At 43.0% G+C, this 54,376-nt stretch carries 51 protein-coding genes, 1 tRNA gene and 2 pseudogenes; 26 read left to right on the top strand and 28 right to left on the bottom strand.

The window, feature by feature from the left end; all coding sequences use genetic code 11:
• A pseudogene (locus ABV001_RS14605) lies at positions 1–106 on the top strand (helix-turn-helix domain-containing protein); the annotation flags it as partial.
• Between the two features lie 33 nt (positions 107–139).
• Here ABV001_RS14605 and ABV001_RS14600 read toward each other — a convergent pair.
• The 4 genes from ABV001_RS14600 to ABV001_RS14585 all read right to left on the bottom strand — a co-directional run bounded on the left by ABV001_RS14600 (position 140) and on the right by ABV001_RS14585 (position 2,437).
• Entirely contained in the window at positions 140–328 is a 189-nt protein-coding gene (locus ABV001_RS14600) for a hypothetical protein (protein WP_352423497.1), read from the bottom strand.
• Positions 329–500: 172 nt separating this feature from the next.
• A complete protein-coding gene (locus ABV001_RS14595) occupies positions 501–1,133 on the bottom strand; it encodes a site-specific integrase (protein WP_352423496.1) in 633 nt (210 codons plus the stop codon).
• A gap of 85 nt (positions 1,134–1,218) precedes the next feature.
• Positions 1,219–2,175 carry a DUF6624 domain-containing protein gene (locus tag ABV001_RS14590; protein ID WP_352423495.1) on the bottom strand — a complete coding sequence of 319 codons (957 nt, stop codon included), beginning with the start codon at positions 2,173–2,175 and terminating at the stop codon, positions 1,219–1,221.
• Between the two features lie 188 nt (positions 2,176–2,363).
• A tRNA-Asp gene (locus ABV001_RS14585) sits at positions 2,364–2,437 on the bottom strand.
• A 704-nt stretch (positions 2,438–3,141) separates the two neighbouring features.
• Between ABV001_RS14585 and ABV001_RS14580 the strand changes: the two genes are divergently transcribed.
• Positions 3,142–5,016, top strand: a complete 1,875-nt coding sequence (locus tag ABV001_RS14580) for a mechanosensitive ion channel family protein (protein ID WP_352423494.1) — start codon at positions 3,142–3,144, stop codon at positions 5,014–5,016.
• Positions 5,017–5,059: 43 nt separating this feature from the next.
• Here ABV001_RS14580 and dpp5 read toward each other — a convergent pair whose 3' ends face one another.
• Positions 5,060–7,183 (bottom strand): dipeptidyl-peptidase Dpp5, encoded by a 2,124-nt coding sequence (dpp5, locus tag ABV001_RS14575; RefSeq protein ID WP_352423493.1) that lies wholly within the window; start codon positions 7,181–7,183, stop codon positions 5,060–5,062.
• A gap of 89 nt (positions 7,184–7,272) precedes the next feature.
• Positions 7,273–7,938 (bottom strand): ABC transporter ATP-binding protein, encoded by a 666-nt coding sequence (locus tag ABV001_RS14570; RefSeq protein WP_323426124.1) that lies wholly within the window; start codon positions 7,936–7,938, stop codon positions 7,273–7,275.
• Between the two features lie 95 nt (positions 7,939–8,033).
• Between ABV001_RS14570 and pdxH the strand changes: the two genes are divergently transcribed.
• A complete protein-coding gene (gene pdxH, locus ABV001_RS14565) occupies positions 8,034–8,672 on the top strand; it encodes a pyridoxamine 5'-phosphate oxidase (RefSeq protein ID WP_352423492.1) in 639 nt (212 codons plus the stop codon).
• Here pdxH and tsaB read toward each other — a convergent pair.
• From tsaB to ABV001_RS14550, 3 genes are all read right to left on the bottom strand, one after another.
• The gene (tsaB, locus tag ABV001_RS14560; RefSeq protein ID WP_352423491.1) at positions 8,669–9,355 is read right to left on the bottom strand and encodes a tRNA (adenosine(37)-N6)-threonylcarbamoyltransferase complex dimerization subunit type 1 TsaB; all 687 of its coding nucleotides are present in this window, start codon (positions 9,353–9,355) and stop codon (positions 8,669–8,671) included. The two genes, pdxH and tsaB, sit on opposite strands and share 4 nt — an antisense overlap.
• Positions 9,356–9,470: 115 nt before the next feature.
• Complete coding sequence (rbp, locus tag ABV001_RS14555; protein ID WP_323426127.1) at positions 9,471–9,791, bottom strand: RNA-binding regulator; 321 nt, start codon at positions 9,789–9,791, stop codon at positions 9,471–9,473.
• A gap of 206 nt (positions 9,792–9,997) precedes the next feature.
• Positions 9,998–12,091, bottom strand: a complete 2,094-nt coding sequence (locus ABV001_RS14550; protein ID WP_502929902.1) for a M3 family metallopeptidase — start codon at positions 12,089–12,091, stop codon at positions 9,998–10,000.
• Positions 12,092–12,490: 399 nt separating this feature from the next.
• On the opposite strand from ABV001_RS14550, the gene ABV001_RS14545 reads away from it, so the two are divergent.
• The 6 genes and pseudogenes from ABV001_RS14545 to ABV001_RS17300 all read left to right on the top strand — a co-directional run bounded on the left by ABV001_RS14545 (position 12,491) and on the right by ABV001_RS17300 (position 20,049).
• The gene (locus ABV001_RS14545) at positions 12,491–13,903 is read left to right on the top strand and encodes a PhoH family protein (protein WP_352423490.1); all 1,413 of its coding nucleotides are present in this window, start codon (positions 12,491–12,493) and stop codon (positions 13,901–13,903) included.
• Between the two features lie 121 nt (positions 13,904–14,024).
• Positions 14,025–15,416 carry a histidine--tRNA ligase gene (gene hisS / locus ABV001_RS14540; RefSeq protein ID WP_352423489.1) on the top strand — a complete coding sequence of 464 codons (1,392 nt, stop codon included), beginning with the start codon at positions 14,025–14,027 and terminating at the stop codon, positions 15,414–15,416.
• 162 nt (positions 15,417–15,578) lie between these two features.
• A complete protein-coding gene (locus tag ABV001_RS14535; protein WP_352423488.1) occupies positions 15,579–17,513 on the top strand; it encodes an ABC-F family ATP-binding cassette domain-containing protein in 1,935 nt (644 codons plus the stop codon).
• A 110-nt stretch (positions 17,514–17,623) separates the two neighbouring features.
• Positions 17,624–18,166 carry a 1-acyl-sn-glycerol-3-phosphate acyltransferase gene (locus ABV001_RS14530; protein WP_352423487.1) on the top strand — a complete coding sequence of 181 codons (543 nt, stop codon included), beginning with the start codon at positions 17,624–17,626 and terminating at the stop codon, positions 18,164–18,166.
• Positions 18,167–18,348: 182 nt separating this feature from the next.
• Positions 18,349–18,981, top strand: a pseudogene (locus tag ABV001_RS17305) (HAD-IA family hydrolase); the annotation flags it as partial.
• 126 nt (positions 18,982–19,107) lie between these two features.
• Positions 19,108–20,049 carry a DUF3667 domain-containing protein gene (locus ABV001_RS17300; protein WP_502929903.1) on the top strand — a complete coding sequence of 314 codons (942 nt, stop codon included), beginning with the start codon at positions 19,108–19,110 and terminating at the stop codon, positions 20,047–20,049.
• Between the two features lie 156 nt (positions 20,050–20,205).
• Here ABV001_RS17300 and dinB read toward each other — a convergent pair whose 3' ends face one another.
• The 9 genes from dinB to arfB form a co-directional block, all read right to left on the bottom strand.
• Entirely contained in the window at positions 20,206–21,294 is a 1,089-nt protein-coding gene (dinB, locus tag ABV001_RS14520) for a DNA polymerase IV (protein ID WP_352423485.1), read from the bottom strand.
• A 124-nt stretch (positions 21,295–21,418) separates the two neighbouring features.
• Complete coding sequence (locus ABV001_RS14515; protein WP_352423484.1) at positions 21,419–23,296, bottom strand: TonB-dependent receptor; 1,878 nt, start codon at positions 23,294–23,296, stop codon at positions 21,419–21,421.
• 176 nt (positions 23,297–23,472) lie between these two features.
• Positions 23,473–23,811 (bottom strand): four-helix bundle copper-binding protein, encoded by a 339-nt coding sequence (locus ABV001_RS17295; protein ID WP_502929901.1) that lies wholly within the window; start codon positions 23,809–23,811, stop codon positions 23,473–23,475.
• Positions 23,812–23,842: 31 nt separating this feature from the next.
• A complete protein-coding gene (locus ABV001_RS14505) occupies positions 23,843–24,040 on the bottom strand; it encodes a CsbD family protein (protein WP_352423483.1) in 198 nt (65 codons plus the stop codon).
• A 153-nt stretch (positions 24,041–24,193) separates the two neighbouring features.
• Positions 24,194–24,916, bottom strand: coding sequence for a type 1 glutamine amidotransferase (locus tag ABV001_RS14500; protein WP_352423482.1), 723 nt, complete (start codon positions 24,914–24,916; stop codon positions 24,194–24,196).
• Between the two features lies 1 nt (position 24,917).
• A complete protein-coding gene (locus ABV001_RS14495) occupies positions 24,918–25,397 on the bottom strand; it encodes a DUF6265 family protein (RefSeq protein ID WP_352423481.1) in 480 nt (159 codons plus the stop codon).
• A 57-nt stretch (positions 25,398–25,454) separates the two neighbouring features.
• On the bottom strand, positions 25,455–26,072 hold the full coding sequence (locus tag ABV001_RS14490; protein WP_352423480.1) for an NAD(P)H-dependent oxidoreductase: 618 nt from the start codon (positions 26,070–26,072) through the stop codon (positions 25,455–25,457).
• 149 nt (positions 26,073–26,221) lie between these two features.
• Complete coding sequence (locus ABV001_RS14485) at positions 26,222–27,517, bottom strand: O-acetylhomoserine aminocarboxypropyltransferase/cysteine synthase family protein (RefSeq protein WP_352423479.1); 1,296 nt, start codon at positions 27,515–27,517, stop codon at positions 26,222–26,224.
• 174 nt (positions 27,518–27,691) lie between these two features.
• Complete coding sequence (gene arfB, locus ABV001_RS14480) at positions 27,692–28,105, bottom strand: alternative ribosome rescue aminoacyl-tRNA hydrolase ArfB (protein WP_352423478.1); 414 nt, start codon at positions 28,103–28,105, stop codon at positions 27,692–27,694.
• A gap of 204 nt (positions 28,106–28,309) precedes the next feature.
• On the opposite strand from arfB, the gene ABV001_RS14475 reads away from it, so the two are divergent.
• Both ABV001_RS14475 and ABV001_RS14470 read left to right on the top strand, forming a co-directional pair.
• A complete protein-coding gene (locus tag ABV001_RS14475; protein ID WP_352423477.1) occupies positions 28,310–28,954 on the top strand; it encodes a helix-turn-helix transcriptional regulator in 645 nt (214 codons plus the stop codon).
• Positions 28,955–28,983: 29 nt separating this feature from the next.
• Positions 28,984–30,189, top strand: a complete 1,206-nt coding sequence (locus tag ABV001_RS14470) for an NAD(P)/FAD-dependent oxidoreductase (RefSeq protein WP_352423476.1) — start codon at positions 28,984–28,986, stop codon at positions 30,187–30,189.
• A 22-nt stretch (positions 30,190–30,211) separates the two neighbouring features.
• Here the strand turns inward: ABV001_RS14470 and ABV001_RS14465 are convergent, their stop codons facing one another.
• Positions 30,212–30,628, bottom strand: coding sequence for a Fur family transcriptional regulator (locus ABV001_RS14465; protein ID WP_352423475.1), 417 nt, complete (start codon positions 30,626–30,628; stop codon positions 30,212–30,214).
• Positions 30,629–30,699: 71 nt separating this feature from the next.
• On the bottom strand, positions 30,700–32,607 hold the full coding sequence (locus ABV001_RS14460) for a heavy metal translocating P-type ATPase (protein ID WP_352423474.1): 1,908 nt from the start codon (positions 32,605–32,607) through the stop codon (positions 30,700–30,702).
• 163 nt (positions 32,608–32,770) lie between these two features.
• On the opposite strand from ABV001_RS14460, the gene ABV001_RS14455 reads away from it, so the two are divergent.
• The 3 genes from ABV001_RS14455 (at position 32,771) to ABV001_RS14445 (ending at position 38,615) form a co-directional block, all read left to right on the top strand.
• A complete protein-coding gene (locus ABV001_RS14455; protein ID WP_352423473.1) occupies positions 32,771–34,408 on the top strand; it encodes an ATP-binding cassette domain-containing protein in 1,638 nt (545 codons plus the stop codon).
• 123 nt (positions 34,409–34,531) lie between these two features.
• Positions 34,532–36,130, top strand: coding sequence for an ATP-binding cassette domain-containing protein (locus tag ABV001_RS14450; protein ID WP_352423472.1), 1,599 nt, complete (start codon positions 34,532–34,534; stop codon positions 36,128–36,130).
• Between the two features lie 25 nt (positions 36,131–36,155).
• Positions 36,156–38,615, top strand: coding sequence for a TonB-dependent receptor (locus ABV001_RS14445; protein ID WP_352423471.1), 2,460 nt, complete (start codon positions 36,156–36,158; stop codon positions 38,613–38,615).
• 227 nt (positions 38,616–38,842) lie between these two features.
• Here ABV001_RS14445 and ABV001_RS14440 read toward each other — a convergent pair whose 3' ends face one another.
• Genes ABV001_RS14440 through ABV001_RS14430 form a run of 3 tightly spaced genes read right to left on the bottom strand, consistent with a single transcriptional unit; the run spans position 38,843 to position 39,667 of the window.
• Positions 38,843–38,968, bottom strand: coding sequence for a hypothetical protein (locus ABV001_RS14440; protein ID WP_352423470.1), 126 nt, complete (start codon positions 38,966–38,968; stop codon positions 38,843–38,845).
• Between the two features lie 59 nt (positions 38,969–39,027).
• Entirely contained in the window at positions 39,028–39,381 is a 354-nt protein-coding gene (locus tag ABV001_RS14435; protein WP_352423469.1) for a HepT-like ribonuclease domain-containing protein, read from the bottom strand.
• Complete coding sequence (locus ABV001_RS14430; RefSeq protein ID WP_352423468.1) at positions 39,374–39,667, bottom strand: nucleotidyltransferase family protein; 294 nt, start codon at positions 39,665–39,667, stop codon at positions 39,374–39,376. Before ABV001_RS14430 ends, ABV001_RS14435 begins: the two co-directional genes overlap by 8 nt.
• Before the next feature lie 182 nt (positions 39,668–39,849).
• On the opposite strand from ABV001_RS14430, the gene ABV001_RS14425 reads away from it, so the two are divergent.
• On the top strand, positions 39,850–40,104 hold the full coding sequence (locus tag ABV001_RS14425; protein WP_352423467.1) for a hypothetical protein: 255 nt from the start codon (positions 39,850–39,852) through the stop codon (positions 40,102–40,104).
• Between the two features lie 61 nt (positions 40,105–40,165).
• Here the strand turns inward: ABV001_RS14425 and ABV001_RS14420 are convergent, their stop codons facing one another.
• Positions 40,166–40,465, bottom strand: coding sequence for a hypothetical protein (locus ABV001_RS14420; RefSeq protein ID WP_352423466.1), 300 nt, complete (start codon positions 40,463–40,465; stop codon positions 40,166–40,168).
• Positions 40,466–41,284: 819 nt separating this feature from the next.
• On the opposite strand from ABV001_RS14420, the gene ABV001_RS14415 reads away from it, so the two are divergent.
• A complete protein-coding gene (locus ABV001_RS14415) occupies positions 41,285–42,448 on the top strand; it encodes an IS4 family transposase (protein ID WP_352423465.1) in 1,164 nt (387 codons plus the stop codon).
• 84 nt (positions 42,449–42,532) lie between these two features.
• On the opposite strand, the gene ABV001_RS14410 is transcribed toward ABV001_RS14415, so the two are convergent.
• Together ABV001_RS14410 and ABV001_RS14405 are read right to left on the bottom strand one after the other, a co-directional pair.
• Entirely contained in the window at positions 42,533–44,077 is a 1,545-nt protein-coding gene (locus ABV001_RS14410; RefSeq protein ID WP_502929900.1) for a RagB/SusD family nutrient uptake outer membrane protein, read from the bottom strand.
• 102 nt (positions 44,078–44,179) lie between these two features.
• Positions 44,180–47,224, bottom strand: a complete 3,045-nt coding sequence (locus ABV001_RS14405) for a SusC/RagA family TonB-linked outer membrane protein (RefSeq protein WP_352423463.1) — start codon at positions 47,222–47,224, stop codon at positions 44,180–44,182.
• 317 nt (positions 47,225–47,541) lie between these two features.
• Here ABV001_RS14405 and ABV001_RS14400 point away from each other — a divergent pair, with 317 nt between their 5' ends.
• Both ABV001_RS14400 and ABV001_RS14395 read left to right on the top strand, forming a co-directional pair.
• Positions 47,542–47,970 carry a helix-turn-helix domain-containing protein gene (locus tag ABV001_RS14400; RefSeq protein ID WP_352423462.1) on the top strand — a complete coding sequence of 143 codons (429 nt, stop codon included), beginning with the start codon at positions 47,542–47,544 and terminating at the stop codon, positions 47,968–47,970.
• Positions 47,971–48,076: 106 nt separating this feature from the next.
• A complete protein-coding gene (locus ABV001_RS14395) occupies positions 48,077–48,847 on the top strand; it encodes an SDR family NAD(P)-dependent oxidoreductase (protein ID WP_352423461.1) in 771 nt (256 codons plus the stop codon).
• A gap of 246 nt (positions 48,848–49,093) precedes the next feature.
• On the opposite strand, the gene ABV001_RS14390 is transcribed toward ABV001_RS14395, so the two are convergent.
• Together ABV001_RS14390 and ABV001_RS14385 are read right to left on the bottom strand one after the other, a co-directional pair.
• Positions 49,094–49,291 (bottom strand): hypothetical protein, encoded by a 198-nt coding sequence (locus tag ABV001_RS14390; protein WP_352423460.1) that lies wholly within the window; start codon positions 49,289–49,291, stop codon positions 49,094–49,096.
• Positions 49,284–49,625, bottom strand: coding sequence for a helix-turn-helix domain-containing protein (locus tag ABV001_RS14385; protein WP_352423459.1), 342 nt, complete (start codon positions 49,623–49,625; stop codon positions 49,284–49,286). The genes ABV001_RS14390 and ABV001_RS14385 overlap by 8 nt, the downstream gene beginning before the upstream one ends.
• Positions 49,626–49,827: 202 nt before the next feature.
• Here ABV001_RS14385 and ABV001_RS14380 point away from each other — a divergent pair, with 202 nt between their 5' ends.
• From ABV001_RS14380 to ABV001_RS14345, 8 genes are all read left to right on the top strand, one after another.
• Positions 49,828–50,070 carry a hypothetical protein gene (locus ABV001_RS14380; RefSeq protein ID WP_352423458.1) on the top strand — a complete coding sequence of 81 codons (243 nt, stop codon included), beginning with the start codon at positions 49,828–49,830 and terminating at the stop codon, positions 50,068–50,070.
• Positions 50,039–50,428 (top strand): LuxR C-terminal-related transcriptional regulator, encoded by a 390-nt coding sequence (locus tag ABV001_RS14375; RefSeq protein WP_352423457.1) that lies wholly within the window; start codon positions 50,039–50,041, stop codon positions 50,426–50,428. The genes ABV001_RS14380 and ABV001_RS14375 overlap by 32 nt, the downstream gene beginning before the upstream one ends.
• The gene (locus ABV001_RS14370; RefSeq protein WP_352423456.1) at positions 50,425–50,721 is read left to right on the top strand and encodes a hypothetical protein; all 297 of its coding nucleotides are present in this window, start codon (positions 50,425–50,427) and stop codon (positions 50,719–50,721) included. The genes ABV001_RS14375 and ABV001_RS14370 overlap by 4 nt, the downstream gene beginning before the upstream one ends.
• Positions 50,722–50,972: 251 nt before the next feature.
• Complete coding sequence (locus ABV001_RS14365) at positions 50,973–51,509, top strand: hypothetical protein (RefSeq protein ID WP_352423455.1); 537 nt, start codon at positions 50,973–50,975, stop codon at positions 51,507–51,509.
• Between the two features lie 12 nt (positions 51,510–51,521).
• Complete coding sequence (locus ABV001_RS14360; protein WP_352423454.1) at positions 51,522–51,995, top strand: hypothetical protein; 474 nt, start codon at positions 51,522–51,524, stop codon at positions 51,993–51,995.
• Positions 51,992–52,174 (top strand): hypothetical protein, encoded by a 183-nt coding sequence (locus ABV001_RS14355; RefSeq protein WP_352423453.1) that lies wholly within the window; start codon positions 51,992–51,994, stop codon positions 52,172–52,174. The genes ABV001_RS14360 and ABV001_RS14355 overlap by 4 nt, the downstream gene beginning before the upstream one ends.
• Before the next feature lie 5 nt (positions 52,175–52,179).
• On the top strand, positions 52,180–53,856 hold the full coding sequence (locus ABV001_RS14350; RefSeq protein WP_352423452.1) for a DNA cytosine methyltransferase: 1,677 nt from the start codon (positions 52,180–52,182) through the stop codon (positions 53,854–53,856).
• 6 nt (positions 53,857–53,862) lie between these two features.
• Positions 53,863–54,376 (top strand): DNA adenine methylase (locus tag ABV001_RS14345; protein WP_352423451.1); only part of this gene is annotated, 514 nt, incomplete at its 3' end.

Below are 54,376 nucleotides of genomic sequence, written 5' to 3'. Positions count from 1 at the left end.
TGGTTACGGGATCAAGACGATCTCACGGGATCTGGGCATATCCAAAAACACGGTAAAGCGTTATTTGCGCCAGGCCGAATCCAAAGGGTTGCCACCGGAGGCGATAACTTCCCACAGCAACGAGTCATTGGAGCATATCCTATTGGAGGATAATACGTAAGGCCGGGATAAGCTGACCCAAGGCTTTCAGAAGTTTGGTGGCCTCTTTCATCTTGATAAGATTGTTCATCGCCTTATCAATCGGCGACACTTTCTCTTCGGGAATACTGTTCTCAACAGCTTCCTCTTTTTCTGATTTTAGCCAGAATTTCTTGAATGTCTTTCGCATTTTACTAATAATTTTAGAAATTTCGAAAGACAAATATATATAAGAATAATATTGAAAATGAGCAACATCAACTGTTGGGACAATATGGGGCAACGCATAACAGAATAGGACAAACTCTCTTGTTATGATAAGGGATACATAGTGTGGGATGAGTGAAAATAATAGTGAGAAATCAGGCTTTTCCCAATAGATTATCCATATTTTTTTGGATAATACGGACGGCTTTGGGCATCCCTATTTCAAGGTAAAATTCCCGGATGGAATCCAAATGTTTTAACAGGGTTTTTGTGTCGATATTGCTGCGGTTCAGCGACGGGTTGGCATGAAGTTTGGTATCGGACGGAACGATATTCTTACCAAAAAGCTTTTTCCATGCATTGAGACGATCTTCAGGTGTGTAGGCTGCTACCAGTCCCGAAGCCAACAGATAACCGAAAATACGATCACCAAGTTGCTTCCGTCCCTTTATGGAGTAGCATTTGAGGATCTTCTCCTTGATTTGTTCAATGTATTCTTCCGTTGTCGGAACATATTCTTCTTTCACAGAAATACCGTATAGTAGTTTTTCGACTTCTTTATCGGTAATATCGTTTTTCAGGAAAAGGGCGGCTATATCGCTCCGGCGTAAGGATATGAATTTAGATATGCGCTGTAACTCTGTACTATATTTGGAACTGAAATAGGGAATAAAACCAAGTATTTTAAATATCCGGCTCGTATCGGCAGAGATTTTGATACATTCGTCGAGAAAACTGTCCACATCCGAAATCCTACCCTTTCTGCTGCTATATCTTAAAACTGGCATAATAGAATTTCAAGATGGAAACGTCTGATGTTCCCAATAGGTTCTCATTATATAGTTTACGATACTTGTCCTGCATGATAGGAAATTAACGTTTTTCACAATATTCCCGATACAATTCTTCCGTTTTGGATAGATTTGCATTGTATTCTCCTAAATTCCAATGTATTCCTTCATCTGCCAATTCTTCTGTCAGTGAAGATAATCCTAATTCATTTCTCAATATGTCGACTTTATCTGGATATTCCAACGGAACAATAAAAGATTTTGCAGGGTCTTTAGATATTATTTTTTGCGTTCCGTATATTTGCTTTTTTCCTTGATTCATTAATATCCGATCTGTGAGAAAAGCGAAGTGCCAACCTTCCGCTTTTCCTGAGTTAACAGCTTCTTTTAACATTGGAAGATATTTCTCTTGCACTTTAAGGTCATCAACATGTTGTATGCCTAAAAATAAGGTTTCATTTGCCTCACTGCTTATTTCATCGACACCTAACCAGCCATATTTATCTAAAATGGAGCAAACTTCTTCTGAACAATCTTTATCAACTACTGTTTTCATATACTCGTGTATAGCCGTTTTTAAGGAATCGTTTTCGATGTTCAGGTAAAGTAGTCTTATTCCTTGGTCTCTATTTTGTATTTCTTTAAGTTTTAGACGTATATCTTCATTATAACTGCTTTTTATCTCTCTAATTTTATCGACCGCAGTTCTCCACTGTACCTCATTATGAAGTATTTCAAAGTTCTGATCCTCTCCAAGTTCATCTAAAAACAGACCTTCATCTATAAGATTGTTTATATTAGAGAATGCATTATCAATATCTCCAGCATGGGTGGCACTAACAGCTTCGCAATATTCTGCGATATTCTCTTTCAGGTATTCTATATACAATTGCGAATACGCTTCTTCGAACTCCTCAAGCTTATTTTGTTCAAAATAGTATATCGACTGTTTTGTCAAAGCGTTAAATCCTTGATTTTGACAGAAAACCGACAATGGAAATAGTGCCCCTAAAAAGCAGAGTAGGATTACTTTTTTCATACAGTTGCAAATTTACTAAACATTGAGTTTATGATAGTGATTTTATTTCGAAATTTCGTCAGTTTGAGAATATTTTATCTGACTTTCCAAAGACGGGAAAGGAATAGGACAAAAACCAATTTGCAATACAAACGCAACATAGCAAAAATCAAATAGCCTCGCAATCAATTGATTGCGAGGCTATGAGGCGGTATGGACGGGACTCGAACCCGCGACCCCCTGCGTGACAGGCAGGTATTCTAACCAGCTGAACTACCACACCATGTTATTTGCTTTCAAGACTTACCACCACCGTGGTTTATTATTTCGATAGCGAGTGCAAAGGTAAGGATATTTTCATAATTACAAAACTTTTGAAGGCTTTTTTTGGGAAATATTTCAACATATTCTGATTATAAGCCTCTTATAAACAAAGGTAAAGAAGCAATGATATTGCCAATTGCAATAACGCAACAAGTATATCCATCAAATTTGGTTCAAACTACACATTACCCCTATAAAGATAGATGTCCTAACGGCTGTATAGAACAGTCATGAATTCGACTTAAATCAGGAAATATCTGAATAGAGAAAAACTATATCCAGTGAGGGTTTTAAGTGATTGCCTTAAACCATGCCTTAAACCAAAAAGGCAAAAATGACGGCAACAATCAACATCATCTGCTACAAATCAAAAACATTAGCTAATGGAAAAATCCATTGATAAACGCTGTTTTGTCGTAGGTGGTTTGATTGTTCGTTTGGTGCAAAATAAAAACCTTGCCTTATGCTACGCAGCCATAGCTACAGCAAGAGTCAGGACAAGACCTGTAGCGGGAGTTGTAGCGGGAGTTGATCTACGGGAAAGTTTCGATCATTTTCTTCAGCTAATATAGTTGACGAGATAGTAATTTTGTATATATTTGGCCACTGGAAAATTTATTTTTTGAACGCAAAGAAACTAATTCTGTTTTTATAAGGCTGATCATGAAACTGATTATATCCATTTTACTTCTATTTTCAACCGTAGCCACAGTTAAAACACAAAGCGACACTACACAAGTCATTCAACCGGATTCCATGAGGGTGATCCCAAGGGATAGTATAGCCGCAATAAGTCCGCAAGCCGACACATTACAAGTGATCGACAACAGTTCCACGATAGACCTGATAGTCAGCTCAACCCAGGAAGACCAAACCAGTTCCATGAAGGAAGAACTGCTGAATGAACAACTCGAATCCCTACGATCCAGCGATATCCGTCAACGACGATTGATTGAGAAACAATTGAATGACTTGAGGGAAGCTGATTCCATTCGTCGGGTAGCGCAACACAAACAGATAGACTCCTTGAAGCGCAATGCCGTCGGTGCTCCGGTTACCCTGAAAGCGGATACTTTATACATGGTATATACCAACCTCGGCTCTTTTTCGCCGAACGAACGGGCGGCATCCAATTCCGCGAAAATCCTCCGTGCGGCAAAAATGTTCTCAATGAAAAGAGATTCATTGAGTGTCGTTGATAGCGGCTCTACCTCAGACATATTATATGAGGAAACTATACTCTCGAGTATAACCGATTTGGATGCGTTGTGGATGGGTACTACCCGTAATGCTTTGGCAGAGGTTTACAAGGATAAAATTGTGGAGGCTATAGGCGCGTACAAAAAGAGTATCAGCCTGTTGAATATCCTGAAAATGTCCGGATTAAGCTTGCTCGTCATTCTGGCATTATATGGAGCTATGAAAGGGGTAAGCCTGTTGTTCCGGCGTGTGATCGACAAAAAATTAGTATCGAAAAAAGAGAAATGGTTTCCCGGTATCCGGATACGTAATTTAGAGGTAATGGATTCGGACAGAGAAGTAAAAGTGGTACTGTTTGTCTCCAAAATAATCCGTTACCTAATCTACATCGTCCTGCTTTACCTATCCATCCCACTGATGTTCAGCATATTTCCACAGACTCAACGACTGGCGGAAACCTTGTTCGGGTGGATACTCTCCCCATTGGGCTCGACCTGGAAAGGGTTCGTTTTGTATCTCCCAAACCTTTTCAAAATCATTGTGATCGTATTGATCATGCGTTACGTCGTCAAGTTTATCCGTTATATATTCCGGGAAATCAGTGCGGAAAAACTCATCATACCGGGCTTCTACGCCGATTGGGCAAAGGCTACGTTCAATATTCTGCGGATATTCATCTACGCTTTTATGCTCATCCTGATATTCCCGTTACTGCCCGGCTCTGACTCAGGCGTTTTCCAAGGGGTTTCGGTATTCATAGGCGTACTTTTCACACTCGGTTCAACCAGCGTGATCGGCAACCTGATGGCCGGAATGGTGCTCACATATATGCGACCCTTCATTATTGGCGATCGCATAAAGATCGGCGATGTGACCGGGGACGTAACCGAAAAATCCCCCTTTGTGGTTCGTATACGAACCACAAAAAACGAGATCGTCACTGTGCCTAACTCCACCGTATTGTCGTCGAATGTAATAAATTACAGTTCTACATCCACGGGACAGAACGAGGGGCTAATCATCAATACATCCGTTACGATGGGATATGACATACCATGGCGACAGGTCAACCAGTTATTGATTGAAGCGGCCCTCAAAACAGACATGCTGCTCTCAAAACCGCAACCATTCGTGCTCCAAACCGCATTAAACGACTTTGCGGCCTCGTACCAGATAAATGCTTACACCAAAAATCCGGAGAAACAGGCGGCGATTTACTCCCAGCTATACCAAAATATACAGGATATATTCAGTGAAGCCGGTATCGAACTGATCACGCCACATTATCTGGCGACCCTCGACGGGAATAAATCGGCTGTTCCTCCTGTAAGTAAATAAAGGTTTACGGCCTTTATTCTAAATCAATGGAGCGATAGTCAGCTTATTTCAACCATTCATCGAACCAACGGAAGAACTCGCGCTGGAACAGGACTCCATTCTGCGGCTTGCTGATCCAGTGGTTCTCATCAGGAAAGATAAGCATCCTCGACGGGATACCTCTCAATTGTGCGGCGTTGAACGCCATCATGCCCTGCGATGCCAGAATACGGTAGTCATGCTCTCCGTGGGAAATCATGATCGGTGTATCCCATTTATCCACAAACTTATGGGGAGACGTGGCATAGGTGTTTTGTGCAATGGCATTCGACTTATCCCAGAACGGGCCGCCCATATCCCAGTTGGCAAAAAACATCTCTTCGGTTTCGAGGTATTGCGCTTCCAGATTGAAAATACCGGCATGCGATAGGAATGCCTTAAAGCGTCCCTGGTGATTCCCTGCCAGCCAATACACCGAAAATCCTCCATAACTGGCGCCGGTACAACCGAGTCGGTTTTCATCCACATAAGGTTCTTTCGCCACTGCATCGATGGCGGCAAGGTAATCCTTCATATTTTGACCGCCATAATCGCCACTGATCTGTTCCAGCCACTCCTGTCCAAATCCGGGTAAACCCCGGCGGTTGGGTGCTACCACGATATAACCGTTGGCTGCCATCATCTGGAGGTTCCAACGGTATGACCAGAACTGGCTGACCATACTCTGCGGACCGCCCTGACAATACAACAAAGCGGGGTAACTCTTCTTAGGATCGAAATCGGGCGGATAGACTACCCAGGTAAGCATTTCCTTCCCGTCGGTAGTTGCGATCCAGCGTTCCTCCACCTCTCCCATCCGCAACTGGTCGAGTATCTCTTTATTTTCAAATGATATTTCAGCAGCTTCCCCGGAGGCAATATCCACACTGTAGATTTCCGTGGGTTGTGATATGGACTGCCGTTTGGCAATCAGCTTACCATTACCCAAAGCAACAGAGGTATAGTCGAATTTTCCTTGAGTAATGGGAACGATCTCTTTGGTAACGATATCTACCGAATGTAACTGGGTGGTGCCTTTCACTGACACCACCGCATAAATAGTGTGGTTATCACTGTTCCATACAAAATCATCGGTATTGTAGTCAAATTGCTCCGTGATGTAGGTTTTTTCTCCTGTCCTCAGATCCATTACGAATAACCGGTTTTTGTCCGCTTCATATCCGTCGCGCTCCATACTCTGCCAGGCAAGATATTTCCCGTCGGGTGAGAACTGCGGATTCACATCGTATCCCATCATCCCTTCGGTCATATTTTTGGTTTGGCCGGTTTCTATATCATAAAAATAGATATCAGAATTGGTGGAGACTGCATACTCTTTTCCGGTCTTCTTCCGGGAAGTATAGGCAATGGTCTTACTATCCGGGCTCCAGGCAAGCTGTTCCATTCCTCCAAACGGCAACATCGGCGCTTCATAAGGCTCCCCCTCCAGAAGATCCTTGATACTCGTCAGCTTATTCCCCGTAAGATCCGCCACAAAGGGATGAGGGATGCTTTCCACCCATGTATCCCAATGCTTGTACATCAGGTCGTCCACTATCCTACCCGATGCGTTGGGCAGATCGGGATATTTATCGGCTGCCGTTTCCGCAGTTTTCACACTCCTGAAGAACAATACCTTTTTCCCGTCTGGCGAATATTTAAACCCATCTATTCCTCCTTCCACGTTGGATATCTGCTTCATCCCTCCCCCGTCGGGATTGATAGTCCATATTTGCGAAGAACCGGTTTCATTGCTAAGAAAGGCTATCTTTTTACCATCCGCGATCCATTGGGGATTGCTTTCCTGCGTGCTGGTGATAGTGAGCTGCTTCTTATCCGAGCCGTCACTTTTCATAATGAACAACTCCGAGTTGGTTTTATTCTGTGGAATACTCACGTAGGTCACCTGATAAAGGATATGCGACTTGTCGGGTGATACCTCCACATTCCCTACCCGTCCGAAACTATAAAGGACTTCGGGGGTCATGATGCCATTCTCTATATTGGGTTTTGCCTTACCTATTGTCTCAGCCAGTTCTTTGTTTCCTTTTTTATCAGTCTCCCTGGAATCAGGCTTCTGGGAAGCCTCATTACAGGCCAGCAGGCTTCCGGTGATAATAATTGCCATAAATAGTGATTTACTCTTCATATATTTTATTTTTGTGCTGAGAATTCAAGATTATAGAATTCCCAACTTCCCACTTCTTAACTTCTTTACTTCTTAACCACCAACTTCTTTCACCCCTTACTCTGATCCAATATCTGTCCGTCTACCATATGGATGGTCCTGTCGGTAATCGATGCCAGCTGTTCATCATGCGTCACAATGACAAAGGTCTGATTAAGCTTGTCACGCAGTTCGAAAAAAAGATTGTGAAGTTCTTCCTTATTATCGGAATCGAGGCTCCCGGAAGGTTCATCGGCAAACACCACAAGAGGATCGTTGATCAATGCACGGGCTACTGCCACACGCTGCTTTTCACCACCGGACAATTCCGCCGGCTTATGGGTAATACGTTCTGAAAGACCCATCATACGTAATAACTCCTTAGCCCTGGCTTCTGCTTCGGAATGTTTTGCATGTCCTATCAGTGCAGGGATCATCACATTTTCGAGAGCATTGAATTCAGGTAATAACTGATGAAACTGAAAAACAAATCCGATATTCTTGTTCCTGAAATCAGACAATTTTTTTTCGTTCAGGGAACTCAGTTCATGATCATCAATATAAATCCGGCCTGAATCGGCTTCTTCCAAAGTTCCCATAATCATCAGCAAGGTAGTCTTACCTGCGCCACTCGGCCCCACGATAGAGACGACTTCTCCTTTACTCACTTCCAGATCGATGCCTTTCAATACCTGAAGCTGGCCGAAGCTCTTGAAAATTTTTTCTACTTTTATCATCTGATCGTTTACCACAACATAATCAATCTGCGAAGATAAGAAAAATGGAGAAAATGATGTACTTTTGTGAGGAACAAATGTAAAATTCATTGTAAATGGACGAATTAAACAGGATGAGGCATGAATACCGGGCAGGCAGCTTGAACGAAACGGAGATGGCAGCGAATCCGTTCGACGAATTCAAGGTTTGGTTAGAAACAGCTATTGTCTCCGGTTTGTCGGAACCCAACGCTATGACCGTAGCTTCGGCTACTCCCGACGGGAGGCCTTCAGCACGTGTGGTTCTTCTAAAAGAGTTGACCGAAAAGGGATTTGTATTTTACACTAACTATATGAGTCGGAAAGGGCGTGAATTGATCACAAACCCTTTTACTGCAGCCGTTTTCGACTGGCATGAGATCGAGCGGCAGGTAAGGATCGAAGGTATTACTGAAAAAGTGGAGGATGAAGAGTCGGATACCTATTTTAACGTGCGTCCCGATGATGCCAAGATAGGAGCATGGGCTTCACCTCAAAGCAGGATAGTGAGAGGACGTGTGGAACTGGAAGGGTTGGTAAAAAAATATACAATTCAATTTGCCGGCAGTAAAATACCCCGTCCTCCCCATTGGGGTGGATTTCTGATCCGGCCGACCATGATCGAATTCTGGCAGGGGCGTCCCAACCGGATGCATGACCGCATGGCGTACTATAAGGTAGACAAAGGCTGGAATATGCAACGGTTAGCTCCCTAAAGGAGTTTATTCTTTGGTATGGTAGCCACAAACTCTTTCAGATAGAAAGGTTCAAAATAAGCTATATCCACAAACCTCTTATCGACAAAGGCTTTTTCTGCCAGGGACACCATTCCGGAAGCCAACGGATGGATGTCTTCAAAAAATCGCGTATTGGGATGTGTGATAACGGTACGACACTTTTCGGCTCCATTCCCGAAAAATATAATCTTTTGTTTCTCAAGAAGGTCCACATAGCTATCCACTTCCACAATATCGGCCGATGTTTCACGGATCACATTCAGTGACCGGTCGAAAATGGTAGCATATACCTCCATCCTGCGGGCATCAATCATCGGACAAAGCAGCGTGTTCTCATCTGCCTTTTCCTTCATCATGGATGCCATGATACGGGCCGTGGGGATGGCGATCATCGGAATATCCAGACCGTAACTCAACCCCTTGGCTTCCGACACACCAATACGCAAACCGGTATAAGAACCGGGGCCACTGCTCACGGCGATGGCATCCGGATGTATATCTTGCTCCCTGGCGTATTCCATTATCTCATGCACAAACAAGCCTACCAGGCTGGCATGCGACCGGCCTTCATAATTCTCTTTATTGACCAGGATCTTCCCGTCGCGTGAAAGCGCGCAGGAACATACCGGCGTAGATGTTTCAATTGTTAGCAGCGTAGACATAAAAGGGTATGGATAAAAAACGGCGTAAAGGTAACAAATTTTCCCTTGTCCGAACCGGAAGGGCATAAAAAAACTGCACCAGTTGTGATGCAGTTTCTCTAAATCTAATCAAAGATCAATACCTGTTGTTCCTGTCGCGGTTTCCGTAACCACCTCCACGGTTGTTATTGTACCTCGGACGATCTCCTCCCTCTGCACGAGGGCGAGCTACAGAGACAGACAAAGTACGTCCGTCATATTCTGCATCGTTGAGTTCTTCAATGGCGCGTTGTCCATCACCTTCGTTGGACATTTCTACGAAACCATAGCCTTTTGAACGGCGGGTTTCACGGTCAGTAATAATCTTGGCAGAAGTAACGTCTCCGTATTCTTCAAACAGTTCTTTTAAATCGGCATCCGTAATCTGATAACTTAAGCCAGCTACAAAAATGTTCATGTAAAAAAAAATAAAATAAAAAAATAAATAAATTGCGCAGAAGTCCTTTAAATTAAAGTGGAGTTAGGAAATAACTTGACAATGGTGTGAAGAAACTAAATAACGGCCAGCTAAAAAAAATACTAATGCACAGCAAAGATAGGGATAATATTATTCCGGCAAAAAAATTTGACAATAATTTTGCAAAAAATTTATATCCCATTGTTTTAGTTATCAATACCACTTCTTCGGAGCAAGGCTTCCACACTGGGTTCCTGGCCACGGAAGCGTTTATAGAGGATCATCGGATCTTCGGTATTTCCTTTCTCTAAAACATTGATTCTGAACGAACGTGCCGTTTCGTGGTCAAAAATACCATTCCTCTTGAAGACGGAAAAAGCATCGGCATCCATAACTTCCGACCATTTATAGCTATAATAACCGGCAGCATATCCTCCTGAAAAGATATGACCGAATGATGTAGACATACAGGCTTCAGATACGACCGGCAGCAGTTGTACACGAGCCATCGCTTTCTGTTCGAATGTGCGGACATCGCCATCAAACGGCGTTTCTAAAGAATGCCATGCCATATCGAGGTAACCGAATGAGAGTTGGCGTAAAGTCAAGTAACCGGTATTGTAGTTGGAAGCGTCCACAATTTTCTGCAACAACACCTCAGGCATCTTCTCTCCCGTCTGATAATGGAAAGCGAACTTATCGAGATATTCTTTTTCTATCAACCAGTTCTCCATAATTTGCGAAGGCAGTTCCACAAAATCACGGTATACATTCGTTCCCGAAAGCGTTCCATAAGTAGTTTTCGCCATCATACCGTGCAAGGCGTGGCCAAACTCATGCAGGAATGTTTCCACCTCGTCGAATGTGAGCAACGCCGGTTTAGTATCGGTAGGACGAGTAAAATTCATCACGATGGAGACATGCGGGCGATTATCTTTACCATCCCTCACTTCCTGGTCCCTATAGGAGGTCATCCATGCACCGGAACGTTTCCCGTCACGGGGATGAAAATCGGTATATAAAACAGCTAGCAAATCACCTTTTTCATCCGATACTTCATATGCTTCCACCTCAGGATGATAAACCGGTATATCGGCATTTTTCACGAAATTCAATCCGTAAAGATCAGTTGCCAGGCCAAAGACGCCTTTCTTCACGTTTTCCAGTTCGAAATAGGGGCGCGTCATTTCATCATTCAAATCGAAACGGCTATCCTTTACCTTTTCGGCATAATAACTCCAATCCCAAGGTTGCAAGTCGAATGCCCCGCCCTCCATCTGTGAGGCGAACGACTTTACATCTTCTACTTCCTGCCGGGCAGTTGGACCAAATGACTCAGCCAACTGGTCGAGTAACCCAAAAACGGCTGTCTCATTCTTGGCCATACTGTTCTTCAAGGAATACGCTGAATAGCGGTTATATCCCAACAGGCGGGCAATCTCCAGGCGGAAGTTGACAATTTTCCGTACATTTTCCTGATTATCGAATTCACCACCTGCCACTCCTTTCTTACTGTATGACCTGTAAAGTTTTTCACGCAGGTCACGACGGGAAGAATATTTCATAAATCCCGTGTAGCTTGGAGCCGAAAAATCGATCAGCCACCCATCCTTCCCTTTCGATTTTGCCTTTGCAGCAGCAGCGTCTATCAAGCTTTCCGGCAATCCTTCCAGATCGGCCTTATCTGTAAGTAGCATCTCAAAAGCGTTGGTTTCCCGTAAGTTGTTCTGTCCGAATGCAAGAGTTGCTTTGCTCAATTCCATCGACAATTCGCGGTATTTTTCTTTTCCTTCGGAGGATAATGTAGCGCCACTGTTTTCAAAGTTTTTGTAATACTCTTCCGTCAACCGGATCTGCTCCGGCGTGAGACCGGAGGTAAAACGTGTGTCGTAAACCGCTTTCACCCGTTTGAAGAGTTCTTCATTCAGATTGATATTGTTGGAATGTTGCGACAACTTTGGACTTAACCGCAGCGAGATATCCATCATCCCGTCATTGCTCTCGGCGCTCAATAGGTTGAAAAACACGCTACTCACCCGGGTCAGCATTTCTCCCGAATACTCCATTGCTTCAATGGTATTGCTAAAAGTAGGTGCCTCGGGATTAGCGACAATCGCGTCAATCTCCGACTGATGTGCCGACATAGCTTCTTCAAAAGCAGGTTCATAATGTTCTATTTTGATTAAATCGAACGGAGCCGTTCCATAAGGGGTGGCAAAAGGTTTCAAAAAAGGGTTCTCTCTTGCCGATGCAGTCATCATTATCATTATACAGCCAATTATTAATACTATTTTCTTCATAAGATTTGTTATATTTCCTGAATGAAGGAGGTATCTGCCCGGATAATATCCTAAGCAAGCTTCTCTTTTCTCTCGGCTTTCACTACATTTTCATAATGTAGGATGCGCCTCGGAAATTTTCAAGCAAGCTTGGTTTTTCTCTCGGCTTTCACTACATTTGCAGAAGTAAGTCGTATGATTGCAACTAAATCGTTCGTCTCCAATTTACATGCGAAAGTTGAGCAAGGGCCTCCACTATTGCAATGAATAAAAAGCCCGGCAAAGATAGTTTTTTGTTCCAACATTGCAAAAAATCATAAAAGGTAAACATTCTTTACCTCATCGTGGTTTTTATTACCAATGGGTAGCGAAAAACAAAGAATAGGATACAAACTAACACATAGATTAAATTAGAAAAATATGGCAACAACAAACAATCAAACCAAGGAGAAAACAAAAACCACCGGAACAAAGAACAAAAGTAAAACCAATATCAAACCGACCGCCACAAGCGCCAAGAAAAACTTTATCCTCGACACGAATGTGATCCTTCATGATTTCAACTGTCTCGACAATTTTGAGGAGAATGATATTTATATCCCTTTCATCGTACTGGAAGAGTTGGATAAATTCAAAAAAGGGAGCGACCAGATCAACTTCAATGCCCGCGCTTTTGTGCGTGAACTGGATCTGATCACCGATGACGACCTGTTCACCAATGGAGCGGATTTGGGAGTGGGGAGAGGCAAACTCTACATCGTAAATGGTTCGAAGGATAACCGGAAAATCATCGATGCTTTTCCTGAAAAAACACCGGACAACCGCATCCTTACCGTAGTATCGGAAGTGGGCGAGAAACATCCGGAAATGAAAACCATCCTGGTATCAAAAGATATCAATCTGCGGATGAAAGCGCGTTCCCTCGGTATGCTGGCCGAAGATTATATCAACGACAAGGTAACTGACGTCGATATTTTCTCCAAAAGCGAAGAAGTGATAGAAGGTATCAATCCCGACCTGATCGATAAGGTATATGCGCAGGCGGGCGGTGTAGATATCGATGAATTCAATTTCGAAATCCAACTCGACCCCAATCAATGTTTTATTCTCAAGAGCGAAAGGAACAGTGTGTTGGTACGCTATAATCCGTTCACCCAAAAGATAAAAAAGATTGAAAAAGAGTCCAATTTTGGTATCCAGCCGCGAAATGCGGAACAGGCATTCGCTTTCGAAATATTGAACGATCCCGAAATAAAACTGGTAGGGCTTACCGGAAAGGCAGGCACAGGGAAAACGCTGTTGGCACTGGCATCTGCCCTGAAACAGTATAAAGTATATAACCGTATCCTGCTGGCACGCCCCATCGTCTCCCTGTCGAACAAAGATCTGGGTTATCTACCAGGAGACGAGAAACAGAAAGTCGCGCCCTATATGCAGCCGCTCTTTGACAACCTGAATGTAATCAAATCGTCGTTCGGACAAAATAGTTCCGATCTCAGGCTGATCGATGAGATGCAGAAGACGGGGCAATTAGAGATAGAGGCGTTAGCGTTTATCCGCGGGAGAAGCCTTACGGATACCTTCTGTATCATTGATGAAGCACAGAACCTCACCCCACATGAAGTAAAAACGATCATCACCCGTGCCGGTGAAAATACCAAAATGGTGTTCACGGGCGACTTGCAGCAGATCGATTCGCCCTATCTTGACACGCAGTCTAATGGGTTGGCTTACATGATCGACAAGATGCGCGGGCAGAACATTTTTGGCCATGTGAATCTGGTGAAAGGTGAAAGGAGTGAATTGTCGGAGCTGGCGAGCAATCTGTTGTAGAGTACCTAAGTGGAAACTAAAAGTAAAGAATGAAGAGTTGGAAATTGGATAATTCTTAATTTTTCACTCTTCATTTTTAATTTAATTATCTTTGCACCTCAAAATAAAGATCAAGAGAACAATGCAAAAACCTTCCATACCCAAGGGGACCAGAGATTTTTCGCCCGAAGAGACGGCGAAGCGGAATTATATTTTTGATACGATCAAAGAGGTGTATCGCCTCTACGGCTTTCGCCAGATCGAAACCCCGGCAATGGAGAACCTCTCCACCCTGATGGGAAAATATGGCGAAGAGGGTGATAAACTGCTTTTCAAGATACTCAACTCGGGCCATTTCTTAGGTGATATGAGTGTGGAGGACGTCCACGAAGGGAATTCCGCAAAGACAGCCAACAAAATCTCAGAGAAGGGACTCCGGTATGACCTTACCGTACCCTTCGCCCGCTACGTGGTGATGCATCGCAACGACATCACTTTCCCCTTCAAACGCTACCAAATACAACCGGTGTGGCGTGCGGACCGTCCACAGAAAGGGCGTTACCGCGAGTTTTTCCAGTGCGATGCCGACATCGTGGGATCGGACTCATTACTTAACGAGGTGGAACTGATCCAGATTATCGACAGAGTTTTTTCGCAATTTGGCATCCGTGTTTCGGTAAAGTTGAACAATCGCAAGATTCTTTCCGGCATTGCTGAAATTATCGGTGAAGCCGACAAGATCACCGATATCACCGTGGCTATCGACAAACTCGACAAGATCGGGACGGAAAAAGTAAATGAAGAATTGGCATCGAAAGGAATCAGCCAGAAGGCGATAGAAAAACTGCAACCCATCCTTTTACTAAGCGGCACTACCCGCGAAAAATTGGCAAAGCTGAAAGAGGTGTTGGCATCCTCGACCATCGGATTGAAGGGCGTGGAAGAACTCGAATATATCTTCGACAAAGCCGATTTGCTTTCACTGGAAAATGAGTTGACACTCGATCTTACATTGGCTCGGGGACTCAACTATTACACAGGTGCCATCATCGAAGTGAAGGCTCTCGATGTGGAAATCGGAAGCATCACCGGCGGTGGCAGATATGATAACCTGACCGGCATCTTTGGACTGCCCGGCGTTTCCGGTGTAGGTATATCATTTGGCGCCGACCGTATTTATGACGTATTGAACCAACTCAACCTTTTTCCGAAAGATTTCGTACATACGACCGACCTGCTGTTCGTCAATTTCGGTGAAACAGAAGCTGCTTACCTTCTTCCGTTGATGCAACAACTGAGAAGTGGCGGTATCCGTTGCGAACTCTATCCCGATGCGGCCAAAATGAAGAAACAGATGTCGTATGCCGACAGTAATCATATCCCCTTCGTCGCCATCGTAGGTGAAAACGAAATAAAAGAGAAAAAGATCACACTGAAGAATATGGAGACCGGAGAACAAAATCCCGTTACCCTGCAAGAGATTATCAGTAAAATTAATACACATGCATCATTGACGACTAAATCTTCCGTCTGACGATGTTTTACGACCCATTTCAGCTCGCATTCGCTAAAAGAGCAGAACTCGCTTTGCTCAAACAACTCCTCTTTTAATGCTCATTTCGAGCTATGGATTCCCGTAAAACATCTAAAGGACTTCGCTTTAGTCGCCAACGACGTAACTGTAAATAACAACTAAATGCTCAGTATAGAGAACGTAACCGTTGAGTTTGGCGGTTTCACATTGCTCGACCGGATATCATTCGTCCTGAACAGAAACGAACGGGTTGCCCTCGCCGGTAAGAACGGCGCGGGAAAATCGACCCTGCTGAAGATTATGGCAGGCCTGCAACAACCTACCGGTGGAGTTGTATCCCTCCCCAAAGGCGTCTCCATCGGTTACCTGCCCCAGCAGATGAAACTGAGTGACAACCATACCGTACGTGAAGAAGCTGCGCTTGCATTCGACCATCTTCAAAAGATGGAAAAGGAGTTGGAAGAGCTTCACACCGAAATGGCAGAGCGTACGGATTACGAGTCAGAGGCCTATCAGGCTGTGATTGAACGGGCAACCGACCTCCAGGAGTTGTTACAAATGTCGGGAATCCACAATTTCGAGGCCGAAGTGGAAAAGACGTTGATGGGACTGGGGTTTCTGCGGAGCGATTTCGACCGGCCGACCCGTGAGTTCAGCGGTGGCTGGCGCATGCGTATCGAACTGGCAAAGATATTATTGCAGGCACCGGATGTCCTGCTGCTCGACGAACCGACCAACCACCTCGATATAGAGTCGATCCAATGGTTGGAGTATTTTCTTACCACCCATTCCAATGCCGTGATGCTGGTATCGCACGACCGGGCCTTTCTGGATGCGGTGACCAACCGCACCATTGAGATCGTTCTGGGCAGTGCCCACGACTATAAGGTAAACTACTCCAAGTATCTGGAATTGCGCCGGGAGAGACGTGAACAACAGCAAAGGGCCTATGAAAACCAGCAAAAGCAAATCAAGGATACCGAAGAATTCATAGAACGGTTCCGGTACAAAGCGACCAAATCGAACCAGGTACAGTCGCGTATCAAACAACTGGAGAAAATAGAGCGGATTGAGGTAGACGAAGTGGATAACTCTCGGCTCAACCTGAAATTCCCCCCTGCACCGCGCTCCGGCTCCTACCCCATCATCATGGAGAATGTGTCGAAGAGTTATGGTGATCACCTTATCTTTAAAGATGTCACTCTCACTATCGAGCGAGGTGAAAAAGTAGCCTTCGTAGGGAAGAACGGCGAAGGGAAATCCACCCTCGTGAAGTGTATCATGCACGAGATCGATCATGAAGGAAAACTGGAATTGGGACATAACGTAAAAATCGGTTATTTTGCCCAGAACCAGGCGCAATTGCTGGATGAAGAGTTGACGGTATTCGACACCATCGATTATGTGGCCGCAGGTGATGTCCGCACAAGAATACGCGATATTCTGGGTGCATTTATGTTTGGAGGTGAAGCATCGGAGAAAAAGGTGAAAGTACTGTCCGGCGGTGAACGAAGCCGGCTGGCGATGATCCGGTTGCTCCTGGGACCGGTCAACCTGCTTATCCTGGATGAACCGACCAATCACCTCGACATTGCATCAAAGGAAGTACTGAAAAAGGCAATCAGTGAATTCGACGGGACAGCCATTATCGTATCGCACGACCGTGATTTCCTGAACGGGTTGGTCAGCAAAGTCTATGAATTTGGCGGTGGAGAAGTGAAAGAACACCTCGGAGGTATCTACGATTTTTTGGACAAGAAAAAGCTGGAAAACCTGCAACAACTGGAATTTCCCACAACTTCTACATCCAAAGAGGAAAACAAAAAAGTGGAAAAGAAACAGGAGGAACCTTCAGAAAACAAACTTAGCTACCAGGAGCAAAAAGAACTGAACAGGAAGCAGCGTAAGTTAGAGAAGCAGATTGAAGAAGCCGAAAATAAAATCGAGTTACTTGAAAAGAAGATATCAGAGATGGAAGCGACATTATCTACTCCCGAAGGTGCATCGGATATGGATTTACTGCAAAAGTACCTGGACACCAAAGCTCGGTTAGACCAGACAATGCACCACTGGGAACAGTTGCAAAACGATCTTTAAGCCGGAAGTTACGTTAATACTGGGTTTCAACATCACAAAGAGAAGAACCGGACAATCCTTCAAAAGAGTTCCAAGAATAAAAGAATCAAAATCAAGAAACAACAGAGAGAATGGGGAAGATCAGCAAATTTATCTACAATAAAATCCTCGGCTGGCGTGTCAGAGGCGAATTTCCTGTTCTCTCCAAATGCGTGATTGCCGTGGCGCCTCATACCAGTAACTGGGATTTCCTGATCGCGAAGCTGGCCTATGCTTCTATCGGCAGGACGGCCAATTTCCTGATCAAGGCGGAATGGTTCGTATTCCCTTTCAACCTGTTTTTTAAAAGTCTGGGAGGTATTCCCGTAACCCGCGAAAAGAATTCCTCACTCACCGACTCTCTTGCCGCCGAGTTCAACCGGCGCAATCAGATGCAACTGGCTATCACCCCCGAAGGCACCCGTAAGCCGGTACAGGAATGGAAACGGGGATTTTACTACATTGCCTTCAAGGCTGGAGTTCCGATATTATTGGTCGGTCTTGATTACGGTAAAAAGGAAGCCATCTCCCTTGGCCTTATTTATCCGTCAGGCGATTATGAAAAGGATATCCAAGAAATCAAATCCCGCTACAAAGGAATTCAGGCTAAGAAACCCGGGAACTTTTTACTGTAAAATACCAGGATAGTCAACGAAAAATCAAAATATCGCCTATTATCCGAAACTCAACTCTCCACTTTAGAATGGACACTACAGCACCGGAAATAAATATTTCTAATGAACAAAAATAAATTTTGTTCAACAATGATTGGATAAAATCGTTTAGTAGAGGTTATCTTTGCCAAAAATTGCATTCAATGAACTACACTGCCTATTTGTTTGATTTCGATTACACGTTAGCCGATTCATCACGGGGAATTGTTACATGTTTCAGGAATGTCCTTGACCGTCGCCAATTTACAGGTATCACCGACGAAGCAATCAAACGTACGATCGGGAAAACGTTAAAAGAATCGTTCTCTATCCTTACAGGGGTAGCCGATCCGGAACTGTTGGCCTCCATGCAAAAAGAATATTCTGTAGAGGCAGATATCCATATGAATGCCAATACGGTGCTTTTTCCTGAAACTGTAACTGTACTGACCAAACTGAAGAAACAAGGAGTGAAGATCGGGATTGTTTCTACCAAATTTCATTTCAGGATACAGAGTTACCTGAAAGATTACTTTCCAAATGATTTTTTTGATGTGATCATCGGGGGTGAAGACGTAGAATCACATAAACCTTCGCCGGAAGGTATATTCCTCGCACTTGATCGATTGAATTGCACTCCGGAGAAAACATTGTACATCGGAGACTCTGAAGTCGATGCCGAAACAGCACAAGCGGCCGGTATAGACTTCGCCGGCATACTGACCGGAATGACAACAGCTGAAGAACTTCGTGCTTTTCCGCACCGGCTTATCTTGACTGATTTAAACGATTTGTTGCTTCCTCCTGCGCAGAAAGTCTGGAAAAATACTTGCCATATAAACTTTCAACTCCGGAAATGCATTGCGTTCCAAAGGTTGCTGCATATCAAAAGAATCAGAGGACGTTCAATACCCGGGGCTAACATGGAGGAGACCACTCTTTGCAAGAACTGTGGATATACGTTCAGCGGAAATTATTGTAACCATTGCGCCCAAAGTAAAGATACACGACGATTTAACTTTCGTTCAGGTATTTTACATGCATTAGGAGGATTAAGCAATATCGATCGCGGTTTCGGATATACATTAATCGAACTGTTATCCCGGCCGGGCTACATGATCAATGATTTCATAGCGGGAAAACGTGTCCGCTATTTCCGCCCTTTTCAGACACTTTTTGTATTGGCAGCCGTATATATCTTGATGGTCCAGTTTATCGATCCGGATGCCTTAAAGAAGAATGATGCTGGTAAACCGACAAAACAACAGGAAACAGAAGATGTCAGAAATCAGCCACAGAGGGAGTTGGACATCAAGGAAGATAAAACCGGTAAGACAGAAACCTCTCCTGACGAAATAGACAAGGTCGTAGATAATATTGAAAACAAGTTGTCATACCTTTATGAAAGAGAACCGTCGGAGAATTCTTTTATCCAAAGGGTATGGGATATTTTAAAGAACTGGGCACATGGGAACAAAGCGGTCAGTATCATTTTCACGCTTCCCCTTTTCGCTTTGGCTACCCGTATGGCTTTTCGTAAACGGACCTATAACCGCCATTATAATTACACCGAACATATTTTTGTGCAAACATATATTGCCTGCCAGGTACTGCTTATAAGTTCTATTTTTTTGCTGATCCGTGGGAAGGCTGAAGTAAACAGCTTATATAATATATCCAATTTAGGTATATTTGCATTGTTTGTCTGGGATTACAAGCAGCTTTTCCGTGGAACTTGGTGGCAAACTCTCAGACGGACAATATTGATGTTCTTTTATAGCCTTCTACTTATCGTTTTCATCGCGATCCTACTCATTGCCCTTCTCATAGCAGGAGCATTCCTTTCAGAATTATTTGGCTTCTGATGATCCAATGGGTATCTGATAATCCAATAGGTAAGGGATAATAGGCTATTGGTATATGGGTATGGGATCTGGTAATTAGTAATTAGTAATTGGTAATTAGTAATTGGTAATTAGTAATTGGTAATTGGTAATTAGTAATTAGTAATTAACAATGAATCAGTCCTTAAAATCTAGCGAGAGTTGGACAGCTTCGAGTGGTAGGTGAGCCTGGTCGGCATCGGCGTTTTTCAGGGTGAGTCCCATCAGCCGGATTTTTTTCTCTTCCAGGTCATCTACATGGAACAGCAGTTCTTTTCCTAATTCAAACAACTCCTGGTAGGTCTTGATATAATAGTTCACAGTCCTGCTCCGGGTAATGATCGTGAAATCGGCATACTTGATCTTCAGTGTGAGCGTCTTGGCAAGAAATTTCCTCTTTTCAGCCCTTCGGGATACTTCACGGGCAATTTCATCGAGGGCGCCCAGCATATCCACAATTTCATTCAGGTCCTCCGGAAAAGTCTCTTCGGCACCCAACGATTTACGAACTCTCTCCGACTCCACTTCCCTGTCGTCTACTCCTCTCGCAAAATGATAATAGGCAATCCCGGCTTTCCCGAACTCACGTACCAAATCAACTTCGTTCCACTGTTTCAGGTCGTATCCGGTTTTGATTCCGAGGTCCGCCATTCTCGCTGCCGTCACTTTCCCCACTCCAAAGAACTTGCCTATCGGCAATTGATCTATAAAATCCTCCGCTTTATCCGGTTCAATCACAAAGAGTCCGTCCGGCTTTTTATAGTCGGATGCAATCTTTGCCAGAAATTTGTTATAGGAAACACCGGCTGACGCTGTGAGGCGTATACGGTTAAATATCTTCAGTTTGATCTCTTTTGCAATCATGGTGGCGGAACGGAGTCCCCTATGGTTCACAGTCACATCGAGAAATGCCTCATCGAGAGAAAGCGGTTCCACTTTATCGGTATATTCAAGGAAGATCTGCATGATCTGGTTCGACACATTCCGATAGATATCGAATCGGGGCATGACAAAGATAATGTGAGGACATTTTCGAAGTGCCGTTACCGAAGCCATTGCCGAATGAACACCATATTTGCGTGCTTCGTAACTCGCCGCGGCAACCACCCCCCGTTTCTCACCATACCCCACAGCAACCGGTTTACCCCGAAGTTCGGGATTATCGCGCTGTTCAATGGATGCGTAGAAGGCATCCATGTCGATATGGATTATCTTCTTATGGTTCATGGTAACAAATGTAGTTTCAATTTATTACAATTCAAAAAGAAAGACAGAAAAACTCCTCAAATCTATTTATCCTCTGGAATAAAATTTTTCCAACCGCTTTATCTCAGATTTGAACGGTTCACCCTTATAAATCGAGGCTTATACCTCCCATGAATGTAGCACGGGGCATCGGGAAGCCAAACATGGTCTCATATTTTTGCGCCAGCAGGTTATCCCCTTTTACAAAAATTTTCATCCATTCCAACGCACGGTAATCAACCCGTGCATCCACTAACGTGAAATTGGTTGTTTGGACATTCTCTCCTGTCGATAGATAAAGGTGACCTATAACTTGTGCTCCGGCGCCAAGCGTGAATCTGCCCGGAGAATAAGTCACACCGGCATAAAACTTGTTGCGGGGTGCTCCGGTGATGGGTGTGTCCATATGCAGATAGCTATAATTGGAGTTTACATTCAGGTTGTCCAGTATGCGGTAATTCATGCTGAACTCGATCCCCTTATTGGCAAACTCACCTACATTCTGGTTTTGCGGTCGGCCGTCTACCTGTACAACCTCTACGATATTATCCCCTTCCATGTAATAGAGGCTCATTTCCATCGACAGGCGGTTTTCCAATAAACGCTGGCTCACTGTAAAATCATAACTGATGCTTCTTTCAGGAAGCAACTCCTCATTGGCCGGTTCATACATGTACAGTTCCCTCATGTTGGGCGTCCTGAATCCTTTGGAAACCGACAGTTTCAGATGTGTTTCCGGTGCAGCTTTGTATGATATACCGGCCTGAGGAACCCATTCGTTCCCGTACAGTTTATGATTTTCGAGACGTAATCCGGCATTCAGTAAAAAACGGCCGAGTTCCTGGTGACTAAACAGATATCCGGCTACCTCGTGCAGTTTTATATGGTCTGCGTAGATTTCAGTTTCAGGGTTTCTATAAGCATTTCCACCATATAGCTTCAGGTCAAATCCTCCGGTAATGGTGTTTCCCTTAAACAGTCCAACCGACTGGAAAATGTTGACTCCACCCATATAGTCGGTTGAATGGAAAAGATATTCCTGCGGATTTTGCCCTTCAAAATGTCCATCGTTTATCTTGTGATTTCCCCAGTTATAGTAGAAATTGACAGCGCCGCTTGTCTTGCCGTAATTATTCTCGATGGATAAACCGGACATCCCCCGTAGCACGTCGGTTGTTCCGTCGAGCATGGGTTGAGTTACAGTCCCCGGGTTTTGGCCGTTGGCTTTGGCAATATTGATGTTTCCGGTTACTTTCCACTCGTTGGATAGATCATATCCCAATTTTGCATATCCACTCCATGAGTCGTACTCAGAATTAACACGATGTCCGTCAGTGCGTTCGTAGTTACCGCTAACAACTCCCGAAAACTTACCATTACGGTAACTGTCCGTCAGGGAGTAGCGCTGCGTTCCGTAAGAACCACCCATCAACCTTACATTTAACCGGTTGCCATCTGCCAACGCCTTACGGGTAATAATATTGATTGTACCACCCATAGCGTTCGAACCGTATAGCACCGAAGCCGCTCCACGCGATACCTCTACACGTTGTGCATCGGAAGCGATATAGGCATCGGCTACGGGATGACCAAAAATAGTAGCATATTGGGGATGTCCATCGATCAGGATCAGTACACGACCCGCCCCTCCGGAGAAACCACGCAGGCTGATTCCCCCTGCCGCTCCACCGGAAACTCCATACCCCGCCATTCCCCGTGTAGTCACGAAAAGGCTGGGAACCTGCCGTGACAAGGCAGGGAGTAAATTGGTTTCTCCACTTTGTTCCAGTGTGTTGCGACTTACAATACTTACAGGCACCGGCATCACGTCACGTGAAATAGCTACCCGTGATCCGGTAACGATTACTTCATCCAGATCATAGCTGTTACTTACGCCGATGGTGTCCGGCCTATGTTGATTTTGTCCGTTTATTACTGCTGAAAATAGCAGAAATGCCCCCAATAAATTACTAAACTTATTCATCTAATCGTATCACATATTTATATTGTTACTGATCTTCAATATACTAACAAGGCAGTCTATGCCTGACTGCCTTGCCATGAAGATTTTTCTCTACAAATTTAACTATTTACTTCAAATTCTCCTTAAAAAATGTATACAGTTTATTAAATGGAATACCATGTGCCCTGCCGTACAAATCAATGGAATGATGACATTTTACGACATTCATCAGCACATTTCCTGCAAGCTTCAGCACATTTCCGACAGTGATCATGCGGGTGTTTCTCACACTCCTCAGCGCATTGGTCGCATATTTCAGCACACAGTCTGCATATTTCTTTCGCTTTCTCACTGCCCAGACTCATCAACTGGGCGGCAGCATAACATATTGCAGCGCATTCCATATCCGTTTGGATACATTTTGCCATCATTTTCACATCTTCTTCTTTCGTGCATGAAGAAGCACAATAATTACACGCACTTGCACAGGCGAGGCAAGAATCGATACATGATTTATAATCCTGAAATGTTGTCATAGCTATTATTTTTAATGGTAAAGTACCTGATTTATAACTTATCCAACTGCTGATTAAACCAATCACGGATTTCATCTTTGGCTTTACCGGTTTTCTGTTGGATTTTTCCATACAATTCATCTTCTTTACCTTCTTCATAAAGAAGATCATCATCTGTCAGGTCGGCCCATTCCTGTTTAGCGCGTCCTCTTAACTCGTTCCATTTTCCTTTAAACCTTAAATCATCCATAACCAATAGTCTTTAAAAGAGCTCCTTCATTGAAAACTCTATATATAAAACAAGACCTACTTTATGAATGTTCGTCCTTTCAGGCTCCTTAACCAGGCTCTATTTTATTTAACCTTTTCATTATAAGGATATAGTAAAGATGCCAGGCGTATCCTACGACCTACTTGGTTCGCGCTTCCCTTTCAGTAAGTTCTGTAAAATCCCCTCCATTATCCGATTACAGTTTTCTGCATACACCATTGTGCCGGATTTTATCTGCTCTGCGGTTTGTATATAATGGCTTTCATGAAGTTCATCCGCACAGTTCTCCGATATCAAACTGACGGTTTCTCCGGTTACTTCCAGATGGAATTGCAAACCTATCACATTTTCATTATAACAAAACGCCTGATTGGTATTGGCGTCAGATGAAAGCAGATTGAGCCCGTCCTTTGGTATTTCAAACCTGTCGCCATGCCAATGAAAAACGGTCGGATTGTCTTTGAACAATCCATAAAACCAAGCTAATTGCTTACTTTCCTGCGTACACATTACAGGAAACCAGCCGATTTCCTTATGCGCCGCCTTATCTACTTTAACACCCAGGCATTCGGCTATAAGTTGGGCACCCAGACAAATACCCAATACTTTTTTACCGGATTGAATACAGTTCCTGATAAATACCTTTTCCTCTTTTAACCAGGAAAAACGATTCTCATCATAGACACCCATTGGACCACCCATGACAATCAAAACATCTATATCTTTTGCATCGGGTAAATGATAGCTTTCCCCATAAAACCGGGTATATGAAATGGAATGATTGTTCTTCACCAACCAACTCTCAATATAACCCAACCCTTCGAAGGGTACATGCTGTAAGCAATGTACTTTCATATTACTTTTCAAATATAAACGGGATTTTTATTGTATCATCTGCAATCTCAGCATTCAGCATATTATCCGTTTTCCAGTATCTGATCGTTTTAGGAAAATCATTCAACCTGTTTTCACAAGTAAAAGAATTATTTTCATAAGCAATCACTTTAAAATCGGTTGATTCCTGATCACCCGGGGTTTTCACCTGAAAATACCAAGTTCCATTCACAGGTGACAAAATCATATTTTCTTTCCAAATAGTATCAGCGTCTTGTAAAGTAAAACCCTCCCCGATATAGGTTGAGTCGTTCTCCTTTTTCCAATTCTCAAAAGTCTTTTTTCCATCCTCATCATTCGTTCTATTCCATTCTGCGAGTAAAAAATCAAAATCATATTCTGCATAAGAGAATACCTTATTGGAATTATCTGTCTTATTGGAAGAACAGGATAGAACAAAAAGCATGACAAAGAGCACCATAATTCGACTGATTGTTTTCATTTTATATCTATTTTAGAATGGAAAAAAACTTTTATCTCTATTCCGGGCATATATTTGTCAACCCTGCTTATTTAATGAGAATGTCCGTATTACCCTTTCTTTTTCCAGACGGAATTTAGGAGTGATTGATGGCTGGTTGGCGTCTTCCTTATCCCTGTAACCGATAGCAACAGCAAACAATGTTTTATATTCATCCTGTTGTAAAATGCGGTCATAGGCATCGGTCTCAACTCCTTCCATCGGCGTGGAGTCAATACCCATACTTGCACAGGCGCTTAAAAAGAAGCCCAATGAAATATATACCTGACAAGATAACCATGATTTAATTCCGGCCTCACCCTTCGGTTTCACCATCCGGTTGTAATAAGAGCCGGATCTTTCGGGGAGACGGGAAAGATTCCTGTTCTCAAAATCCTCCACATTTCCAATCACGCTGAAAACAACAATATGGCTGGCGTCATTGACTTTCTCTTCGTTATGAAACGACACTTTCGACAATTCACTTTTCGTTTTCACATCCGAAATAAAAGTGAATTTCCAGGGTTGACTATTTATAGAAGAAGGGCTTAACCGCAGAATTTCTTTCAGTTTTTCGATTATCTCATCAGCGATTTTCCCATTCGGGTCATATTTTTTGGTTGTGTACCTGCTCTTTGCAATATCTAAAAAACACATATCTTTAAAATTGAATTACACCATATTTTTTGCAGACACAAATATAGCGAAAGTTGAGAGAAAAAAGTACATCCTATATCTTAAGACCCTTATCCAAGAAAATGGCTGATTCATTTTATTGACCAGCCATTCCTATGTTTATTATACTTTTAAATCTTGTCGAGTGCCTGTTGCAGATCAGCCTTTATATCGTCAATATTTTCAATACCGACCGAAATACGAAGCAATCCGGGTTCAACACCACTTGCCCTTTGGGCTTCAGGCGATAATTGCTCATGCGTAGTAGCCGCCGGGTGGATGATGAGCGATTTGGTATCTCCCACATTGGCAAGATGACTTAGCAACTGCACGTTATCGATCAGTTTATCGGCATCTTCCGGTGCTCCTTTCAATTTAAAGGTAAGCACAGCTCCCGGTCCCTTAGGGAAATATTTCTGTGCCAGAGCATAGTATTTGCTGCTCTTCAACCCGGGATAATTCACATATTCAACCTTTGGATGCTGTTCAAGCCATTCGGCCAGCGCCTGCGTATTCTCCACATGACGTTCGAGACGAAGAGAGAGAGTTTCCAATCCCTGTACCAGGAGGAAGGAATTGAACGGACTGATGGTGTTTCCCCAATCGCGCAATCCCTCTACCCGCGCACGGATATTGAAAGCAATGTTGCCGAACTGGCTGTCAGCCCCGAATACATCCCAGAAGACCAATCCATGATAACTTTCCGACGGTTGGGTGAAAGAAGGAAATTTACCGTTTCCCCAATTGAATTTACCGCTATCCACAATCACTCCGCCAAGGGATGTTCCGTGACCACCGATCCATTTGGTAGCCGACTCGACCACTACCGCCGCACCATGTTCAATGGGTCGGAAGAGATAACCGCCCGCACCGAATGTATTATCTACAAACAGTGGGATGTCGTGCCGATGGGCCACTTCGGCAATGGCATCGAAATCAGGAATATTCAATTCAGGATTACCGACCGACTCCAGATAAATGGCTTTGGTATTGTTGTCGATCAGTTTTTCAAACTCTTCGGGATTTTCATTTGGCGTAAAGCGTACTTCAATACCTAAACGTTTGAATTGCGATTTGAATTGATTATAAGTACCTCCATACAGGAAAGGCGTAGATACAAAATTATCGCCCACCTCCAGGATATTGTTCAGCGCGATGAATTGTGCCGATTGCCCCGATGAAGTCGCCAATCCGGTCACACCGCCTTCCAGGGCAGCCACACGCTTTTCAAAAACGTCAGTGGTAGGATTCTGCAAACGGGTATAGATATTTCCGAACTTTCGAAGACCAAAGAGATCAGCACCATCCTTTGCATCCTCAAATACGTAGGATGAGGTCTGATATATGGGTAAAGCACGTGAATGCGTTGTTTTGTCTACTTCTTGACCTGCATGAACCTGCAGGGTTTCAAATTTATAACTGCTCATATTGATACTATTTTAAATAAAATATACGATGTGTAAATAAAAATATTGAAGTTGTTTTGACGCTACAAAGGTAGGATAAGCCATATGGTAGCACAATACCACAAATATAGTATATTTTCACCTTTTAGCATACATTAAGCACGGCCGGGAAATCTACATTATAAATACAACAACCTACACATCAAAATCTCCTGAGCGGAAGCGTTTCTTTCCGGATTGCCGTTTTTTATCGTCCAACCGTTTTTGTACGGATTGGAATGTGGGTTTGGTAGCGATCCGTTTTCTTTCCGGCTTGAGAGCCTCGCGAATAAGAAGCCGGAATTTCCCGGTCACCGCTTTTTTATTGATCCATTGGGTACGTTCGGAATCACTGCTGATCTGTAGTACTCCGTTTTTACTAATTCGGTTGGACATTTTTTTGAGGATGAGTTGTTTCTGAAGTTCGGTAAGATTTTCCGATCCATTTACGTCGAATGAGAGCACCACTTTCGATGCCACTTTATTCACATTCTGTCCGCCACTACCACTACTTCTCACAGCGGTAAACACACATTCTTCAATCAGCTTTTCTATGTCAAACTCCATCATTATATTGATTTGAACCTCCCCGAAACACATTTTATATTCTGCAAATACAATGAAAGCCGAACGGGTAAGCCAAATTTGTTTGAGCTTGTCTGAGGCGCATCTTATATTCTACAAATATAGCCTTTTTATACAAAAACAGTATTTCCATAAAGAATGTTTTGAAACTTTTGCTTAACTTCGTAGTCTGTTCATTCAGACAACAAAATGCATACTTATATCATTGCCGACAATCAGGATATTACACGTGAAGGGCTTATTTCCGTACTGAGATCACAGGACATAAAAAACCGCGTGGAAACGGCTCATACCCGCGCCGAATTGCAAATACGGCTGCGCAACTATCCCGAGTCGGTTGTAATATTGGATTATACGTTATTTGATTTTGTTTCCGTCAATCAACTTTTAAACATGAAGATGGGAGCAAAGCAATCCTCATGGATCTTGTTTTCCGAAGAATTAGAGGATCATTTTCTTCGTCAGATATTGTTGATCGATACCGGTATCAGCGTAGTGATGAAGCACAATTCGCTGCAAAATATACTTGACGCCGTTATCTGTGCCACTTATGGTGAAACCTATCTGTGCGATATCGCAGAGTCAATACTAAAGGACAGCAATCCGCAGAAAAAAGAGTCGGATACTCTGACCGCCTCAGAGAAAAATATCCTACGGGAAATAGCCCTGGGAAAGACCACCAAAGAGATAGCTTTTGAGAAACACCTCAGTTTTCATACCGTAAATACTCACCGCCGGAACATTTTCCGGAAGCTGACTGTAAATAATGCACATGAAGCGACGAAGTATGCATTGCAAGCCGGTTTGATCGATCTGATGGAGTACTATATTTAGTGCAGTTTTGGATATAATATCAAGATAGTATGGATTTAAAATCTAACGAACCGTTCTGGCTGGTAAAGAATGGATTACTGGCCTCTTATCCCTCACTCCACAGCGATGCCGGATGTGATGTCCTGGTAATTGGCGGTGGTATTACCGGCAGCCTGATAGCGCACCAATGTGTTGGAGAAGGATACAAAACTATACTGATAGATAAGCGAGAGGTATGCACCGGAAGTTCTTCCGCGACTACATCGATGCTCCAGTTCGAAATCGATACCCCTCTGTATAAATTGATTGAACTGATTGGAGAGAAAGGAGCCATTGCAAGTTACGAGGCATGTTACAAGTCAATCGACCAATTGGGTGAAATTGCTTTCAGGATAAAATCAAAAGCCGGGTTCAGGAAAAAAGATTCACTCTATTTTGCCGCTTTTAAAAAGGATGTGGATTGGCTTAAGAAGGAACTTGAAACACGAAACAAGGATGGCTTTGAAGGAAAATGGCTTGACGGGGAAAAAATCCTAAAAAAATATGGCATACATGGAACATACGGTGGTATTCTCTCCACCCAGGGAGGAAGCATAGATGCTTTCTGCCTGGCACATGAATTACTGGAATACAATCACAAGAAAGGATTGGATATCTATGATAAAACCGAACTGACGGGTGTAGATCACAAAAAGGGCTTTAATCTCTGTACTACTGCTACCGGAGCAGTCATCAAAGCAAAAAAAATAATCTATTGCGTAGGTTACGAAGCTGCCGGCATGATCAAGGAGAAATTTGTGGATTTGCTCAGTACCTATGCTATTATTTCGGAAGTAGATGAAAAACTCTACCAACAATATAAAGACGTGCTTATCTGGAATACGGCCGATCCTTATCTATACATGCGTACTTCGGATGACGGGCGCTTTCTGGTTGGCGGTGAAGACGAAGAGTTTCGGAATCCAATCAAACGTGATGCCCTGATCGGTCAAAAAGAACAGAAGCTTATCAAAGCTTTCAAAAAATTGTTTCCCGACAAGGCATTCTATTCCGATTTTGCATGGGCAGGGACTTTCGGCCAGACCAAAGACGGACTACCTTATATCGGTGAACACGCCGATTTCAAAAACTCCTATTTTGTGTGTGGTTTTGGAGGTAATGGCATCACTTTCTCCGTCACCGGAATGGAAATGGTTTCCAACTGGTTGCAAGGGAGAAAGCACCGGTTGTCACCCTATTTTGCCTTTGGACGATAGCTTATTATCCGGACAATATCGCTTACCGGACACATTGAGCGCAAACACCTTTCATCACGAAATTGACATTTTCAAGACGAAAGTGCCGGGGTAAAGGTATGTCGGGGATAGAAATACTTTCCATGCAATAGGTGTTACCACATTTGTTACAATGGAAATGCACATGCAGGTCGCCCAGGGAGCACTGGCAATCATCACGGCAAACTGAATATTTTATGGAACCGGAACCATCGTCGATGCTATGGATGAGATGGTGTTGATGAAACAGCTTTATTGTGCGGGATAATGTGGATTTATCAACTGTTCCCATTTCAGCCTCCAGATCGGAAAGACTAAAAGCGGAGTTGTGGCTAAGCATAGCCTTCAATGCCAGCATCCTGATGGCCGTCGGCTTTATATCCCTGTGATGAAGTATTTTTTCTATATGTTCCGTATCCATAAATTGCAGACTATTTACCCAATATAAAATGTAAATATAACTATTGCAATCCAACTACAAACAATATAACCTTAAAACTTCTTCCTCATGATGCGGATGGAGTTGAAAATGGCCAGTAACGATACACCCACATCTGCAAATACCGCTTCCCACAAAGTGGCCATTCCTCCTGCTCCGAGTATCAACACGATAAGTTTGACACCAAAAGCCATAGAAATATTCTGAATTACAATCCTCCGGGTAGTTTTGCCGATACGGATCGCCGTCGGTATTTTAGATGGCTGGTCAGTCTGAATGACCACATCCGCCGTTTCGATGGCGACATCGCTTCCCAAACCACCCATTGCGATACCCACATCACTCATGGCCAGCACCGGGCCATCATTTATTCCATCTCCCACAAAAGCCACTTTATTGGATGGATCATCCCTAAGTGCTTCAAGTTTTTCTACCTTCCCCTCAGGCAACAGGTCTCCGTAAGCTCGATCAATACCCAGTTCTCCGGCCAGCTTCGACACGATAGCCTGTTTATCACCGGAAAGCATCACTATATTCTTGATCCCGACTGCGTGCAACGCCTCGATCGCCACTTCCGTATCGTCCTTCAACACGTCGGCCACAACAATATACCCGGCATATTTGCTATCAATCGCGCATAAGACTGTAGTCTCCGGGATATCTGCAACTGCCGGGGGAAAAGCAATACTATTGGCATATAACAGTTTTGTATTTCCAACGAGTATCTTCTTCCCATCGAATTCAGCTTCAACACCTTGTCCTGCAACCTCCCTGACATTCACAGGTTGCCCAAAGTAGATATTGCTCTTGGGCATTGAAGACACAATGGCCCGGGCAATAGGGTGGTTGCTTTGCGTTTCCACCATAGCCACGGTATGGAGCAGTTCCTCTTTCGGAATACCTTCTACGGGAACGATATCCTGCACTTTGAATACCCCTTTTGTCAAAGTACCGGTCTTGTCCATCACTACAGTATTAATCTTTGTAATGGCATCCAGATAATTACTGCCTTTGAACAGGATACCCTGACGAGACGCTGCACCGATCCCTCCGAAATAACCCAATGGAATACTGATCACCAACGCGCATGGGCAGGATATGACCAGAAATACCAATCCACGATATAACCAATCATTGAACAGATATACAAATCCAGCGTCAATGAACGACCATACCCAGGGCAATACGACAATCAGTACAGCCAATGCAGTGACAACCGGGGTATAGATACGGGCGAATTTGCGGATAAACTGTTCAGCCGGGGCCTTCCGTTCGGTGGCATTTTGCACGAGTTCTAAAATGCGGGCAAGCGCACTTTGCCCAAACGGTCGGGTAACCTTTATCCGGCAGACACTGTCAGTAGCGATCATACCTGCCAGTACTTCTTCATCTCTTTTGATATTGCGGGGAACACTTTCTCCCGTCAGTGCCGAAGTATTGAATGAAGCTGAATCGGAAAGCACAATACCGTCCAACGGAACCCGCTCACCTACCTTTACCTCGATAGTCTCTCCTACTCTTACGTCTTCCGACAAAACAGTCTCAATGCCATCACCCCTGACCACAGATGTTTTTTCAGGACGGATATCGAGTAATGTACCAATATTCCGCTTAGCACGGTTGACAGCTCTTTGCTGGAATAGTTCCCCAATGGAATAGAACAGCATAACCGCTACTCCTTCCGGGTATTCACCGATAAAGAAAGCGCCGATCGTAGCGATACCCATCAAGGTGAATTCGTTGAAAATATCCTTTCCCAGCATGGCTTCCCCGGCTTCTTTCAACACAGGAACGCCAACCGGCAGGTAAGCAACAAGGTACCATGACAACCTTATCCACTGATTTTCAAAAAGGGAAATACCGGTTGCGGACATGATTATACCAATGATTAACAGGATGGATGATGCCAATATCCTTATGATGGCTACCGAATAAGAGCCATTACCACAACAATCTGCCATAACTTTTATGTTTTACTATGTATGCAACAACAAAACTACAACCAATCCGGTGCAACTGGGTTGCAAAAAAGAATTATCTTTGTGAATCATAAATAAAATCCATTGGATTTATTGCATCCCCAATGATTTCCGGTAATGGGGAAATTAAAATCACGAATAATGAATGAGTTCTAATCAGGAAAGCGCTTCTCAATGGTTGGGCAAGAAGGTTACAGAAGCAAAAGGGACATACCTGGCTGCCTCGGTATTTACCGTTATAAGCGCGACAAGTTTTGTTGTTTTCTGCTGGTATTTGTCGCAGTTTGCTTCAGCGTGGGTCGACAAAGGAATTGTGCAACCCGACAGGTTACTATACGCTTCACTGTTCCTCACCGGCAGGTATCTCTTTGCCCATTTTGCATCGCAGTTCAACTACAACGCCGCCAATATCATCGTTTCCAAAATCAAGAAAAAAATCTATCCCCTGTTGCTTAACAACAGCCAACTGGACTCTACTTCAAGCGCTTTATATGTTACCCGGATAAGTGACGACCTAAAGCCTTTTTATGCCTTTTTCATTCCCTACTCCGTGGCCACTGCATTGGTCAGCACGGTATTGCTGATTATCTGCTTCTGGATTGAAAAATGGGTGGGGATCATCCTATTGATAGCACTGCTGGTCATCCCGATGCAGATGGCTGTTATTGGCATTGGTGCTGAATCGCTTCACAAAAAACACACCAACCTTTTCCTGAAATATTCGGCAGTATTCTATAACCGTCTCCAAACCATTGCGGAGATCGTCAATCTGGATAACTTCAAAGCGCAGTACAGCTTCTTATCGGGAAAAAGCAAAGAGTTAAGCAAAGCGACCTCCAGTGTAATGCGGGTGGCTTTCCTGTCATCTACCGCCCTGGAACTTTTCGTTACGATTGCCATTGCCGCTATTGCCATTTACCTCGGGATGAGTCTGCTTGGCATTATGCCCGGCCCCAATTACGGAAAGGGATACGATTTCGGTACCGCGCTCTTCTTGCTGACCATCACGCCCTATTTTTTCTTTTATATGCGGAAATTCGTGGGTGCTTACCACGACCGGAACAAGGCTTTGGCATCAGCGGAATTGTTAATGCCGGTGCTGAACCGGGAAGTCGCCCCTCCTTTGGCAGATATCCATCAGGAGATTACTCGTTTTGAAATCAAAGGGCTGCATTTTGCTTATCCCGACTCGCCGGTTAAAGTACTGAACAACATCCACCTGCAGTTGCCTGTAAAAGGATTGGTATTGGTGAAAGGTATTTCCGGATCCGGAAAGTCTACCCTGCTGAAAATTTGTACCGGCAGCCTGTTCCCGCAGGAGGGCATGGTTTCAATCAACGGAAAAGACAACGAATGGTCGCACCAATGGTTGAAAGAAAATTCCTCTTATATGAACCAGTTCCCGTTTATCTTCGACGGAACATTAAGATATAATGTTTTCCTTGAGAAAGTGGCGGATCAACGAACCGGGTACCCCGAATTTATGGATAAGATACTTGCTAAAAAGGAAGAGGGCTGGCAAACCGAATTGACTCATAACGGGAAGCAACTTTCAGGTGGAGAAAGACAACTGGTGACGCTTGCAAGAATGATACTACACCCCAGGCCGGTGGCGATCCTGGATGAACCAACAGCTAATCTGGATAGCGATACGATTGAAGTCATTCTTCCTCAAATTGTCAAATTATCACAGGAACGCCTGGTTATTGTAGCTTCCCACGAGAAGATGTTCGATGCGGTGGCGGATGCAACGCTCAACTTAAACTGGGGGGAACAGGTCTGATGTGATGATGTGATGTTTGGTTGATGTGTGAATGATGTGTGAATGATGTGTGAATGATGGGACTGATGTGGTGATTCCGATGAATCGGAACAGGTGATGATGATGAAAAAAGAAAAAAATCGAATGCAGAAATTTATTACAAAACATATTTTGCAGCCTTTTGCTGGAAAATGGGCAAGAGGCTTCTTGCTGCTGGCCTTATGGACGGCGGCATTTATTGCTATGCCTGCCGTTTCGGGATGGTTCCTGGCTATCTGTAGCGTGGCGTTCATCACGGCCAACACCGCATTTTCCTACCTGATCCCTTCCGCCATCATTCGCCTGTTGGCGCTACTACGTACTGCCACAAGATATTTCGAGCGAATAGATACTCACACAACCACACTCGACGCGCAACAGGATATCCAATTAAAGATATTCCGGTCTGTAGCCAAATTTCCTTATTTCAAAAAACAGGTCAACAACAACTCCACATTACTGGAGAACAGTACTCAGGGTGTTGAACAGATACTGAACCATATCCTCTTATGGATTATGCCACTGTGGGCATTGGTAGTTTCCCTCGTCATCTACTTTGCTTTTCTTATTCTGTTCTCACAAACTATTGCCATAGAATTTTTGATTTCCGGCGCCATACTCCTGTTTATTGTTCCTCAATTCTTTTTCCGAAAAAACGGAAAATTGTATGATGCACTCAAAACACATCGGGATGAGAATAATCAGACGCTTATCGAGAGTTTCCGGGGGCGGATAGAGATCTCGAAATACAATATGGAAGAGAAAGTCATCGGGCAATACGAACAAAAACTGGGACAACTGGAACGATTGGAAAACAAACTACAAACCAATTCATTCTATCTGCAACTGATTGCAGGTCTCGGATTTAGCTATATCGCCACTTTTCTGCTCTGGAATTCGGCCAATTACGCGATCGACGCTTCCACAGCCATAGGTATCTTTTTCGGTATCATGGCACAAGCCGAACTGGCGGAAATGCTTTTTTCCGGAAAATCGGAAAAAAGTGCGGTCAGGCAGCAGATCAACGATGTCGAGTCAATTATCCAACAAGGTGAACAGCCCGTTGAGAGGGTACAGGTAAGTTCTGCCCTTGAAAATCTGACCCTGACCGGCGTGAGTGCAAAAATTCCCGAGACACCTGTTCGCACGTCAGAGGTGTCGTTAGAGATCAGGAAAGGAGAATGGATTGCGATCTTTGGTGAAACGGGGAAAGGGAAAACCACCCTGCTGAACAGCCTTTTTTACCCTGAGTACCGCCGCAGTGGCTCGTTGATATGGAACGGCGAAAAAGAATTGAACCATTTACCCGTACCTGAAGCTGTCTATGTCACCCAAAAAGCCTATCTACTTACCGGTACCTTGCGTGAGAACTTCGAAGGTTATCCCGATGAAGCGATTGAACAGGTATTACAGACGGTCGATCTCTCCGGCTGGCGCGCTTCACTCCCCGAAGGTCTGGGAAGCTGGCTGGGTGAAAACGGTGAAACATTGAGTGGCGGACAACGGAAAAAGCTGCTGCTGGCACAGGCACTTCTCAAAAGGCCACAACTGTTGGTCGTTGATGAACCCACTGCCGGTATCAGCTCTGAAAATGCGATCGATATTTTCCGCAATATCAGATATCAATATCCCGGTATCACCATTTTAATGGCAACCCATCTGAGAGATTTTGAAGCAGTAGTCGATAAAGTGGTCAGGATTTAATTTCACATTTCAATAATAATATCCTATGAGTTATTTTCAGGTAACGGTATCCAATCTTCTTCTCACGCTACTCTTCTTTTCTCCCATAACAAATGTCTCTGCACAGAACAACAAAACTTCATCAGCCTATCAGGTAAGAGGCCGGATTATCAGTAAACCGGACAATACTCCTATAGAATTTGCCACTCTTATTTTATATAATGTAAACGACAGTACGCCTGCCGATTATACAACGACCGATGTTTCAGGAAACTTTATACTTAAGCCAAAAGACAAAGGTAAATATTTTATCAAGGCCAGCTTTGTCGGATACAAATCGATAGAGACCAACCCATTTGAGGTTTCTATCGGGAGGAAAGATATTGTATTACCGGATATTTTATTGGAGGAGGATGAACAACTCCTATCGGAAGTGGTCGTAACAGGACGCAAGCGACAAGTTGTATACAAACTGGATAAGCAAATGATCGAAGCGGCTGATTTTCTCTCTGCGGCGGGAGGTACTGCGGCAGACATCCTGCTGCAAACTCCATCCATTCGTGTAGATGCCGAAGGTGAAATAACTTTCCGGGGCAGTTCAGGTTTCAAAGTATACATCGATGGCAAACCGGGTTCATTGAGTGGCGCTGCCGCCCTGGAACAAATCTCCGCCGGGCAGATCGATAATATTGAAGTATTGACAACACCTTCTGCCAAAAACAATGCAGATGGAGCAGTCGGTATTATCAATATCAACACAAAGAAAAGCAATATGGAAGGATGGAGCGGAATGGTCAACCTGATGGGAAGTTCCGTTTGGTCACGAAACATCGATTTCCTGGTCGCCCTTCGCAAAAAAGATTTCAGATGGCAATTATCCGGTGAAGCATCCCGTCGCTATGTGTTGAGTGATTACGATCAGCTAAAGACAATCATCACACCGGAGTTATTGACAACCGATCATTCCACGGGATCAAGGGAAAGGCATACCGGATGGTATTACCTCACTTCGTCATTCGAATGGTTCAGGGACAACACCATCTGGTCGGCAGCCATCACGGGCGGTTGGAGAGACCGCTGGAGAGGAGGGGAACTGCATTATGAAGACACCTACGAAACAGTGCCCACAGGAGAAAAAACATACGGCTCTTTCAATGGCAAGGATTTTGTCCATCTCTACGAATCTCATTCCAGAATTGATCTGGGAGTGGAGCACAATTTCCCGGATAGAAAAGGACACAAACTAACAGCCTCTCTCTATGGACTATACGAAGGAGGCGCAATGGAGAATTTCCAGACCGATCTGTGGGATATGCAGGGTAAGCAGGTGCAAGGGCATCGTGCATGGGAATATGAATACCGTTTTACCGGGCAACTGAATGCGGATTACGTGTATCCTTTTGATAATGAAACCGGAAAGTTTGAATCCGGTTATCAGTTGTACAGCTATACTGAAGATGGAGACTATACGATTGACATGTTCGATCCACAACAGGACGCATTTGTCGAACGTGATGATCTGTACAACAAATACCTCTTCCGCCGGGATATACATGCACTGTATGCATTGGTATCGGACGTCCACAAACGCTTCGGATACCAATTAGGCTTGAGGGGGGAATATACCTATCGTAAGCTCGGTAACAATTTCGAATGGGCGCGCCATAGTCGCCACCGTTTTAACCTCTTCCCATCGGTACACCTCTCTTATGCGCTCAATGACCATTCCCAGCTACGGGCGGCCTATACCCGCAGGATCACACAACCCGAACTATTTTATATGGAACCTTATGTGGTGTATGTCGATTATAACACGGCCCAGATGGGAAACCCGTTTATCAAACCGGAATACACCAATTCCGTGGAAGCAGGATATCATTATAATTTCAAGAATAGCAACACGATTTCCGCTTCCCTTTTCCATCGTGCCCGGAAAGATAAAATAGAACGCCTTCGTGTCCCCTATCATTCAAGCGTCACACTCGACTCGATGGCAAACGTCGGCAACGACTATTCCACCGGTATAGAATTGGCTGCGAACCTGCAACTCAACAGGTACTGGAACCTGGATGCAAATACGAGTTATTATTTCTATAAGATTAAAAACCAGTTCAAGGTAGATGATGACGAAGAGAGCTGGAACTGGCAGTTGGCCGTCAACAACAATTTTGATGTGGCAAAGAATACCCGTATCCGGATGGAAGCCTATTATGTAGGGCCAATGTTCAGCACGCAAGGACGTGTAGATGGTTTTTTCTATCTGAATCTCGCTGCCCGTCAGCAGTTCCCCAGGCAGAAATTAACGGCCGCCCTTGTCGTCAGGGATATTCTCTCCTCAGCCAAATATATCAACACACGCTCCGGCATCGGCATGGAAACGCTTAGCAAAATATATCCCCGATCCCCGCTGTTCACACTGACAATGACCTACACTTTCAACAATTTCAAATCACAGCGAAAAGCGGAAGGCCCCAATCACGATATGTTTGAGGGAACCAATAGATAAATGAAAAAATGACATTTGTCAGGCCCGGGGCAACGATCCTTTTTCCAGGATGGAGAGAATGATTCTTTCTTCGTTGGTCAGACCGGCGCGGTTAGCCTGCTGTTTCATCCTGTCGAGTCTGAATAGGACTGTAAAGACCCGCTTTCATACAAGCGGATCATCAAGAATATCGGTCATTTTTTTCGGCGACATCGCCCGGATGGGATCGTCTTCGTTATCTGCGGTTTTCATAGAAAGTCTGTCAAAGGGGGATGACCATTCTGTTTCTCCAATATCCCCAGTAATTCATCCAACGCCTCCTTGCAAGTAAGGGATAAGACCATCAATGAAAGGGCAACGGATGGATATTCCATATATGATAGTAGTCAAAAAATACCCGAAGTTAAAGCCGGGTACTTACATCTTTTTTTATCTACTTTATAACGGACAAAAGAGGAGAGGTATCATTTCGCAATGTATCAAAAATCACATCAGTATCAATTTCAAAATAACCATGGGCAAGCCGGTCTCGCATACCCATAATATCATACCACGGAACCGAGGGGTAATTTGGCAGGAGTTGTTTTTCTGTATATCTGTCGAGTCGTTTTATTTCTTCTCCAATAATAATAAAGCTCATACAGATGCCATTGAGTTTCAACATTCCATCAGCAGATTTCGTCAATTCATCCAAATTTGTGATGGTTGCTGTACTCTCGAGCAAATTTTCAATGGTTATCTCAATTTGCTCCAATACCTCAATTGCCAATAATATTTTGTCAGGCATATACAATCTCATCCATAATCCTCTTCATAAAAGAAGAAGACAAATTCTTATGTTTTCTCACTACATCAACTGTTACACCCAAAATTTTTTCAAGCTCAGCCGGAAGCCCAACCAGTGATTTCAAGCCCAACGATTTCCCTTCATAATAGATATCAATATCACTACCCTCAGCTTGTTCTCCACGAGCCACGGATCCGAAAATCCCGATGCGTTCTATGCCGTATTCTTCGGCATACTGCACTTTGAATTGTTTCAATCTTTGCAAATATTCGTCAGTAGTCATCATTTTTGCACTGCTTTTATTACCCACAAAAATAAGACATTATACCCAAACTTGCAAGATATGCCTCGTTACAAATGCATATAACGAGAATAACCATTTGATCATCAAATTAGAATCGCATATATTTGCGTAAAATTGAGAGAAGAAAGAGTATGATTTCACCAATAGCAAACAAATCATAAGGAATGAGCCATAACGAGATGCTGAATGACATATTGTCCCATACATCCAAAGATAAGCTGGACACGTTTATCGCGGAGTATGCCGAAAGCGACGGAGTATTTAAAACCTCTTTTTTAACACAGTTTTCTCCGAAACCGAAGTCGAGTAAAACGAAGAAAAAACCGGAGGAGGATTATGTAAGAATCATCGGGAAAGCTTTCAGCAAAGGTAATCGATTGATGAAGCAAATGTCGGAAGAACGAAGAAATAAAATTTAGGGTAGTGGTTGAACCACTACCCTAAATAATTTTTATATCGCTGATATACAGGATGATTTTTTTATTTTATAAATCTACGAATACCCCTTTTCTTGCGTAAATAGTCGCCTAACTCTGCGACTTCCATTTTGTCGATTCCACCCGCTCCCTTGTTATTCTTTATGACTAAATATGCCTTATTCAAGTTCTGCGGTGATAGTATCATCTCTAATAGACCATATCCTTTCCCCTCTGTGTTGTCAATGTTTTCTGTTTCAGTTATCCACATAAAGGTCTGCCCTCCCACATAGCCTTCGGATGCCGTCCTATTCTTCCGTGGGCAGGTCTTTGATGTTACAAAGCTTTTCTGCATTCTTCCCATTATCCGGTAACTTTCATTGAAAATACATTTACTAAAGTTCTGCCCTTCCTTATGCCTATCACTGCTTTAGTGCTATGGCGTCTGCTGACTTCTCACGGCAATTGTTATCCGTATTTCATACTCCGTTTCCATACGTCCGTGAGACCTCCCGTGGTAAGGCAATTAACTTTTATCCCATCCCCCCGCCCTATTTACACCTCGCTGTCCGTGTAATCTTTGGACTTCAACTTGTTATGCAGTCTTATCCCAGTGAATATGCCTGATAGGATTCGTGCTCCTCGGAGCAGGACTTTGCCTACGGCTTCCTTCAGATTCCACCTCGCGATGGACACCCTTGCCTTCAGCTAATGGTTGGCGATTACACCCCCCCATAGTGGACTTTCACCACCAAGTTAATTACCATGCACGACACACATAAAAAACCTACAAATCATTGACTTGTAGGTTTTGCCCGTTTGTTGTCTGGTTTTGTCCAGACCTTCCAGCGGAGAGAGGGAACGTTTATTCCTTTCTAACCGCCTGATATATAAGCTTTATCAATCTCTGAAATTAGACTATCCCCGATTTAGACTTTGGGGGATTTCTGCGATCTTCACCACATTTCATACTAGTACAAAAATAGTTATTTGGGATGAAATAAGCAAATATTATTCAGGTTGAATTAACTCATCATAGCTTCCTTCTTGAAACCTTTTTTCATTACTGTCCTATTAAAATCTCGTAGAGTTCTTTGAAATATTTGAAATTTAGTTAGTTGTAGTCATTTTTGGATTAAACGGATTTCAATTCTCATCTTTGTAGTTCTTAGAAAGAACAACAATGCATAAGGATAAATTCGTTTTTTCCCAATTAGTCAGTTTCCTCGACAGGAACAAGTTTAACTACATCGTGCGCAAATATGATGGAGACAAGTATGTGAAACATTTCACTTGCTGGAACCAGTTGCTTGCCCTGATATTCGGTCAACTCTCCAATCGGGAAAGTCTGAGGGATCTCGTGGTTGCCCTTGAAGCACACCACTCCAAGTGCTACCACCTGGGGATGGGCAGGAACGTATCAAAATCATCCTTGTCCAGGGCCAATCAGGATAGGGACTACCACATCTTTGAAGAATATGCCTATTTTCTGGTAAGGGAAGCCCAACAGAAACGGAAAATAGATATTTTCAAACTTGAAGGAAACGTCTATGCTTTCGATTCGACGACCATAGATTTATGCCTCGCGGTTTTCCAGTGGGCAAAGTTTCGCAAGAGAAAAGGGGGTGTCAAGGTCCATGTGTTATATGATGTGGAAACACAGATACCGACATTCTTTCATGTTACCGAAGCTTCCGTACACGACTCGAAAGCCATGACGGAGATTCCGTATGAATCCGGTTCCTACTACATATTTGACCGTGCGTACAACAACTTCAGGATGCTATACAAGATTCATCAGATAGAATCTTTCTTCGTCGTCAGGGCAAAGAAGAATCTCCAATACAAGGTCGTCAAGTGGAAGCGAAGGCTACCTGAAAATGTACTTTCCGACATGACAATCGAACTGACCGGATTCTATCCGAAACAATATTACCCCGGACGAATCCGAATGGTCAGATACTGGGACAAGGATCAGGGGCGTGAATTCGTATTCCTGACCAATGCCACGCATATTTCCGCACTTCAGGTTGCGGAGCTTTACAGGAATCGTTGGCAGGTCGAGCTTTTCTTCAAATGGTTGAAACAGCACCTCAAAATCAAAAAGTTCTGGGGTACCACGGAGAATGCTGTCAGGATCCAGATATATGCCGCCATATGTACCTACTGCCTGGTGGCAACCGTTCAAAACGATATGAAACTGGATAGAAGTACATATGAAGTCCTTCAAATATTAAGCATCTCGTTGACCGATAAGACGAATCTTCGGGAACTTTTTGACAAAACTAAATTTCAAAATGACAAAGAACGATTTGGGCTCAATGGGCCAGGTTTATTTGATTTTTAATAACGTCCCTTTTTTATGGGACACTAGTGATAATGTATAAAGATAAAACAAAATAATCATTCTACCTTGTATCTGTTGAATTCATTAATATCCTCTGTTTTGAGTTAAAGCACCTCCACTTTTGTCTATTTCTGTTCGTGGAATCGGCAGTTTAAGATGTTGTTCATAATATGCCACCGGTGCAACTACTTTAATATCATAGCTCTTTTCACCGTTTGCCGCTTTTCGGATTTGCATTCCCAGGATTTGCTTTGCGGAGACTTCTTCAAGAATTTCCCATCGCCTGACATCAAAGAATCGATGCCCCTCAAAAGCCAATTCAATCCGTCGTTCATTGCGTATCTTATTCCTTAAGTCGATCCCCGAAGCATTGACAGGAGGCATATTTACTCTCGCCCGGACAAGATTAACATATTTCCTTGCAACATCTTCATCTCCCAATTCAAATTTTGCTTCGGCATAATTTAACAGGATTTCTCCATAGCGGAAGTATATCCAGGGATTTGTACTCTTGTCTTCGGTTCTCAGGTTTACCGATTTATAAGGATCAATAAATTTATAAAGATAATACCCGGTCATTGTAGCGTTCCATGGTACCACACTACTTAAAGGAGAATCGATTCCACCATCAAAAGTTTCCACTTCATGATCCTGGAAAACAGATCCGTCATAGAGTATGGAAGCATAGAATCGTGGATCCCTGTTAAGATAGGGATTTTTCGGATCATATCCTGACGCGGGATTCACGATGATCTTATTCGAAGCATCGAGGCTGTAAGGAAGCTCACCGTTTACCATTTCATAATCCATCACCATATTTTCGGTAGGATGATTATGGCCACCCCCATACAGGCTATTCGTGCCTGAAAGACCATTTATATTGTGATTGAGGGATATGGTGAAATACCTGCCGAATATTATTTCATTGTTGTCTTCCATAAACAGATTCTTATAATCGGGGTATAGCGTATACCCTTTATCGATAAGATTTTCAGCCGATTGTGCCGCTTTTTCCCATTTTGTCCGGTCATTGGAAGGATTGTTTAACGAGCTGGCAGCATACAAAAGGACACGGGACTTCAGTGCCAGTGTAGCATCGGGAGTTGCCCTACCCTTTTTGATTTCACTTTTGCTTAACAATACAGAGGCTTCATCCAGTTCATTGACAATAAAATCTACCACTTTATCATAACTATCCCTCGTCACCGCCGTATAATCATCATCAAGGGAAAAAACCTGTGTAATCAATGGCACATCCCCATATCTCCACAATAATTCAGCGTATAAGTATGCCCGTATAAATTTCATTTCACCTTTCAGGCGATCCTTGGTCTCATCCTCGAAATCGGATGATTCAATCTGATCAAAGAACTCGTTGATATCCCTGATTCTTGCATAGGCATACCCCCATTTATTGAAATAAGGTGTCGTTGTTGTACCTAACGTAGAAATATTATCTGATGTCAACTCTCCCCGTTGGACAGTCCATGCTCCGCCATTATTATGCACATCATGCATTTCATCCGTCAGGGAAGCCCATAAAGCCTCGCAATATCCGTGTTGCAGACTATTATACATGCCATTCACATAAGATTCTACCAGTGCCTCATTGGTCCATATTCCAGTCATCCTGTCTTTTGGCTCAATGTTGAGTATATCATTGCAACTTGTAAAAACAACTGAAATTATCAGTACAAATACATATTTTATTTTTTTCATCGTAGTGTAGAGTTAAAATGTTAAGTTGATACCTATGTTGTAAACTCTCTGTTGAGGATAATACCATGCAGACGGAACTTCGGGATCATATCCGATTTTCTTCATGTGGTCATAAATCAAAAATAGGTTATTTCCACTCAGATAGACCCTGCAATTTTGTAGTCCAAACCTGTTTATCCAGTTGGAAGGCAGGCTATAGCCGACCTCAACATTCTTTAGTCTTAAAAATCCCGCATTCATGAGCCAATGCGTCGAAGCCTGTGTATTTTCACTCCGGCTTTCAGAACTTCTTGGCATGGTGGCATCGGTGTTTTCAGGAGTCCAGTGGTTATCCACACGCCACTGGTAATAATTACCGGCACCTTTGCTCAGCGAAGTGGTCCAGTCCGTTGTGTTCAAAAAATTGGCCTTTTCCTGTCCCTGCAGAAGTATCGACAGATGGATATTTTTGTAAGTGATTCCGGCATTCAATCCAAATATTATTTCAGGGTCAGCCGTTTCATTAATTCGTATTCTATCGTATGAATTGATCTCACCATCTTTATTTACATCCTCATATTTAATATCACCCGGTTGTGCGCCTAACAAATGTGGATAGTTTTCAATTTCATCCCAGTCTTTGAATATTCCGATAGATTTATACAACAATCTCGAACCCAAGGGTCTTCCGGTAGCCAATTGGTATTCTTCGGCCATCGGCGCCTCATCAGTAAAGATGACCTTGTTTCTTGCGAAAGAAAAATTACCTGAGACAAAATACTGAATGTCTCTATAGGTAGAGTTGTAGCTGATTTCGAGTTCTATTCCCCTGTTGCGAACTACACCGATATTTTCGTCCGGCAGTTGCAACCCCGTATATTCAGGAACTACCGCTGATCTTTTTGTGAGTATGTTGGATCTTTTCGAATTGAAAAAATTTATTTCCCCACGCAGTGCATTCCACAAATAAAAATCTATTCCGACATTCAATGTTTTCGCAATCTCCCAGGTGATATTGGGATTGGGTACATTCAGGGCATTGAGTCCGTTTACATCCACATCCCCAATCACATAATTGCTGCCAAATCCGTAGGCTGCCAGGTATTGGTATGCCGGGACGTTATCATTCCCCATTTTTCCGTAAGATGCCTTTAACTTCAAGTAGGAGATGAAATCCACCTCCTTCATAAATGCTTCTTCCGAAATATTCCATCCGGCAGAGACACCCGGGAAGAAACCAAACTGCTTGTTTTTGGGAAAGTTCTGGGAACCATCATATCTGAAAGTAAACTGAAGTAAGTATTTCTGGGCATAGTTATAGCTTAATCTACCAAAATAGTTGATACGAGCCGATTTACCTGCCGATCCGTCGTTGTTCATATAATTCCTGTCACTGGTTCCGGCAAACAGTTCATCTATTTTTGTCGATACGAAACGGCTCCGGGAACCGAGCAGATAATCGTAATTACTGCTCATCTGTTCATACCCGACCAGACCGGTAATGCTGTGCTGATACAACTGCTTTTCGTAGTTCAACATGATATTCCATAGAAACATCGTATTATTCCTCGTATCTACACTCAAGCTCGGGTCATCCGCCCCGAATCCGGTTCTTCCCCTCGTATATTCACCCGTATCTTCATCTCTGTAATAGACATAACTCGGTTCGTACCAGACTTTGTTAAAACTATTGCTATAATCATAATTGAAACTTCCGTTAAGGTATAAGCCTTCCACCCAGGGAGCATTTATCCGGTAAGTGAGCGTCGATTGGAGCATTTTACTCTTCGATTTCCTGTATCCTTCGCTGTCGCTTACCCTATTGATCAGGTTGTCGTCATCACGGCCGGGAGCCAGATAATCCGTGCCGGGCCATTTGGGGAACCATGTGGGGTGGTATAAAAAGATATGCGGATAGATATCGTTGTAGTTGTAAGGCCGGATACCGTCCAACACTGTTCCCCTCAAGTTTAATCCGAAAGATACATATTCCGAAACATTCGCATCAATTTTTGATTGCAGGTTATATTGTTCATGTTCTGTGATGCCATGCTTATAATGCCCGTCCTGGAACGTTCTTCCCAATGAGGCCCTGTATGTCATCTTCTCATTACCGCCATCCACTGAAAGATCCATACGGTTTTGAGGGGTGAATTTCTTTGTGATGTAAGAATACCAGTTTGTATTGGGATAATACGGGTCTGTTCCGTTTCTATACAGCTCCAGCTGTTGATCACTGTAGATAGCCGGTCTCCCGTTCTGCACCTCAATTTCATTCTGGATGGACGCGAAAGTATAGGCGTCCGTCATATTGGGGACTCTTGTGTCTTGCTGGAAACCGGCGTTATAGGTAAAGTTGAAGGTAGTCTTCCCGGATTTACCACTTCTTGTTTCTACCAGTATCACCCCGTTGGCGGCACGTGCCCCGTAGATGGCAGCAGTAGCATCTTTCAATACTGTTATATTCTCAATATCGTTTGGATTAAGTCTTTCCAGTCCGTCCCTCGGAACTCCGTCAATGATGATCAGGGGTGCGTTAGTTCCCAGCGTATTTTTCCCCCGGATGAAGATAGAAGGATTATCCAATCCCGGTTCACCGCTTCGGGTATTGATCGTCACCCCCGCCATGGTACCGGCCAGGGAATTGAGCACATTGGTTACCGGTATTTCCCGTATCTTGTTCCCTTTCACAGAGGTGACCGACCCGGTGAGTTCCTTGGCCTTTTGCGTACCATAGCCGACGACCACCACTTCTTCCAATGCTTCCACATCCTCCTGCAACACAAAATTGAGTGTTCTTCTACCGTTGAGGGTCACAACCTGTGAAACCATGCCGACATAAGAGACCTCCAATACTGCATCCGAAGGTACATTCGATAAAGTAAAATTTCCTTCCGAATCAGTCACTGTACCGATTGACGTTCCCTGTATCATTATTGATACTCCAATCAACGACTCTCCTTTTACGTCGTTCACCACTCCTTTCACCGTCATTGTTTGTGCAAATAAGCACATGGAAAATGTCCACATCAATAGCAACATCATTCCTTTCAATACACTTACAATTACTTGTTTCATTCCTGGGCTTTGTTTTAGATTGATTAATAAATTATTAGATACTCTTTAAATTTTATCATATTAAATACACATCATGGTGCATAATATTACAGGCTGACATAAAATTTAATCAACAGGTATTCAAATTATTGTAAATTATTCCTCTGGACCAGAGATAAATAATTAATTCATAAAAAAGTAATACTACGGCAAAGAAAAAAAGATTTTTTGTGAATAGGGTAACAAGATTGGCGTATAATTATGCAATTTATTGATATAATTATGCAAATATCCTCAAAAGTCACTATTTTTGTTCTACAACATAAAAAACAGATAAAATGGAAACAATAGAACAGACTTTAAAAAACACACATCACGGACATTCCATAAAACGAATCCGTCATACCTTAGGAATCAAACAGGAAGTGTTAGCTGATATGATGGGAACCACCCAGGCACGGATTTCCAATTCTGAACAGGAAAAAGTATTGGAAGACGAGGTAATTGATAAATTTGCCAAAGCCCTAAACGTATCTCCCGAACTGATCAGGGAACTGGAAGAAGACCCGATAACGGTGATTATTGAGAATAACACATTTGAAAAAGGAAGTGGCGCAGCATACTACAATGTAATCCACAATAACCCCGATCCTGTTGACCGGCTAATCGAACTGTCCAATGAGAAAACCGCCCTCTACGAGCGGATGCTTGAACTGGAGAAAGAAAAAAACGCTCTTCTGGAACGGTTGTTAAAGGACCATAAATAAATTCCGTTTTCTCCCTCTCCGACTGCAATTGAATGTGGGTTCCCAATCTGTAGACGATATGGGAGTAACCCCTTTATTTGATTTTTTATGTTCTAATTTCTTTACAATGAAAAAAGTCGCATTTATCACAGGAGCGTCAAAAGGTATCGGACTGGAAATTGCACGCATTCATGCCGCTCACGGTGACGATCTGATATTAACCGCCCGGAGCCTGCACGATTTGCAGGAGATCAAAACACACTTCGAGTGTGAGTATCCGGTCAAAGTCACCATTATTGCAAAAGATTTGTCGATGGCCGGATCGGCGGAAGAGGTTTTCGACGAAATAAAACAGCAGCATATTGATGTGGATTATCTGGTCAACAACGCCGGATTCGGCGATTACGGCTATTTCGCGGATACCAATTGGGATAGGTACAGCGCTATGATCAACCTGAATATTTCGTCGCTTACCGAACTTTGCCATCTGTTCATCAGCGATTGGCAAGGACGTAAAGCAGGGAAAATATTGAATGTGGCATCAACGGCGGCGTTTCAACCCGGCCCTAAAATGGCGGTTTATTTTGCCACGAAAGCGTATGTGTTGAGTTTTTCGCAAGCCATCGGACAAGAAGTGAAAAAAGACGGAATCACCATAACTGCCTTTTGTCCGGGCCCGACGAATACAAATTTCATGGACGATTCGCAGATGATTGTAAGTAGAATGGTTGCAGGCCACAAACTTCCCGCGCCGAAAGAGGTTGCCCGATGTGCTTATAAAGCGATGATAAGCGGAAAATCCGTCGCCATTCACGGAACAAAAAACCGGATAATGGCCAATTTAAACCGTTTCGTTCCACGGAGTTGGGCCACGAAGATCACCGATAAATTGTTGTGAAACTTTGTTTTATGATCGAACACAATCAAGGATATTGTCTATAAATGTCTACAACAAAAGATCCAGAAATTTATCGAATAGACAAATTTCTGGATTCAAACAGGTTAGTTTTTTCTGTGGAGCTGGAGGGAGACTATTCCTTACCCTCTTTGTATTGATAATTAATTGCTTATAATTGTCTATCAGTGTCTATATTTCAGAATTTGTCTATAAATGTCTGGAATGAAATTCTATCTATTTTAATAATTAAGAAAACACAATTGAATTTATCTTTTTTCTTTTTGCTTCATCTTTAAAGTAAACAGACATCAATTGATGTAATTGAATATCTCCCACACTACTTGAAGATAAATTAAGTGTTTCAACCATTAAATCTACTGCTTTATTCAAAGCATTTGGGGATATTTTGTCAAAGTCTTTAGAGTATATTTTTTTCTCACTCATTTTTTTTCTGATTTATTACCTTTACAATTTTTTCAGTTATACCAAGTTCTACAATTTCACTTTCATTCATAGGAATTTCTACAAACACCTTGGATTCTTTCACGACATCTGATATTTTAATCTTCTCTATGGTTTCCGGTTCCAGAAAGTGAATAAAAAAATCATAGTTCAAAATCTGTCCAATTTTTTTCAACAGTTCAGTATTAATACTTTTACGCTTAAAGATATTGTATACGTTAGTTCTTTCACGATTTATGAGTTTCGCGAATTCTGTAACTTCCATATTTTTAGCCTTTAAGCGCTCTTCTATTATTTGTCCAATGATCTTATCCATATAGAATAAAGTTAATACTTTAATAATTAGCCTATTGAGAAAAAGTGTTGAATTTTTTCGGAAAAAACGTTGAATTTATTTGGATTATATTACAATAAAATTATACATTTGCATCGTTAAATAATAATGAACAAAGGTAACATGTTAGTTATCGGTCGAAAATAGCGTGTTTACGTCATTTTGAAAAAATAAATAGGATAAAATGGGAAAATTTTCTTTCAAAAAAGGATTTGGTCAAGTGCAACAAAAAGATGTATCTGAAGTGAAGACAAAAATAATGTCAGTTCTGAATATCAAAACCCGTCCAGGATGGAAATACCGTCTTGATGGCAGAATTGAGCCTAAGGTGTCTGAGGCTACTGCCATTGAAGAAGTTTTCGCTGAATACGGTATAACAGACGTCTGGGGAGAATATGAAACTGAATGCGCAACTAACCCGGCGTGAACGGGACATCACCGAACTCCTCGCCTGGGGGGCTTCGAAAAAAGAGGTGGCCAATCATCTCTTTATCTCGGAGCGAACAGTGGAGAACCATACCCGAAACATATATGAAAAGACAGGCTGCAGCAAAGTGAATGAGCTTTCGGCATGGTGGTTTTGCTTCCGGTTCCGGATACCATTAAGCCTCTCCCCATTAGGCAGAAAGATAGTTGCGGTAGTCGTATTGGCAACTTATATATTCGGGGCAACGAACGATCTCGCATATCACCAGCGCGTAAGGGTCTCATCGCCCAGGATCGCATATCGTTCGATGAGATTTACAAGAAAAAACAACAACGATTCAAAAACTTTTGTAGCATGAAAAAAGATGTTGAAATCCTAATTCGTGATCACATTGTACATGTGAAATTCGGTAATGAATTTGCGACGATGATTCGTCAGCCGGATTCTAACGGTCTGAGAAAAATAAACTTTTCCATTCCCCTAAGAGGTGCTTATGCTGATGTGATCGAAGGTTCCGGTATTGCCTCAGTTGATAATATCAACTACGAGGAATGCTCAATCACATTTCGATCCCTTCCATTTTATGAAACGCATTTAATTGCGGAATTAATAACCGATATTTTGAAAAAACATGAAACATCGAATTCCTGATGATTGGTTCGAAACCATCATATACGCCCTTCTGGCAATAGCACTTATAGGATTATCAGTGTGCCTTATTTTATTGACAAAAACTGACAGGCTTATAGCCATAACGTAAACAATATGAGAATTAAACGATTAAAAGCCCTTTACCGCCACTTTATACGTAAATATATTTGCATGTATGTGAGCCAGGAATTTGGAGAAGTATAACTAACAAATAATCAAAGTAATGAAAATCTTATCTAAATATTGAACACATGCATCAATTAAATGAAAATTTTCAGACCCCTCCCAATATCGTAAAGTATATGGTATCCCTTATTCCTGACGGTGTAAAAACGGTTCTGGAACCTACGCCGGGACTGGGTAATATCATAAGAGAATTAGAATCGCGGGGATATATGGTTTATGCTCCCGATAACTTTTTTAAGTACAACGAAATGGACGTGGAGAGAACCGGAATTGATTGTGTAGTGATGAATCCTCCTTTTTCATCTAAATACGCGTTCGGTGTACCTGCTGAAATTTCGCACTCAGGGATGAGGCTTGGATATTATATATTGACAGAATGTATGAAAATGAGCGATATAGTAATAGCATTGATGCCCTGGTTCACGATTTCGGATTCGGATGTCAGGTTACGTTATCTGAAACAATTTGGTCTGAAATCAATAACGGCCCTTCCCCGAAAGACTTTTCAATATGCCAGGATACAGACTGTCGTTCTTCACCTTCAAAAGGGATATAGGTTAGACACAGTTTTCAAAACTATAGATGAAGCACTAACAATTTAAATATAAAACTACATGATACCTATAAAAGATCTTATAACTGCACCAGAAGAAATCTTAGATTTTATTAAAGACTATGTCGGCAAAATTAAATCATTTCAATTTATGATTGAAGCATATCGTGGCAAAAACGACAATCTTCCGATCCAAAACATGGATCTTTGGATTGAGTCATATATCGATATAATTCCTGAACTACTGGAATTCAGGAATCATGTAAGATCGGAAATGGAACGTCTTGGGATTGAACGACATCCTGATTATGTATACGGTAAAGATTTCAATCACTACTATCACTCCAATAAAGCAGCAATAGAGTCACTCCGGGCGTTACGTGATAGGCTTTTCAAAAATGTGATAGAAGCCGTAAATCATGACCAAGAGAGTATTAATCAACACATATTCAATCATAAAGGAGAGGTGCAATATAGTACTGCGGGAATGAATTGCGTTCACTTCTCAAATCCCAAAAAACCGGATATAAAATGACAAAACAAGAATTAGAAATCCACCTCAGTCACACACGGAAAATGTTACAGGACATCAATGACCTGGATGATCGCATTACTACCGACTATTCGGATGATGCAACCAATATCCGGAGATCCTATGAGAATGTACGTAAGGAATTACGCTATCTGTTAGCGAGGCAATACGATAATGAATAATTGAAATGAAAAAAAGTTATCTCACAGTAACTGATCAATTTTGCGGCGCCGGCGGATCATCCCAGGGCGTCCGGCGATTATCCCGGAAGATGGGTGGAGGGTTAGAACTCAAATTAGCAATGAACCATTGGCCCCTTGCCATTAAAACCCACAATACCAATTTCCCGGAAACCGATCACGATTGCGCTGATGTATCCGCATCGGATCCCCGTCGATATCAAAGTACGGATATCCTTATAACTTCACCGGAATGTTCCAACCATACCATCGCGAAAGGAGTAAGCCGCAAATTCCAAGTAACAAAAAACCTATTTGGAGAATTGACAATAGATCCTTCAGCCATCCGGTCACGAGCAACAATGTGGGATGTTCCGCGCTTTGCTGAAATCCACAACTATAATCTTATCATTGTTGAAAATGTAGTGGAAGCAAGGGCGTGGATAATGTGGGATGCATGGTTACATGCGATGCACAATCTCGGATATCAGCACAAGTGTGTTTACATGAACTCCATGCATGCTATTCCTACTCCCCAAAGCAGGGATCGGATGTACGTCGTGTTCTGGAAGAAAGGGAATAAAGCACCTGATCTGGATTTTCGGCCTAAGGCTTTTTGTCAGCATTGCCGGAAGGAAGTAAAGTCCGTGCAATCCTGGAAAAATCCGAAAAAGAAATACGGAAAATATAAAGACCAGTATGTTTACAGGTGCCCTCATTGTGGAAATATTGTTGAACCTTATTACTATGCATCGTTCAATATAATTGACTGGTCAATCCCGGCAGTAAGAATAGGGGACCGTAAAAAACCATTATCCCCTAATACTATCGAACGAATTAATCACGGACTCCAGAAGCAGAAGGAATCTTCATTCATTATCTACACTGATCATTCAAGTAATTTGGATCGATCGTCAGCGATATCTGATAGGATGTTTACTCAGGCTACGCGTCAGGTAGCCGCCCTGATAACAAAGGGAAGTTACGGAGGTGATATCAATCCCCTCTCCCATCCCCAGTTCACTATGACCACACAAAATAATTACGGGGTGGTAGGTATACCCACATTGATTGATGAGCACAATAAGAACGGGAAAAGCCGGGGACTGAATGAGTATGTGTCCACGGTACTGGCCGGTGGGAATCACCATGGCCTGGTAGGGATGCCGATGATAATTAAAAATTATGGAGGTGGATTTAAGCCGCAAAATGCTCCATTACTTGGTAATGAATCGATTGGAACTATTACAACCCACGATAGTCACGGTGTCCTAGGTATTCCCTTTATAGTTACGAACAGAGGGCAATCCCTGTCAAGGGAGATAGCTCTGCCTATGAGTACGCAGACGAGTATGATTAATCACGGGATTCTTTCCACAGAGGCCGTGAACGCATTTTTCTCCTACTACTATAGCAAAGCACAATCATCTGGAATATCAGATCCTATTGGAACAATGTCAACCAAGGACCGGGTTGCCTTGGTGTTGAGCTCGCCTGAAAATATTGATATCGAAGATTGCACATACCGGATGATACAACCGCACGAAGTCCAGAGGGCCATGGCATTCGAAGAGGATTATATCGTTTTAGGATCCGGAAAGAACAAAGTAAAACAACTCGGCAACGCCGTAACACCCCCGGCAATGGAGTGGCTACTGGAACGTGGTATAGAAACATTTAATTAAGAGTAAATGCGTACCCCAATCACATATTACGGAGGAAAGCAGCGGCTTGCACCGACTATCATTTCAATGATGCCGGCACACAAGCTTTATTGTGAGCCATACTTCGGTGGAGGAGCCGTATTTTTCGCAAAGCCGAAAACCAGGATAGAAGTAATCAATGATCACGACAACACCCTGATCAATTTTTACACCTGTGTTCAGAATAACTTCGAAGAGCTGCAGCATCTCGTTCATCAAACACTGCATAGTGAAAGGATGTATCTCCATGCTAAAGATATTTGGAATGGTCGTGTAGAAGCATCTGATATTGAAAAAGCCTGGGCAGTATGGTTCATCACGAATGGATCCTTCTCCGGATCAATGCATGGAGGGTGGAAGTGGTGTAATGGAACTTCGGGCGGTCACGCTGGAACCTTTATCAAAGGGAAGAGGAATGAATTTATGGATCAACTTCACCGCCGTCTGGAAAATGTCCAAATTTCATGCAGGGATGCTATACGTGTCATTCAGGACCGGGACA

The sequence above is a fragment of the Proteiniphilum sp. genome, assembly GCF_040307845.1.
Taxonomy (GTDB): domain Bacteria; phylum Bacteroidota; class Bacteroidia; order Bacteroidales; family Dysgonomonadaceae; genus Proteiniphilum.
The sequence above is the reverse complement of the archived record's forward strand: the minus strand, read 5'-3'. Positions and strand labels throughout refer to the sequence as shown.

What these genes read in the sequence shown, in the direction of transcription:
- ABV001_RS14600 (WP_352423497.1), bottom strand. Translation starts at nt 328, where the DNA reads ATGCGAAAGACATTCAAGAAATTCTGGCTAAAATCAGAAAAAGAGGAA.
- ABV001_RS14595 (WP_352423496.1), bottom strand. Translation starts at nt 1,133, where the DNA reads ATGCCAGTTTTAAGATATAGCAGCAGAAAGGGTAGGATTTCGGATGTG.
- ABV001_RS14590 (WP_352423495.1), bottom strand. Translation starts at nt 2,175, where the DNA reads ATGAAAAAAGTAATCCTACTCTGCTTTTTAGGGGCACTATTTCCATTG.
- ABV001_RS14580 (WP_352423494.1), top strand. Translation starts at nt 3,142, where the DNA reads ATGAAACTGATTATATCCATTTTACTTCTATTTTCAACCGTAGCCACA.
- dpp5 (WP_352423493.1), bottom strand. Translation starts at nt 7,183, where the DNA reads ATGAAGAGTAAATCACTATTTATGGCAATTATTATCACCGGAAGCCTG.
- ABV001_RS14570 (WP_323426124.1), bottom strand. Translation starts at nt 7,938, where the DNA reads ATGATAAAAGTAGAAAAAATTTTCAAGAGCTTCGGCCAGCTTCAGGTA.
- pdxH (WP_352423492.1), top strand. Translation starts at nt 8,034, where the DNA reads ATGGACGAATTAAACAGGATGAGGCATGAATACCGGGCAGGCAGCTTG.
- tsaB (WP_352423491.1), bottom strand. Translation starts at nt 9,355, where the DNA reads ATGTCTACGCTGCTAACAATTGAAACATCTACGCCGGTATGTTCCTGC.
- rbp (WP_323426127.1), bottom strand. Translation starts at nt 9,791, where the DNA reads ATGAACATTTTTGTAGCTGGCTTAAGTTATCAGATTACGGATGCCGAT.
- ABV001_RS14550 (WP_502929902.1), bottom strand. Translation starts at nt 12,091, where the DNA reads ATGAAGAAAATAGTATTAATAATTGGCTGTATAATGATAATGATGACT.
- ABV001_RS14545 (WP_352423490.1), top strand. Translation starts at nt 12,491, where the DNA reads ATGGCAACAACAAACAATCAAACCAAGGAGAAAACAAAAACCACCGGA.
- hisS (WP_352423489.1), top strand. Translation starts at nt 14,025, where the DNA reads ATGCAAAAACCTTCCATACCCAAGGGGACCAGAGATTTTTCGCCCGAA.
- ABV001_RS14535 (WP_352423488.1), top strand. Translation starts at nt 15,579, where the DNA reads ATGCTCAGTATAGAGAACGTAACCGTTGAGTTTGGCGGTTTCACATTG.
- ABV001_RS14530 (WP_352423487.1), top strand. Translation starts at nt 17,624, where the DNA reads ATGGGGAAGATCAGCAAATTTATCTACAATAAAATCCTCGGCTGGCGT.
- ABV001_RS17300 (WP_502929903.1), top strand. Translation starts at nt 19,108, where the DNA reads ATGGAGGAGACCACTCTTTGCAAGAACTGTGGATATACGTTCAGCGGA.
- dinB (WP_352423485.1), bottom strand. Translation starts at nt 21,294, where the DNA reads ATGAACCATAAGAAGATAATCCATATCGACATGGATGCCTTCTACGCA.
- ABV001_RS14515 (WP_352423484.1), bottom strand. Translation starts at nt 23,296, where the DNA reads ATGAATAAGTTTAGTAATTTATTGGGGGCATTTCTGCTATTTTCAGCA.
- ABV001_RS17295 (WP_502929901.1), bottom strand. Translation starts at nt 23,811, where the DNA reads ATGACAACATTTCAGGATTATAAATCATGTATCGATTCTTGCCTCGCC.
- ABV001_RS14505 (WP_352423483.1), bottom strand. Translation starts at nt 24,040, where the DNA reads ATGGATGATTTAAGGTTTAAAGGAAAATGGAACGAGTTAAGAGGACGC.
- ABV001_RS14500 (WP_352423482.1), bottom strand. Translation starts at nt 24,916, where the DNA reads ATGAAAGTACATTGCTTACAGCATGTACCCTTCGAAGGGTTGGGTTAT.
- ABV001_RS14495 (WP_352423481.1), bottom strand. Translation starts at nt 25,397, where the DNA reads ATGAAAACAATCAGTCGAATTATGGTGCTCTTTGTCATGCTTTTTGTT.
- ABV001_RS14490 (WP_352423480.1), bottom strand. Translation starts at nt 26,072, where the DNA reads ATGTGTTTTTTAGATATTGCAAAGAGCAGGTACACAACCAAAAAATAT.
- ABV001_RS14485 (WP_352423479.1), bottom strand. Translation starts at nt 27,517, where the DNA reads ATGAGCAGTTATAAATTTGAAACCCTGCAGGTTCATGCAGGTCAAGAA.
- arfB (WP_352423478.1), bottom strand. Translation starts at nt 28,105, where the DNA reads ATGATGGAGTTTGACATAGAAAAGCTGATTGAAGAATGTGTGTTTACC.
- ABV001_RS14475 (WP_352423477.1), top strand. Translation starts at nt 28,310, where the DNA reads ATGCATACTTATATCATTGCCGACAATCAGGATATTACACGTGAAGGG.
- ABV001_RS14470 (WP_352423476.1), top strand. Translation starts at nt 28,984, where the DNA reads ATGGATTTAAAATCTAACGAACCGTTCTGGCTGGTAAAGAATGGATTA.
- ABV001_RS14465 (WP_352423475.1), bottom strand. Translation starts at nt 30,628, where the DNA reads ATGGATACGGAACATATAGAAAAAATACTTCATCACAGGGATATAAAG.
- ABV001_RS14460 (WP_352423474.1), bottom strand. Translation starts at nt 32,607, where the DNA reads ATGGCAGATTGTTGTGGTAATGGCTCTTATTCGGTAGCCATCATAAGG.
- ABV001_RS14455 (WP_352423473.1), top strand. Translation starts at nt 32,771, where the DNA reads ATGAGTTCTAATCAGGAAAGCGCTTCTCAATGGTTGGGCAAGAAGGTT.
- ABV001_RS14450 (WP_352423472.1), top strand. Translation starts at nt 34,532, where the DNA reads ATGCAGAAATTTATTACAAAACATATTTTGCAGCCTTTTGCTGGAAAA.
- ABV001_RS14445 (WP_352423471.1), top strand. Translation starts at nt 36,156, where the DNA reads ATGAGTTATTTTCAGGTAACGGTATCCAATCTTCTTCTCACGCTACTC.
- ABV001_RS14440 (WP_352423470.1), bottom strand. Translation starts at nt 38,968, where the DNA reads ATGGAATATCCATCCGTTGCCCTTTCATTGATGGTCTTATCCCTTACT.
- ABV001_RS14435 (WP_352423469.1), bottom strand. Translation starts at nt 39,381, where the DNA reads ATGCCTGACAAAATATTATTGGCAATTGAGGTATTGGAGCAAATTGAG.
- ABV001_RS14430 (WP_352423468.1), bottom strand. Translation starts at nt 39,667, where the DNA reads ATGATGACTACTGACGAATATTTGCAAAGATTGAAACAATTCAAAGTG.
- ABV001_RS14425 (WP_352423467.1), top strand. Translation starts at nt 39,850, where the DNA reads ATGAGCCATAACGAGATGCTGAATGACATATTGTCCCATACATCCAAA.
- ABV001_RS14420 (WP_352423466.1), bottom strand. Translation starts at nt 40,465, where the DNA reads ATGGGAAGAATGCAGAAAAGCTTTGTAACATCAAAGACCTGCCCACGG.
- ABV001_RS14415 (WP_352423465.1), top strand. Translation starts at nt 41,285, where the DNA reads ATGCATAAGGATAAATTCGTTTTTTCCCAATTAGTCAGTTTCCTCGAC.
- ABV001_RS14410 (WP_502929900.1), bottom strand. Translation starts at nt 44,077, where the DNA reads ATGACTGGAATATGGACCAATGAGGCACTGGTAGAATCTTATGTGAAT.
- ABV001_RS14405 (WP_352423463.1), bottom strand. Translation starts at nt 47,224, where the DNA reads ATGAAACAAGTAATTGTAAGTGTATTGAAAGGAATGATGTTGCTATTG.
- ABV001_RS14400 (WP_352423462.1), top strand. Translation starts at nt 47,542, where the DNA reads ATGGAAACAATAGAACAGACTTTAAAAAACACACATCACGGACATTCC.
- ABV001_RS14395 (WP_352423461.1), top strand. Translation starts at nt 48,077, where the DNA reads ATGAAAAAAGTCGCATTTATCACAGGAGCGTCAAAAGGTATCGGACTG.
- ABV001_RS14390 (WP_352423460.1), bottom strand. Translation starts at nt 49,291, where the DNA reads ATGAGTGAGAAAAAAATATACTCTAAAGACTTTGACAAAATATCCCCA.
- ABV001_RS14385 (WP_352423459.1), bottom strand. Translation starts at nt 49,625, where the DNA reads ATGGATAAGATCATTGGACAAATAATAGAAGAGCGCTTAAAGGCTAAA.
- ABV001_RS14380 (WP_352423458.1), top strand. Translation starts at nt 49,828, where the DNA reads ATGGGAAAATTTTCTTTCAAAAAAGGATTTGGTCAAGTGCAACAAAAA.
- ABV001_RS14375 (WP_352423457.1), top strand. Translation starts at nt 50,039, where the DNA reads ATGAAACTGAATGCGCAACTAACCCGGCGTGAACGGGACATCACCGAA.
- ABV001_RS14370 (WP_352423456.1), top strand. Translation starts at nt 50,425, where the DNA reads ATGAAAAAAGATGTTGAAATCCTAATTCGTGATCACATTGTACATGTG.
- ABV001_RS14365 (WP_352423455.1), top strand. Translation starts at nt 50,973, where the DNA reads ATGCATCAATTAAATGAAAATTTTCAGACCCCTCCCAATATCGTAAAG.
- ABV001_RS14360 (WP_352423454.1), top strand. Translation starts at nt 51,522, where the DNA reads ATGATACCTATAAAAGATCTTATAACTGCACCAGAAGAAATCTTAGAT.
- ABV001_RS14355 (WP_352423453.1), top strand. Translation starts at nt 51,992, where the DNA reads ATGACAAAACAAGAATTAGAAATCCACCTCAGTCACACACGGAAAATG.
- ABV001_RS14350 (WP_352423452.1), top strand. Translation starts at nt 52,180, where the DNA reads ATGAAAAAAAGTTATCTCACAGTAACTGATCAATTTTGCGGCGCCGGC.